This is a genomic window from Paenibacillus arenosi (assembly GCF_014841135.1).
GTDB lineage: Bacteria > Bacillota > Bacilli > Paenibacillales > Paenibacillaceae > Paenibacillus_B > Paenibacillus_B arenosi.
The window spans coordinates 115,343-173,013 of sequence record NZ_JACYTN010000004.1 but is presented as its reverse complement, the minus strand read 5'-3'; the positions used below and the strand labels follow the sequence as shown (position 1 = coordinate 173,013).

Annotated in this window: 54 protein-coding genes and 1 riboswitch (2 of these 55 running past the window's edge); of the genes, 41 read left to right on the top strand and 13 right to left on the bottom strand. The window is 44.0% G+C overall.

All coding sequences use genetic code 11. From position 1 onward, the window contains the following. On the top strand, window positions 1-197 hold the final stretch of the coding sequence (locus IFO66_RS08980; protein WP_192024829.1) for an S-layer homology domain-containing protein. 3,616 nt of this gene lie to the left of the window's left edge; 197 of the gene's 3,813 nt are visible here — the last part of the coding sequence; the start codon falls outside the window, past its left edge; its stop codon occupies window positions 195-197. A 93-nt stretch (window positions 198-290) separates the two neighbouring features. On the opposite strand, the gene IFO66_RS08975 is transcribed toward IFO66_RS08980, so the two are convergent. Next, window positions 291-1,289 carry a phosphotransferase gene (locus IFO66_RS08975; RefSeq protein WP_192024828.1) on the bottom strand — a complete coding sequence of 333 codons (999 nt, stop codon included), beginning with the start codon at window positions 1,287-1,289 and terminating at the stop codon, window positions 291-293. Window positions 1,290-1,608: 319 nt separating this feature from the next. Here IFO66_RS08975 and IFO66_RS08970 point away from each other — a divergent pair, with 319 nt between their 5' ends. From IFO66_RS08970 to IFO66_RS08960, 3 genes are all read left to right on the top strand, one after another. Continuing rightward, a complete protein-coding gene (locus tag IFO66_RS08970; protein WP_192024827.1) occupies window positions 1,609-1,782 on the top strand; it encodes a hypothetical protein in 174 nt (57 codons plus the stop codon). Between the two features lie 257 nt (window positions 1,783-2,039). Next, window positions 2,040-3,218 (top strand): NAD(P)/FAD-dependent oxidoreductase, encoded by a 1,179-nt coding sequence (locus IFO66_RS08965; RefSeq protein ID WP_192024826.1) that lies wholly within the window; start codon window positions 2,040-2,042, stop codon window positions 3,216-3,218. Window positions 3,219-3,400: 182 nt separating this feature from the next. Continuing rightward, the gene (locus IFO66_RS08960; RefSeq protein ID WP_192024825.1) at window positions 3,401-4,183 is read left to right on the top strand and encodes a thioesterase II family protein; all 783 of its coding nucleotides are present in this window, start codon (window positions 3,401-3,403) and stop codon (window positions 4,181-4,183) included. A gap of 100 nt (window positions 4,184-4,283) precedes the next feature. On the opposite strand, the gene IFO66_RS08955 is transcribed toward IFO66_RS08960, so the two are convergent. Next, window positions 4,284-5,258, bottom strand: coding sequence for an aldo/keto reductase (locus IFO66_RS08955; RefSeq protein ID WP_225445617.1), 975 nt, complete (start codon window positions 5,256-5,258; stop codon window positions 4,284-4,286). 159 nt (window positions 5,259-5,417) lie between these two features. On the opposite strand from IFO66_RS08955, the gene IFO66_RS08950 reads away from it, so the two are divergent. Next, a complete protein-coding gene (locus tag IFO66_RS08950) occupies window positions 5,418-6,050 on the top strand; it encodes an HAD hydrolase-like protein (protein ID WP_192024824.1) in 633 nt (210 codons plus the stop codon). On the opposite strand, the gene IFO66_RS08945 is transcribed toward IFO66_RS08950, so the two are convergent. After that, on the bottom strand, window positions 6,047-6,349 hold the full coding sequence (locus IFO66_RS08945) for a hypothetical protein (protein WP_192024823.1): 303 nt from the start codon (window positions 6,347-6,349) through the stop codon (window positions 6,047-6,049). The two genes, IFO66_RS08950 and IFO66_RS08945, sit on opposite strands and share 4 nt — an antisense overlap. Before the next feature lie 59 nt (window positions 6,350-6,408). Beyond that, the gene (locus tag IFO66_RS08940; RefSeq protein ID WP_192024822.1) at window positions 6,409-6,813 is read right to left on the bottom strand and encodes a hypothetical protein; all 405 of its coding nucleotides are present in this window, start codon (window positions 6,811-6,813) and stop codon (window positions 6,409-6,411) included. Window positions 6,814-7,012: 199 nt separating this feature from the next. Between IFO66_RS08940 and IFO66_RS08935 the strand changes: the two genes are divergently transcribed. The 10 genes from IFO66_RS08935 to IFO66_RS08890 all read left to right on the top strand — a co-directional run bounded on the left by IFO66_RS08935 (window position 7,013) and on the right by IFO66_RS08890 (window position 20,320). Continuing rightward, window positions 7,013-7,732, top strand: a complete 720-nt coding sequence (locus tag IFO66_RS08935; protein ID WP_225445616.1) for an MOSC domain-containing protein — start codon at window positions 7,013-7,015, stop codon at window positions 7,730-7,732. Between the two features lie 160 nt (window positions 7,733-7,892). Then, window positions 7,893-8,825 (top strand): manganese-dependent inorganic pyrophosphatase, encoded by a 933-nt coding sequence (locus IFO66_RS08930; protein ID WP_192024820.1) that lies wholly within the window; start codon window positions 7,893-7,895, stop codon window positions 8,823-8,825. Between the two features lie 231 nt (window positions 8,826-9,056). Next, the gene (locus IFO66_RS08925) at window positions 9,057-10,502 is read left to right on the top strand and encodes an SWIM zinc finger family protein (protein ID WP_192024819.1); all 1,446 of its coding nucleotides are present in this window, start codon (window positions 9,057-9,059) and stop codon (window positions 10,500-10,502) included. Window positions 10,503-10,514: 12 nt separating this feature from the next. Further along, the gene (locus IFO66_RS08920) at window positions 10,515-12,359 is read left to right on the top strand and encodes a HEAT repeat domain-containing protein (protein WP_192024818.1); all 1,845 of its coding nucleotides are present in this window, start codon (window positions 10,515-10,517) and stop codon (window positions 12,357-12,359) included. A 69-nt stretch (window positions 12,360-12,428) separates the two neighbouring features. Beyond that, the gene (locus tag IFO66_RS08915; RefSeq protein ID WP_192024817.1) at window positions 12,429-13,532 is read left to right on the top strand and encodes an AAA family ATPase; all 1,104 of its coding nucleotides are present in this window, start codon (window positions 12,429-12,431) and stop codon (window positions 13,530-13,532) included. Further along, window positions 13,529-15,907, top strand: a complete 2,379-nt coding sequence (locus tag IFO66_RS08910; RefSeq protein ID WP_192024816.1) for a DUF5682 family protein — start codon at window positions 13,529-13,531, stop codon at window positions 15,905-15,907. The genes IFO66_RS08915 and IFO66_RS08910 overlap by 4 nt, the downstream gene beginning before the upstream one ends. 1 nt (window position 15,908) lies before the next feature. Next, window positions 15,909-17,126 (top strand): VWA domain-containing protein, encoded by a 1,218-nt coding sequence (locus tag IFO66_RS08905; protein WP_192024815.1) that lies wholly within the window; start codon window positions 15,909-15,911, stop codon window positions 17,124-17,126. 391 nt (window positions 17,127-17,517) lie between these two features. Continuing rightward, window positions 17,518-18,741, top strand: a complete 1,224-nt coding sequence (locus tag IFO66_RS08900) for a macrolide family glycosyltransferase (protein ID WP_192024814.1) — start codon at window positions 17,518-17,520, stop codon at window positions 18,739-18,741. Window positions 18,742-18,975: 234 nt separating this feature from the next. Beyond that, entirely contained in the window at window positions 18,976-19,254 is a 279-nt protein-coding gene (locus IFO66_RS08895) for a hypothetical protein (protein WP_192024813.1), read from the top strand. Window positions 19,255-19,423: 169 nt separating this feature from the next. Next, window positions 19,424-20,320, top strand: coding sequence for a DUF2268 domain-containing putative Zn-dependent protease (locus IFO66_RS08890; RefSeq protein ID WP_192024812.1), 897 nt, complete (start codon window positions 19,424-19,426; stop codon window positions 20,318-20,320). 102 nt (window positions 20,321-20,422) lie between these two features. On the opposite strand, the gene IFO66_RS08885 is transcribed toward IFO66_RS08890, so the two are convergent. After that, window positions 20,423-21,166: a YwaF family protein gene (locus tag IFO66_RS08885; RefSeq protein WP_192024811.1), complete on the bottom strand. Its 744-nt coding sequence runs from the start codon at window positions 21,164-21,166 to the stop codon at window positions 20,423-20,425. A gap of 621 nt (window positions 21,167-21,787) precedes the next feature. After that, complete coding sequence (gene murB, locus IFO66_RS08880; RefSeq protein ID WP_192024810.1) at window positions 21,788-22,705, bottom strand: UDP-N-acetylmuramate dehydrogenase; 918 nt, start codon at window positions 22,703-22,705, stop codon at window positions 21,788-21,790. A gap of 286 nt (window positions 22,706-22,991) precedes the next feature. Between murB and IFO66_RS08875 the strand changes: the two genes are divergently transcribed. From IFO66_RS08875 to IFO66_RS08830, 10 genes are all read left to right on the top strand, one after another. Continuing rightward, complete coding sequence (locus IFO66_RS08875; protein ID WP_192024809.1) at window positions 22,992-23,750, top strand: MerR family transcriptional regulator; 759 nt, start codon at window positions 22,992-22,994, stop codon at window positions 23,748-23,750. A gap of 144 nt (window positions 23,751-23,894) precedes the next feature. Next, window positions 23,895-24,671 (top strand): glycosyltransferase family 2 protein, encoded by a 777-nt coding sequence (locus tag IFO66_RS08870; protein ID WP_337912754.1) that lies wholly within the window; start codon window positions 23,895-23,897, stop codon window positions 24,669-24,671. Between the two features lie 152 nt (window positions 24,672-24,823). Continuing rightward, a complete protein-coding gene (gene rfbF / locus IFO66_RS08865) occupies window positions 24,824-25,591 on the top strand; it encodes a glucose-1-phosphate cytidylyltransferase (RefSeq protein WP_192024807.1) in 768 nt (255 codons plus the stop codon). A gap of 1 nt (window position 25,592) precedes the next feature. Further along, window positions 25,593-26,669, top strand: a complete 1,077-nt coding sequence (gene rfbG / locus IFO66_RS08860; protein WP_192024806.1) for a CDP-glucose 4,6-dehydratase — start codon at window positions 25,593-25,595, stop codon at window positions 26,667-26,669. A gap of 3 nt (window positions 26,670-26,672) precedes the next feature. Beyond that, on the top strand, window positions 26,673-27,902 hold the full coding sequence (locus IFO66_RS08855; protein WP_192024805.1) for a class I SAM-dependent methyltransferase: 1,230 nt from the start codon (window positions 26,673-26,675) through the stop codon (window positions 27,900-27,902). Window positions 27,903-27,911: 9 nt separating this feature from the next. Beyond that, the gene (locus IFO66_RS08850; RefSeq protein ID WP_192024919.1) at window positions 27,912-28,823 is read left to right on the top strand and encodes an NAD-dependent epimerase/dehydratase family protein; all 912 of its coding nucleotides are present in this window, start codon (window positions 27,912-27,914) and stop codon (window positions 28,821-28,823) included. A gap of 201 nt (window positions 28,824-29,024) precedes the next feature. Next, window positions 29,025-30,098: a histidinol-phosphate transaminase gene (hisC, locus tag IFO66_RS08845; protein ID WP_192024804.1), complete on the top strand. Its 1,074-nt coding sequence runs from the start codon at window positions 29,025-29,027 to the stop codon at window positions 30,096-30,098. A gap of 102 nt (window positions 30,099-30,200) precedes the next feature. Next, window positions 30,201-31,430 carry a pyridoxal phosphate-dependent aminotransferase gene (locus tag IFO66_RS08840; protein ID WP_192024803.1) on the top strand — a complete coding sequence of 410 codons (1,230 nt, stop codon included), beginning with the start codon at window positions 30,201-30,203 and terminating at the stop codon, window positions 31,428-31,430. A gap of 335 nt (window positions 31,431-31,765) precedes the next feature. Further along, complete coding sequence (locus IFO66_RS08835) at window positions 31,766-32,206, top strand: hypothetical protein (RefSeq protein ID WP_192024802.1); 441 nt, start codon at window positions 31,766-31,768, stop codon at window positions 32,204-32,206. A gap of 11 nt (window positions 32,207-32,217) precedes the next feature. Next, entirely contained in the window at window positions 32,218-32,919 is a 702-nt protein-coding gene (locus IFO66_RS08830) for an AIM24 family protein (RefSeq protein WP_192024801.1), read from the top strand. Between the two features lie 143 nt (window positions 32,920-33,062). Here the strand turns inward: IFO66_RS08830 and IFO66_RS08825 are convergent, their stop codons facing one another. The 3 genes from IFO66_RS08825 to IFO66_RS08815 all read right to left on the bottom strand — a co-directional run bounded on the left by IFO66_RS08825 (window position 33,063) and on the right by IFO66_RS08815 (window position 37,123). Next, window positions 33,063-34,853, bottom strand: a complete 1,791-nt coding sequence (locus IFO66_RS08825) for a glycerophosphoryl diester phosphodiesterase membrane domain-containing protein (RefSeq protein WP_225445615.1) — start codon at window positions 34,851-34,853, stop codon at window positions 33,063-33,065. Between the two features lie 267 nt (window positions 34,854-35,120). Further along, complete coding sequence (locus IFO66_RS08820; protein WP_192024799.1) at window positions 35,121-35,597, bottom strand: glutathione peroxidase; 477 nt, start codon at window positions 35,595-35,597, stop codon at window positions 35,121-35,123. A gap of 110 nt (window positions 35,598-35,707) precedes the next feature. Next, window positions 35,708-37,123, bottom strand: a complete 1,416-nt coding sequence (locus IFO66_RS08815) for an MFS transporter (RefSeq protein ID WP_225445614.1) — start codon at window positions 37,121-37,123, stop codon at window positions 35,708-35,710. A gap of 312 nt (window positions 37,124-37,435) precedes the next feature. Here IFO66_RS08815 and IFO66_RS08810 point away from each other — a divergent pair, with 312 nt between their 5' ends. The 6 genes from IFO66_RS08810 to IFO66_RS08785 all read left to right on the top strand — a co-directional run bounded on the left by IFO66_RS08810 (window position 37,436) and on the right by IFO66_RS08785 (window position 44,565). Then, on the top strand, window positions 37,436-37,915 hold the full coding sequence (locus IFO66_RS08810; RefSeq protein ID WP_192024797.1) for a MarR family winged helix-turn-helix transcriptional regulator: 480 nt from the start codon (window positions 37,436-37,438) through the stop codon (window positions 37,913-37,915). 132 nt (window positions 37,916-38,047) lie between these two features. After that, entirely contained in the window at window positions 38,048-38,836 is a 789-nt protein-coding gene (locus IFO66_RS08805; RefSeq protein WP_192024796.1) for an SDR family oxidoreductase, read from the top strand. A gap of 83 nt (window positions 38,837-38,919) precedes the next feature. Continuing rightward, the gene (locus IFO66_RS08800) at window positions 38,920-41,046 is read left to right on the top strand and encodes a DNA topoisomerase III (protein ID WP_192024795.1); all 2,127 of its coding nucleotides are present in this window, start codon (window positions 38,920-38,922) and stop codon (window positions 41,044-41,046) included. 234 nt (window positions 41,047-41,280) lie between these two features. Beyond that, a complete protein-coding gene (locus tag IFO66_RS08795) occupies window positions 41,281-42,144 on the top strand; it encodes a polysaccharide deacetylase family protein (protein WP_337912749.1) in 864 nt (287 codons plus the stop codon). 21 nt (window positions 42,145-42,165) lie between these two features. Beyond that, the gene (locus tag IFO66_RS08790) at window positions 42,166-42,840 is read left to right on the top strand and encodes a YkyA family protein (RefSeq protein WP_192024794.1); all 675 of its coding nucleotides are present in this window, start codon (window positions 42,166-42,168) and stop codon (window positions 42,838-42,840) included. Window positions 42,841-43,032: 192 nt separating this feature from the next. Further along, window positions 43,033-44,565 carry an AbgT family transporter gene (locus tag IFO66_RS08785; protein WP_192024793.1) on the top strand — a complete coding sequence of 511 codons (1,533 nt, stop codon included), beginning with the start codon at window positions 43,033-43,035 and terminating at the stop codon, window positions 44,563-44,565. A gap of 301 nt (window positions 44,566-44,866) precedes the next feature. Here the strand turns inward: IFO66_RS08785 and IFO66_RS08780 are convergent, their stop codons facing one another. Next, a complete protein-coding gene (locus IFO66_RS08780) occupies window positions 44,867-45,076 on the bottom strand; it encodes a hypothetical protein (RefSeq protein ID WP_192024792.1) in 210 nt (69 codons plus the stop codon). A 348-nt stretch (window positions 45,077-45,424) separates the two neighbouring features. Between IFO66_RS08780 and IFO66_RS08775 the strand changes: the two genes are divergently transcribed. The 9 genes from IFO66_RS08775 to IFO66_RS08735 all read left to right on the top strand — a co-directional run bounded on the left by IFO66_RS08775 (window position 45,425) and on the right by IFO66_RS08735 (window position 52,769). Beyond that, on the top strand, window positions 45,425-45,757 hold the full coding sequence (locus tag IFO66_RS08775) for an NINE protein (protein WP_192024791.1): 333 nt from the start codon (window positions 45,425-45,427) through the stop codon (window positions 45,755-45,757). Window positions 45,758-45,805: 48 nt separating this feature from the next. After that, the gene (locus IFO66_RS08770) at window positions 45,806-46,222 is read left to right on the top strand and encodes a TM2 domain-containing protein (RefSeq protein WP_192024790.1); all 417 of its coding nucleotides are present in this window, start codon (window positions 45,806-45,808) and stop codon (window positions 46,220-46,222) included. Between the two features lie 162 nt (window positions 46,223-46,384). Beyond that, window positions 46,385-46,810, top strand: coding sequence for a TM2 domain-containing protein (locus IFO66_RS08765; RefSeq protein ID WP_192024789.1), 426 nt, complete (start codon window positions 46,385-46,387; stop codon window positions 46,808-46,810). A gap of 176 nt (window positions 46,811-46,986) precedes the next feature. Further along, window positions 46,987-48,006: an ROK family protein gene (locus IFO66_RS08760; RefSeq protein ID WP_192024788.1), complete on the top strand. Its 1,020-nt coding sequence runs from the start codon at window positions 46,987-46,989 to the stop codon at window positions 48,004-48,006. Beyond that, window positions 47,999-48,658, top strand: a complete 660-nt coding sequence (locus IFO66_RS08755; RefSeq protein WP_192024787.1) for a bifunctional 4-hydroxy-2-oxoglutarate aldolase/2-dehydro-3-deoxy-phosphogluconate aldolase — start codon at window positions 47,999-48,001, stop codon at window positions 48,656-48,658. Before IFO66_RS08760 ends, IFO66_RS08755 begins: the two co-directional genes overlap by 8 nt. Window positions 48,659-48,763: 105 nt before the next feature. Beyond that, window positions 48,764-49,714, top strand: a complete 951-nt coding sequence (locus IFO66_RS08750; protein ID WP_192024786.1) for an alpha/beta hydrolase — start codon at window positions 48,764-48,766, stop codon at window positions 49,712-49,714. 287 nt (window positions 49,715-50,001) lie between these two features. Further along, window positions 50,002-50,901 carry a transglutaminase domain-containing protein gene (locus tag IFO66_RS08745; RefSeq protein ID WP_192024785.1) on the top strand — a complete coding sequence of 300 codons (900 nt, stop codon included), beginning with the start codon at window positions 50,002-50,004 and terminating at the stop codon, window positions 50,899-50,901. 226 nt (window positions 50,902-51,127) lie between these two features. After that, a complete protein-coding gene (locus IFO66_RS08740) occupies window positions 51,128-51,835 on the top strand; it encodes a CPBP family intramembrane glutamic endopeptidase (protein ID WP_192024784.1) in 708 nt (235 codons plus the stop codon). 88 nt (window positions 51,836-51,923) lie between these two features. Further along, the gene (locus tag IFO66_RS08735; protein WP_192024783.1) at window positions 51,924-52,769 is read left to right on the top strand and encodes a DUF4097 family beta strand repeat-containing protein; all 846 of its coding nucleotides are present in this window, start codon (window positions 51,924-51,926) and stop codon (window positions 52,767-52,769) included. A gap of 116 nt (window positions 52,770-52,885) precedes the next feature. On the opposite strand, the gene IFO66_RS08730 is transcribed toward IFO66_RS08735, so the two are convergent. The 3 genes from IFO66_RS08730 to IFO66_RS08715 all read right to left on the bottom strand — a co-directional run bounded on the left by IFO66_RS08730 (window position 52,886) and on the right by IFO66_RS08715 (window position 56,771). Beyond that, complete coding sequence (locus IFO66_RS08730; RefSeq protein ID WP_225445613.1) at window positions 52,886-54,346, bottom strand: amino acid permease; 1,461 nt, start codon at window positions 54,344-54,346, stop codon at window positions 52,886-52,888. Between the two features lie 133 nt (window positions 54,347-54,479). Next, window positions 54,480-54,671, bottom strand: a riboswitch (Lysine riboswitch). Between the two features lie 154 nt (window positions 54,672-54,825). Further along, the gene (locus IFO66_RS08720; protein ID WP_192024781.1) at window positions 54,826-55,506 is read right to left on the bottom strand and encodes a response regulator transcription factor; all 681 of its coding nucleotides are present in this window, start codon (window positions 55,504-55,506) and stop codon (window positions 54,826-54,828) included. A 110-nt stretch (window positions 55,507-55,616) separates the two neighbouring features. After that, window positions 55,617-56,771 carry a histidine kinase gene (locus IFO66_RS08715; RefSeq protein ID WP_192024780.1) on the bottom strand — a complete coding sequence of 385 codons (1,155 nt, stop codon included), beginning with the start codon at window positions 56,769-56,771 and terminating at the stop codon, window positions 55,617-55,619. 171 nt (window positions 56,772-56,942) lie between these two features. On the opposite strand from IFO66_RS08715, the gene IFO66_RS08710 reads away from it, so the two are divergent. After that, window positions 56,943-57,671, top strand: the 5' portion of a protein-coding gene (locus IFO66_RS08710; protein ID WP_192024779.1) for an ABC transporter ATP-binding protein. It continues 219 nt past the right edge of the window; only the first 729 of its 948 coding nucleotides appear in the window; its start codon is at window positions 56,943-56,945; its stop codon lies off the right edge, out of view.

The following is a 57,671-nucleotide window of genomic DNA, read 5'->3' as shown; positions in this document are numbered from 1 at the left end:
ATGCTTCGATTACAAGAGCAGAAGCGGTTAAGCTGGTGAATAGATTGTTGGAACGTGGTCCTTTGTTGGAAGTGACTAAGCCAACATGGCGTGATGTGTTAACGACGCATTGGGCTTATGGTGATATTGAAGAAGCATCGCAAGCACATACGGCTGAAGTCGTACCTGCAAAAGGTGAAAAATTAATTTCTAAATAAGGCGCTATCGTTTTATTATTGGAAAATAAGTAATAAAGGAACCCGCAAGCAGCCAATGGCACTGGCTCTTTGCGGGTTTGTTATTTTGAATGGTTAGAACGTCATATGTTCCGTGCCTCCAAGAAATTCAAGTACACATTTGGAATTAAATAAAACAATGCTTTCAGCCAACTGCCGATCAGGAAAATTTCTTTGCAGCAGCTTTAGTCCACCTGCAGTATAGGAAATATGATGATGCAGCTTATAGAACAGCATTCGATTGCGATCTAAGGCATCATTTCTGAAATAGCAATATTGTTCATCAAAGCGAAACGCCATGAAGCTGTGTTCATACTCAAGATCAAAAAACATAGCACCATCGATATCAATGAAGCATGGCTCAAGCAACTTGTTGATGACGATATGGTTGGGACCAAGCTCTCCATGGATAAAATGGTACGTCTGACGCGGTTTCATTCGCGATTCTAGTTCGTGAATAGTATCCAATAGTTGTGCTTGCTGTTCACTTATATCGTTTACATATTGGGCAGCGAATGAAAGCTGCTTGTGTGCGTTCTTCATGATCGATAGGTGACAAGGCTCGTTGTTCTTTCCAAGCTCGTCTAATTTTCCGTACGTACTGCTTTGATTAGAATGAATGGCTGCAAGCATGTCGTTCGCTTTCGTAAATATTTTATGTTGTACATCATGATTAGCTTGGAAATAGGCATCTGAAGGTTGGCCATCTACATATTCAACAAACGCAAAGTCGAATGGATATTGCAGTTTGTCTTGATTTAAATAGTATACAGTAGGAATTCGAACATTGAGCTGATGCAAGAAGTTATAATTCTGTGCAAATAATCGACTGCCGCAGTATGGCTCTAATCGCTGCTGCTCTTCTTCTCTTTCTTGTTGAAAATAATTAATAGCTTGATCCCAGACGTAGAGTACAAAGCTAAAATGATTCGTACAGTTAATTTTATAGACTGCCTTTTGTGCACCGCCTTGTATGCTAAGAATATTTTCGACCATATAATTCGTGCCAAAAATGTTCTTAACATGCGTTTGTAGATCATCTGGTTTAAGGTGACATTGGTAGGCCATCATCATGAGCAACACTCCATCATTTGAATTGTGCCGGCTTCCTAAATATAAGGAAAAGAAATACAAAAATATAGACTATTTCTTTCTGTTAAGATATGATGTTGAATAAGGTCTTTTTTGATTTTTATTTACAATTAATGGATTGGGATTGTTATTGATCAAGCCGCTAATATATAGCTATTTCAAGCTTAGAACCGAGGTCATCTTAAGTGGAAATCACTTGAGAAACCTCGGTTCTTTTTGCATACCTCGGACAAATTTCGTATAGCTTAATGATCCGATGGGTACAATTGGGAATAACAAAGTGCAGGAGGAGGTGAGTCTGATGGATATTTCCTTACAGCCTGACGAGGTGATCGCCCGAATACGTCAACGCGTATCAAATGGTGGTTCGGTGAGTAAAAAGCAAGTGAAGCAAAGTGACCCCGAGTTGATGAGAAGTGCATTGTTCTACTTCCCTAGCTGGGAACATGCGGTGAAACATGCAGATCCGTTGTAAATAGAGCGAGCAGGGGAGGAGTAAATGATCCTTCCCTGCTTTTTGTACAATATTGAGAAAAAAATCACAAATAACTATTTACAATGGTAAATGGATATGATTTACTGTAAGTGAAAGTTCACACAATGTTCAAAGTGAAAATAATCACATCATCTGCAATGTCAGCTGATGAAGGTGCAATGCAGCATCGCTAACATCCACCCAATCCAAATTACGATGACGCAATTCATTTATTTTATTAGGAGATGGAGGAACTCTTGATGAAAAAAGTACTCATTCTAGGCGCTGGCTACGGTGGTTTGCTTAGCGCTCTTACACTACGCAAATATATGACAGCCGAGGAAGCTGCCATTACCGTTGTTAATCGTTATCCGACGCATCAAATTATGACAGAGCTTCATCGACTTGCGGCTGATACTATTTCTGAACAAGCGATAGCACTTCCCTTGCACAGATTGCTGCAAGGCAAGCAGGTCGACATATGCGTGGATACGGTCTTGTCCATTCAACCCGATAACAATCAGGTCGAGCTGGAGAGCGGCACAACGTATGTATATGACGTGCTCGTAATTGCGCTTGGCAGTGAAACAGCCTTTTACGGGATTCCAGGGCTTAGGGAGAATAGCTACACGCTCAAGTCGATTGAAGATGCGAATCGAATCCGTAATCATATCAAAGGTCGTATTGAAGCTTATCGAAATACGAAAGATACAGCAGACATGACTATTATCGTTGGTGGAGGCGGCCTTACGGGCGTAGAGTTAGTAGGAGAATTGGCGGATATGCTGCCCAAATGGTGCTCCAGTATGGGCGTCAATCCTCAGGATGTACGATTATATAATATCGAATCGTCCCCAACCATTTTACAAGGTTTTGAGGCCGGGTTGGTAACAAGGGCACAGACCAGTTTAAAGAAGCGGGGTGTGCATTTTATAAATGGAGCGCCTGTTATTGAGGTTCAAGGGAATAAGGTACTGCTAAAAGACGGTCAGTCGATGCAAGCGAACACGTTAGTTTGGACAGGTGGAGTACAGGGCAGTGAGATTGTAGCAAACTGTGGTATTAAGGTAGAACGTGGCCGTGCAATTGTTAATTCCTACTTACAATCTACTTCGAACGCGGCTATTTTCGTAGTAGGGGACAGTGCGATTATAGATGATGAAAAAGGGCGTCCTTATCCTCCATCTGCACAACTAGCTTGGCAAATGGGCGAAACAGTCGGATATAATATGTTTGCTTATTTGAACAATGACTCCATGCAAATGTTTAAGCCTACTATCTCTGGAAAAATAGCCAGCTTAGGTAGAAAGGATGCCATTGCATCGGTTGGAGCCAGCGGTATACCATTCACAGGATTGCCGGCATCTTTAATAAAAGAAGCAAGCAAGATGAGATACCTCGCACATATTCGGGCTTTATTTGCATATGTTCATTAAGATACAAGCACTTATTCGACTATATTCAACAAAGCTAGCAATCGACGAAATTCGCTTCGTACGATAGCTAGCTTATTTGTTTTTTCGCAAAAAGCTCGACAAAATCTATCAATGACAAAAAACAGTAAATCGTGTAAGATCACGAATTACAGAGACTGAGAAATGGAAAGGAAATTAAAATCATGGCGCATTGGGGAAATCCATGGTTATATCGCACGACTCGAAAAAGCAACGCAGCGGTCCGATTGATTTGCTTTCCATATGCAGGTGGTAGCCCCTCTTTATATCGGAGTTGGTCAGATGCTTTTGATGCACAGGTTGAGGTTGTTTCCGTTCACCTTCCGGGGAGAGGTGCACGATTAATGGAACCACCTATTACTCAAATCGATATACTTGTGAAATGTATTGCACAAGGGATGCTTCGGGTAATAAGCGAAATGCCATTTGCTTTTTTTGGACATAGTATGGGAGCTTTAATTGCTTATGAGTTGACTCGTCATTTGCAAGAGCAATATGGTTTACGACCTGAGCATTTATTTGTTTCTGCACGAAGTAGTCCACATACGCCCAGAAGAGAGCAGACAGAACGTCATAAGTTGTGTGATCAGCAGTTGAAAGAGACTATAAAGAACTGGAATGGTACGCCCGAATGGGTACTACATAACGAAGAATTGATGAACATAGCACTACCTATCATTCGTGCAGATTTAGAGTTGTGCGAGACGTATCGCTATACGGATAAAGGACGTTTGAACGTTCCTATTACTGCCTTTGCAGGTACAAACGATCCTTTGGTTTCTGTCGAAGAGATTGGACAGTGGCGAGAGGTGACGGACAGCCAATTTGACTTGAACTTGATGGAAGGGGAACATTTCTATATTCATCACAGTATGAATCGCCTCACATCATTTATTCAACAACAGCTTCAACCCTCTTATATGAATGAGCAAGTGGTGAAGTTGTGAATGACGAATAATGACTTCCATCATGTAATCTGGTGCTGCCTTCAGGTATTCGAATAACGGCAGCACCATTTTTAGTATAAAAATAATGTAATACTATAAATTATGGAAGAGGCACACCGCGAGAGCTAACGTACAAGGAGTACCATTCTTCTCTCGTAAGCACAACACTGCCTGCATCTTTACAAGCACGAATACGGTCTGGATTAACCGTACCGATTACAGGTTGAATATTAGCAGGGTGGAACATAAGCCAAGCCAAGACGATGGCTTCAGGCGTCGTGTCTTTGTCCGCAGCCATTTGCTGTACAAGTTTAGCTGTTGAGATAATATGTTCAGGCTGACCATCCAAGCTGCGTCCAGAGAATACACCTTGAGCGAGTGGTCCCCATGCTTGCAGTTGAATATTTTCGAGACGGCAGAATTCAAGTGTGCCTTCTGGGAACGTATCTTGAGCAGCAGCATCTGTATTCACCTGTACCCCTTGATTCAACCAGCCAATCTTCGCTAGGCTCATCTCCAATTGGTTCACGATAAACGGATGTTTGCTGTAAGCTTGCAGCAAGCGAATTTGTCCTGCGCTCATATTGGATACACCGAACGAACGCACTTTACCTGCTGTATGAAGCTTGTCGAGCGTGCGCGCCACTTCCTCTGGATCCATCAGCGGATCTGGACGGTGCAGCAATAAAATATCGATATACTCAAGCCCTAGACGCTGTAATATTCCATCTACGCTAGTAGTGATATGAGACTCAGACGCATCGTATCTTCCAGGCATACCAGGTGCTTCGCTCGGGCGAATACAGCATTTGGACTGAATGATCATTTTCTCTCTCAAAAAAGGGCTTTCTTTCAGTACTTGTCCGAATACTTGCTCTGCTTTGCCTTTTGTGTAAATATCCGCATGATCGAACATATTGATGCCAATCGATAGCGCTGCGTCTACTGCTGCATGCGCTTGCTTTACCTGTTCATTCGTAATCGGGTCATGATTCCAAGCTCCGCCTAGCCCCATGCAGCCTAGAACAAGTTGAGTGGCTGGGATGTTATGGCGATTTAACGGGATGTTTGGCAACGGAAATCTCTCCTTATCGCGTGGATATGTTTGAACTCAAGATGCTGTTGAAAATATAATTCCTTTACTTTTTTACGATACTACGGAGTTGAGTGAGTTTCAAACTATGATTACCCAAAAGTAAATTTATGCTAAAATTATGAGAAGAGGAGGAGAGATATGAAACCGTATTTGATTTTTGACTTTGATGGAACGCTCGTCCAGTCTAAGGAGCTAGCCATTTATGTTTTGAATAAGCTAGCAGTGAAATATGGTGGACGCACAGTGAATAGTGATGAAATCGATGATTTGTCAGAAATGTCTATCCCTGATCGAATGCGTGTTTTGAATATCCCCATGTATAGATTGCCGGCTCTTCTAATTGAAGGCAAAAAAGAATATAGAAAATTAGCTGCCAAACTTCAACCAGTTGAGGGTATTATTTCTGTACTATATTTTTTAAAACAGAAAGGCTACTCGCTTGGACTCCTCTCTTCTAATAGACAGGATGTTATTTGCCCATTTCTAGAAGTGCATCAATTGCATGTTTTTGATTTTGTACATTCCGTCACCAATTTATTTGGAAAGCATCATGCAATTGCGCATGTTGCTCGGAAGTATCATATAGATTTGCAGGATATTAGATATGTTGGCGATGAACTTCGAGATATTCAGGCTTGCAAGAAAATTGGGTTGAAAATGGTCGCTGTTACATGGGGATACGATTCCGCTAAGCTGTTAAAAGACGCAGATCATATTTGTCATTCTCCTGAATCGTTAATACAACTAGTTTTAAATATTACAGAGCCTTAAAAATAAATAATCTCATCTGGCTCACGCTCAGGTTTACTGATTGGCCAAGCTACTTGTTCTCCGTATTTCTCTACATTTATCCACGCTATGAAATGTTCTGCTCCAAATACGCCTACATAATGGGAATAGGTATCACCTTCAGGGTCTACAAATACATGGAATTCTTGGAAGAAGTTATTTCCTTTAAGATGAGATAAAAAATCATCAAATTCGCGTTGGAGCGCACGAGCATTCGTATTGAGATCCTCTTTGACTTCCATATAGTTTGAGTGATGGGTAAATTTGATTTCGACGATCAACTTGTTTCCTCCTCAATATAGGTTCAATAATCGGGTAATATCGACTTCTTGAATCAATGTTACGTGAGTTTCAAAATTTGCATACCTTCGATAAAAGATGGCTGAATCCATTTCCTAACTAACAGATTAATGATGTCTTCTTTTTTGTCATAGATAAGATATTTCCCGTATTTCTGAATTAATTGCTCAGGAGAATCGGAGATTTTTATTTTAATAACTTGTTCGAAGGAAGAGCCATCGTCATTTTTATAATTTGTATAGACATAACCGCGTTCATGCCGCCCAACTAGCGTTACGGTTTTTATGAAAATTAATGTCCCTCTATCTTGTTGTTCGAGAATGGTCTTTATTTCTTTTTCCAGCAAGCTTTCATCTACATTCTGTTCTGAATCATCCAGCTTCTTAATAAGCTGATAGATACGAAGTAGCAATGGTTTGAGCGCAACAATCGTTTCATAAGTCATACTGATATCTCTCCTTTGTATGTGATATTACATTGTACGAAGATCCGCGACAGCCATATAATAGAAGCAGGCTATTCCAGTTACATGAATTCATTTTATTTATTCAGTAGGGAAAAAATTATGGCAGTAAAGTAACGTAGATGATCGTTCTGTTACACGTAGATTAAGCATCATGTATGTACAGAGAGGAGTAGGGAACTTGGCTACTATTGTAGGGAAAATTATCGAAATTAACCGATATCCTGTTAAATCATTTGCGGGTGAGCGCTTGGATTCATGTCGTATCGAATCGTATGGCATGTATGGAGATAGATTTTGTGCCTTCTATGATGAGACGAAGCAGGGCTGGAATAGTTTCTTTACCGCACGTCAAATTCCTAATATGCTTGCTTACCAAGCCAAACATGTGGATGACGGTATTGTCGTCGTTGGGCCAGATGGAAGGACATTTGGCTGGGATGAACGATTACTGCAAGAGATTCAATCTTATTCGAAGAAAAAAATGTCGATGACAAGCTATCGAGCACCGAATCCCACTGATCCACAGCTGATGTCTGTAGATGCGGCCAGTATCCTTATTGTAACGGATGCGACTTTGCGCAAGCTTGAAGCTTTATGGGGCAAGCCTGTCGATCATCGCAGATTCCGGGCTAACATCGTTGTTGCAGTCGAAGAAGGTGTTGCATCGGAAATAGAATGGATTGGTAAACGTCTTACGGTAGGGGACGTACACTTGCAAGTGGATGAAGAATGCTCTCGCTGCGCGATTACTACACTTGATCCAGTTACACTGGAACGTGATTCGTCCCTATTAAAAACGTTAAACGCAGAAATGAATATGAACTTTGGTGTGTATGCCTCCGTTAAGAAGGAAGGACATATTCAAGAAGGCGATAAACTGTATATATCCAATGTATAAAGCTGTGATTTACTCATTTTGAGAGAAAGTTCTTGATATAGGAAAATAAAACCTACTAAAGGTATAGGAATAAGCAAAGATTCCATGTATAATCTTGATTGGCTACAAAGATCTAAGGTATACTTACATCGCTAAAATCGACTAAAAAGGGAGTTTAGTAATGGACAAAATTCTAGTTTTCGGACACAAAAACCCAGACACGGACACAATCTGCTCCGCTATCGCATACGCTGAATTGAAAAAAGAATTGGGCTTGAACGTAGAAGCTATTCGTCTTGGTGAGGTAAGCGGTGAGACAGCTTACGCGTTGAAGCATTTCAATGTAGAAGCACCTCGTCTTGTTGAGGCAGTTGCTAGTGAAGCGAAGCAAGTTATTTTGGTTGACCACAACGAGCGTCAACAAAGCGCTAACGATATCGATCAAGTTCAAGTGTTGGAAGTTATCGACCACCACCGTATCGCGAACTTCGAAACAGCTGCACCATTGTACTACCGTGCAGAGCCAGTTGGCTGCACAGCGACAATTTTGTTGAAGATCTACAAAGAGAAAGGTGTAGCGGTTCGTAAAGAAGTAGCTGGTTTGATGCTATCTGCTATTATCTCCGACTCGCTCTTGTTCAAATCTCCAACTTGCACACAAGAAGATATCGATGCAGCTCGTGAGCTTGCAGCGATCGCTGGTGTAGATGCTGAGCAATACGGTTTGGAAATGTTGAAAGCTGGCGCGGACCTTAGCGACAAAACAATCGAGCAGCTTGTATCTATCGACTCCAAAGAGTTCACAATGGGTAGCGCTAAAGTTGAAATCGCGCAAGTAAACGCAGTAGACGTGAACGATGTATTGGGCCGTCAAGCAGAAGTAGAAGCGGTTCTTAACAAAATCGTTGCTGACAAAGGCTTGGATTTGTTCTTGTTCGTCGTTACGGACATTTTGAACAATGATTCCGTTGGTCTTGCGGTTGGACAAGCTTCTAATGCAGTTGAGAAAGCTTACAATGTTACATTGGATGACAACAAAGCCGTTCTTAAAGGCGTTGTATCCCGTAAGTCTCAAATCGTACCTGTGTTGACTGAGGCGTTCAACAGTCTCTAGTAGTTAGAAAGCCAATTACATGCAGCGTATGTAGCGGCTCATTTTCATAAATGTTACAAAAGAAAGGCTGATTTCTGATCTATTCAGGAATCAGCCTTTTTTCATATTTACATATAAAGTTGTAAAAATAGGAAGGAAACAGACGTTCGATGTAGAAGGAGAAACATGGAATTGTTTATCGATAGCTCACAGTTCCACTTTGTACATAGAAGGGACTAGGAGGGAAATGGTGTGATCGAATTAACGGAAGGCTATGTAGATTCATTAGCATTAAATGCTTCGGCCATTAAAAATGCACAGGGGCTTGTCAAAAAGCGAAGTTTCGTTCAACTAAATAAATCGCAAGACGGCACGTTGTTATTTGGTGAATGCGCTGGCAGTGGCAAGTCCAATTATGCCTGCTCTGCCGATTTTATAGAACCGGAGAAGCCGGTGATGCGATGCTCCTGCCCAAGCCGACAGTTTCCTTGTAAGCATGCATTAGGTTTGCTATATGCATATGTCGGTGGCGAGACATTTGAACAAGCAAATGTGCCGGAAGACATTGCAGCCAAGCGAGAGAAAGCAGAGAAGCGTGAGCAGAAGAAGGCGGAGCAGGTCGCCGCAGGGGAAGATACAAAGCCTAAAGTGAAAAAAGTGAATAAATCTGCCTTAAAGAAAAAGATTCAAGCACAGCTAGAAGGGCTTGATCTGCTGGAGATGTTTGCTCTTTCGCTGATTCGCGGTGGCTTAGGGACGGTTGACTCCAAAACATTAAAGACGATTAAAGAGCATGTGAAGCAGCTCGGCAATTGTTATTTAACGGGCGCACAGACGGAACTGCGTCGCTTAGCAGTCTTAATAGGTGACGAAGATCACCGTGAAGCTGCCTACACATCTATCATGGAGCAGTTAACGCTTATTCATGCACTTATTAAAAAAGGACGTGCTCACCTGACAGCGAAGCTGAATGACCCCGAGCTGAAGCTTGATTCCGAATCGACGATTGAAGAATGGCTTGGTCACGCTTGGCAGCTCTCAGAGTTAAAGGAATTTGGATTAATGAGCGAGCAGGTGGAGCTTATTCAGCTTGCCTTTATCAGCTATGACGATAAGGGAAGGCAAGAATATGTAGATGAGGGTTATTGGCTGGAAAAGGAGAGCGGGAAGATTCATAGGACCGTTCAGTATCGGCCCTATAAAGCTAGCAAATATATAAAAGAGGAAGATAGCTTCTTCGATGTTGCGGTTGTGAGTGAGCTTTATCTTTATCCAGGCGACATGAATCGAAGAGTGCGTTGGGAGAAAATGATTCATCGTCCGCTTGTTTCACAAGATCTAGAACCCGTTCATGCGAATGCTCATCGTTCTTATGCGGATGCAGTGAAGCTCGTGAAGAATCAGTTGAAAAATCCGCTCGGCGATCATAATCCAGTCATGCTGCTTCATGTTGCTGAGGTTCGTCAGACGGAGCAAGGTCAATTCGTCATCATGGACGAAGCGAGACAGCATGTATTGTTGAATGATGTGTTCTCTCTTGGCCATAAGACGGTGCCATTGCTATCCCACGTATCAGAAGCGAACTTGCGCGATATGACCATGCTCGTTATGTTCGAGCATGATCAGGATAGCGGACGCCTTGCTGCACAGCCGTTGACTATTATTAAGGGCGCGGATATCACCCGCCTCTTGTATTAAGGGGGAATGACGATGAGTACAGCATTGCTGCAAGAGCTTCATCAGGAAGTAAGAAGGATATATATCGCGGGCAGTGACCTAGCAACAGGAGATTTTCGTCTCAAGCGAATGCTGCCACAGTTTGAACAGCTTGGTGAGCGGGCACCTGTGTTTAAGAAGTTGGCTGAAGGTATTGCTGCGGTTATTGCTCCTGAATCCCAAGAGACGCGTACATCTGCGGAGAAGTTGCAGGATTTGGGTTTGCTGTTAAGTTCAGTGCTTCGCACATTGGGGACGACTTCGGTAGAAGGGGAGTTGCGTGATACGGCTAACTTACCACATTCCTTAACGACTAATTTATCTTTTCGCAAGTTGGCTGCTGTGAAAGAAGCTCTCACTACGACAGGAAGCGGGAGATATGAAATTGTTAGAGAAGCATTTGAGGCGAAAATGTTTGATGATATGCGCTTACTGCCGCATGCAATTGCTGCGCTTAACGATCCGTATAGCGAACTTGCTGATTTGGTTGAAAAGAAAATTTTGCCTTCCTATGGACCGCAGATTGTTCCTCATCTCATAGCTACATATGATGCTTCTGGAGGCAGATTACATGCAAGAAAGCTGCATGTTATCGCAGTAGCTGGCGGAGCGGATATGAATGAACTCGTACTCGAAGCAGCACAATCTGGTTCGGATGAGGTAAAAGTGTCTGCGATTGAACGTTTAGCTGACTATGAGCAATATGAGCCGGTGCTGTTGGAGTTGTCCAGAGAGAGGAAAAAGACAGTACGTGAAGCTACCTATTATGCTTTAGCAAAAAGAGGTAGTTCGCCTGCAATAACACGCTTGTATGAGGCGTTTTCCGGTAAGGATATGGACAATGCGCTTGAGGCGGCTTGTAAATGCGATAATGCTGATTTCACCGCGATGCTGGTAAATGGGCTGGAATTAGAGCTTAAGCAAGCCTCAGTGGTGATGGAGGATAAGAAGAAGCGGGAGGCTCTTTGGTCAAGAATTTATAATTTTCTTAAGGCATTGCTCTACCGACAAAGTGATGAGATATATACCTTGCTTGAAGATGTAATTACACGATACGAATGCTATGTACAGTTCGGATGGACGGATTTATTTGATTATGCAGCTGATTATATGGAGAAATGCGGAACTAAGTCTGCGATGTACAAGCTGTATGAACTGGAACGGCGTGATAATAGGTATTTACCGCAAGCATTTCGTTGTTCGCATCGTCTGCTGTCACCATCACAGCTCTATGATCGATATGTAGAGTTTGTGGACGTTGACGTCAAGCCGCGTTCAAAGAAAGAATTGGAAAAGTATCAGAAAGCGCTCGTTGAAGCGATTGAGAGCATCGTTGTTACAAGGGAATATAATACTCACTCGGTTCCTTGGATGAAGAGCGGTTCGGAATTATGGATAAGCTCAATAGTGATGATCCCCGCAGAGCAAATTTCAGATGAATGGGATGACCGTTGGTTGGATTGGTTTATTGAGCGGCGTGCATTTGATCTGGTTTGCGCCTTTGCCCGCCCAGGACATGCTGCAGCTGAGGAGTTTTTAACAGGTCTTTTGGTGAAACCATTAAAACAAAGCTATGAATTTGCGGAGAAAATGGTAAGAGGATTGTTACGTATGAAAGTAGATGATCATGTCCGTTGGGAAGCATTGATGACGTTGATGGAAACGACGAGATGCGATGTGATTGATGTTGAGGTAATGGAGCAATTGCATCAGCTTCCTGCAACCTACTATGAGCGTTTGGTCGCGGTATTCCCGAAACACAGACATTCATCCCTAGAATTACTTGAATATGTGGCGGATCGGATGAAAACGGATGCTAATCTGGAAGAAAAAGCGTAATTCTGAAATATTATTTACGTGCGAGCACAGGAAAAGTAAGCTATGGCCTAGAGAACGGGAGATGAATATATGTCAACAACTCAGCAACAGTCGCAAGATATGATGCGCTTACCAGCAGAACGCTTATACGCGGATGAAATTGCAGCGCTAATCAAGGCCGATAAAGGCAAAGTGCCGACAGGGTGGCAAATGTCGCCGCAGGCAGTACTTACGTTTATTACTGGCGGCAAGGCGGGTAAAACCGTTATTACGCCCAAATATATCGGAAATAAAAGATTAGTAGAAATGGCGATCGCGACGTTGGTAACTGACCGTGCTCTCTTGCTAATCGGTGAACCAGGTACGGCTAAATCGTGGTTGTCTGAAAATTTGACGGCAGCGATCTATGGGCATTCTGGTCTCGTTGTACAAGGGACAGCAGGCACGACCGAGGAGCAGGTTCGATATTCCTGGAACTATGCGATGCTGCTAGCGAATGGTCCGACACCTGAGGCATTGGTGCAAAGCCCAATTATGCGTGCGATGGAAGCAGGCGGCATTGCACGCTTTGAGGAAATATCTCGTTGTGCATCAGAGGTGCAGGATGCGCTTATCTCTATTTTGTCTGAGAAGACCATTTCAGTCCCTGAGCTTGGTAAGGAAGTAAGCGCGCATAAAGGATTCTCGATTATTGCTACAGCCAATACGAGAGACCGAGGTGTTAATGAAATGTCGGCAGCGTTGAAGCGCCGTTTCAATATTGTTGTACTACCTACTCCTTCTGATATGGAGACTGAGGTCGAAATTGTGAAGAAGCGAGTGCAGGAAATCGCAGCTGCGTATGACTTGCAATCGGCTGCTCCAGCGGATGAGGCGCTGCACAAAGTCGTTACGATCTTCCGTGAACTGCGCAACGGAATGACACTCGACAAGAAGGAGAAGGTCAAATCTCCTGCTGGTGTCATTTCTACGGCAGAGGCAATTTCCCTATTAACCAATAGTATGGCGCTCGCGGCAAGCTTTGGCAGTGGTGAATTGACGGATGAGGATTTAGCGGCTGGTTTGCAAGGTGCGATCGTAAAAGATGACGTCAAAGACAAGCTCGTCTGGAAAGAGTATCTTGATAACGTTATGAAGAAGCGTGGAGCGGAATGGAGAGGCTTGTATACGGCTTGTAAGGAGTTGAACGAGTGAGCACGGTAGCAAAAGAGGCCGTGCACATTTTTGGCGTGCGTCATTTGTCTCCCGCCGGTGCAAAGCATTTGCTAGATGATTTGGATCATATTCGTCCAACCGCGATTCTCATAGAAGGGCCGTCCGATGCTACATCAGAGATACGTCATTTAACGAATCGAGTGACGAAGCCGCCTGTGGCAATTTTAGCGTTTACGGATGAGCTGCCCGTGCGGACAGCGATGTGGCCCTTTGCTATCTATTCGCCGGAATATCAGGCGATGAAGTGGGCAGAAGAAAATGATGCGATGGCAGCCTTTATTGACTTGCCAACAGCTGTAACGCTTGCGCTGCAAAGCGTGAGGTCTTCAACGTCAGCGAAGGAGGAAGTGGATGAAGCATCCACTTCATTACAAGAACAAGGACACGGAGAATGTAACGCTGGTGGAACAGTTGTAGAAGAGCGAGGCGAAGAAAGTGAATCGTCCATCTATCAACGGATTGCCACCTTGGCTGGTGAGTACGACTATGATATGTACTGGGAGCGTTATTACGAGCACAACTTGAATACAGGTGCTTACCAAGAAGCAATTCTATCTTTTTCCGCTCAAATGCGTGACCTATCGGAAGCAAGAGAACGACGTTATGAGCATACAGAATATGCCTACAATGCAATTCGTGAGGCATACATGCGTCGGCAAATTAAGGAGACGATTGCAGCCGGACATGATCCGAGTAAGATCGTCGTTGTGTGTGGTGCGTATCATGCTGAAGCATTATCTGATTTATCGGCAGCGATGACCGATGAGGAGTTAGCATTACTGCCAAGTCGAAGCTCGAAACTGACACTTATGCCGTATTCTTATTACAAGCTGTCGACGATGTCTGGTTATGGTGCAGGAAATAATGCTCCCCATTATTATGAGATGATGTGGCAGCGAATGATGGATGGCACACTAGAAGATCTGCCCGAACACTATTTAGCAAGTGTTGCACGGTTGCTGCGTGAGAGTGGTACACATCGCTCCACAGCTGAGGTGATTGAGGCAGTTCGACTGGCTCATGCTTTAGCAGCGCTGCACGAGGGAAGTGCACCAACGCTGCGTGATTTGCGCGATGCTGCGCAGACGCTATTAGGTCGCGGGGAACTCGCAGTTGTTGCTGAGGCATTAGCTAGAGTTGATGTCGGAACTGCAATCGGTTTGCTCGCCGATGGGGTTAGCCAGACGCCTATCCAGGATGATTTGAACCGGCTGCTTAAGCAGTTGAAGTTGGAGAAGTATAAGTCAACGGTAGCGACTGATGTAGCATTAGATTTACGGGAAAATCGACGAGTCAAGTCTGAGGAATCTGCTTTTCTAGATTTGCATCGTTCCACTTTATTTCATAGATTGAGCTTGTTGGGTATTTCGTTGGCGAAACAGCGCGCAAGCGGACAAGAGAATGCGACTTGGGCAGAACACTGGGTTCTTCAATGGTCGCCTGAGGTAGAGATTGAAGTCGTCGAATCGACGCTGCTCGGTGAAACGATTGAAGTGGCATCTGCTTATGTATTGCAGCAGAAAATGGAAGCTTGTACGACGATTACCGATGCGTCTAAGCTTATACGCACTGCATGTGAATGTGCGATGCTTACACAGATGGAGGCAGCGCGTCAGACGCTGCAGCGTATCGCGGCAGACAGCCGTGATGTCATTCAAATAGCAGCCGCAGCGCGTGAGTTGTCGATGATTATTCGCTATGGTGATGTGAGGCGAATCGACACGTCACCACTTTTACCTCTGCTTGAACAACTATTTATGCGCGCCTGTTTGTTTCTATTGGATGCGAGCGGATGTAATGACGAAGCTGCCACATCTATGATTGTAGCGATGAATGAATTGAACAGTGTCTCACTAGATCACAGTGATCAGGTAGAGGAAGCGCTGTGGTTGCAGGAGCTTACTAAGCTTGCAGAACGTGATGACCGTAATCCGCGGTTGTCGGGCTTCGCTTGTGCGATACTGATGGAACGCAATGCGATCTCTGCTCAGCAATGCGCAGAGGAAGTGTCGCGCCGTCTGTCTCCTGGTATTTCAGCAGACATCGGTGCAGGTTGGTTCGAGGGATTATCGATGCGCAATCGTTATGCACTGTTGTCGCGAATGAGCCTATGGGAGCAACTAAATGACTATATCGAATCTCTTGAAGATGAAGAGTTTGTTCGTGCATTAGTATTTTTGCGGCGTGCATTCAGTACGTTTGCACCACGAGAGAAAGTTATGATCGCGGAGCTATTAGGCGAGTTGTGGGGTGTGCAAGCTGAGCAAGTAGAAGAGGTGCTCAGTGCAGAGTTGAAGGAGGACGAAGCGAACATGCTGCAACAATTGAATGATTTTGACTTCGAGGATTTTTAATATGAGTACAATTGTAGATGTGAAATCAATCGCACGTTGGCGGCTCATACTCGGTCAATCCGCTGAACAGCAATTAGCGGACTATGGTTCAGGAGGTTCGACTGGATTAACAGATGAAGAACGAATTATGGACCAAGCGCTAGCTGAAATTTACGATGATACGCAGGGGCTGGATCAATCAAGCGGTGGTGCTTCTATAGGGAAACGAGGAGCGGGAAATGGTAAATCAGCTCCGAATCTGTCCAAGTGGCTTGGAGATGTTCGTTCCTTCTTTCCAGATGATGTGGTGTCCATTGTTCAGCATGATGCCATGGAGCGAAAAGGCTGGAAGCAGCTCTTGTTCGAACCGGAAGTGCTAGCCCAAGTGAAGCCAGACATTCAGCTTATCGGCACATTATTGTCTTTAAAAGGGAAGATTCCTGAAAAAACGAAAGAAACGGCAAGAATGCTTGTTCAGACAGTTGTAGATGATTTAGTAAAGCTGCTGGAGCATGATATACGACGTGCTGTCACAGGAGCGTTAAATCGTCGTCAGCACTCGCCGCTTCCTTCCGTGAGCGGAATCGATTGGAAACGAACGATTCAGCGCAACTTGAAGCATTATGATAGGGAGCGCAAAAAAATAATTCCTGAGAAGTTTTACTTCTTTGATCGTGCACAGCGCAGTAAGGAATGGACCGTTATCGTAGATATCGATCAAAGTGGCTCAATGGCAGATTCGGTAATTTGGGCTTCTGTTATTGGCTCCATTTTTGCGAGTATACCAGCCTTGAACACACGCGTTGTAGTCTTTGATACAGAGGTCGTAGATTTGACGGAGCAGTGTGCCAATGATCCGGTGGATATGTTGTTCGGTATTCAGCTGGGTGGCGGAACAGATATAAATAAGTCAGTTGCTTATTGCGAAACCTTTATCGAAGAACCGAAAAAGACGCTGTTTATCATCGTATCTGATCTATATGAGGGTGGGAATCGCGGTGCCTTAATTCGTCGCTTGCGTGAGCTGCGTGAGGCAGGAGTGAGGACGATGTGTTTGCTTGCTTTGTCTGACCAAGGTCAGCCTTATTATGATGAAAATTTAGCGAAGACACTGTCCAAAGACGGTACTCCTTGTTTTGCTTGTACCCCTGCCTTGCTGCCAGAATTAGTAGAGGGTGCTTTAAAAGGTTATGATCTATTCGAGTTGGCGAAACGAGTGGAGAAGACAAAAGAAAGATAGCAGCAGTTTATTCCTCTTCTCTTGTTAGGGATAACTTTAATTAATGTTTAAAGGCTGTTCACTGATTCGTCATCAGAGGACAGCCTTTTTGCATTGAAAGATGATAAAGATTTTATTACAATTTATAGTAGAACTGGATAAGGAGAGTGATGAAAATGTTTAATCTACGATCCGATTCATCTGGTCCATCTCATAACTCGCATCTAAATGGTGTGAACTCGTTGATATCCGCTTCTAGTATTATTTCCTCCATGTTCACTACCTCAAGTCCTTCTATTTACCCTATATGTTTATACTGCAAAGCCGCACCTACGAACGACGCTCAATACCTTCACTGTATTTCTAAAAGCAAAAAACATTGTCGTACATGTCAGTACAAGGAGGAATGTAGATGACTCATCCCTATACTACTTATAAAGGTGATGTTTCTCAGCGAACACATATTGCTGTCGTAAATATTCGTGCTCACGGCCATATTAACCCTACATTAGGAATTGTGGAGGAGCTGGTGAATCGCGGGCATCGGGTTACGTACGTGGTCACGGAAGAGTTCGCACCAGTTGTAGAGGCAGCAGGTGCGGAGGCGCGTATTTATGAATCCGTCATCCCAGCGAATATCGCTTTGACAAGGCAGGGCATTGATAATTCGCTTGATCCCATGGAGCTATTTTTCCAAGAAGCTCAGCAAATGCTGCCGCAGCTAGAAGAGATTTACGTGGATGATCGCCCAGATCTGGTATTGTTCGACTTTGTGGCCTGGATGGGTAGTGTGGTAGCAGCGAAATGGGGTGTTCCTTCGATTCAGCTTTGTTCCTCCTACCCTAGAAGCAAGCAAGACAGTATAGAAGAGGTCACGAAGCAGCTTCCTGGAATGGAGGATTTTAAAAAGAGGGTATCTCAATATCTTGATAGTCTCCAGATCGAAGGGGTAACGCTGGAATCGTTACTATTCGGCAGCCAATTATCGATTATTTTTATGCCTCGAATGATCCACTACGCAGGAGAAACCTTTGATGAGCGTTATCACTTCGTAGGGCCTTGTCTCCGTACAGAGCATAATCAAGTGAGTTGGAATCCGCCAGCAGACGGAAGACCTGTCCTTTACATCTCGCTGGGAACTGTATTTAATGATTGGCCGGAGTTTTTCAATCAATGTATAGAAGCGTTCGGTCATACATCGTGGCATGTTGTTCTAGTCGTCGGTAAACAAATAGATCGTGATCAATTGCTGCATATCCCTGATAACTTTGAAATTCATGAGAGTGTCCCGCAATTGTCTGTATTGAAGCATACAAAGTTATTTATTTCTCATGGCGGCATGAATAGCACAATGGAGGCGATGCTGCATCATGTCCCTCTGGTCGTCATTCCGCAGATGCTAGAACAAGAGATAACGGCTAAGCGTGTAGCAGCATTAGGATTGGGTTATTATTTAAAGCCAGAGGATGTCACAGTAGATACGCTGCGTGAAGCGGTCAAGACTGTTGCGGGCAATGATTGTATGTTAGAGCGAGTTAAGCAAATGAGTCAGCAAATTGATGAAGCGGGAGGAACTACGCGTGCAGTGGAGTTGATTGAACAGCGACTGCATAAAGTAAGTGTGCCTTCTATGTGAGAATCGATATCCGATCATTGTTGTGCCACAAAATCTATGAAAATAGGAAGCTTTGGAGCTGTTGTTTTACACCGGAATGGTGTGAACGCAGCTCTTTTTTTATAGAAGTAATGTGAGATAAATGTTCGAAAATATTTGAAGTAAATCTAATATTGTATTACAGTAATTATAAATTAAAATAATAAAAATACGGTATATTTGGTGTAAATATGCGAATTTAGAGGAGGAATTGTAATGGAATTTAATTTTGTAGAAGGATTGATATTATTCATTGGTATATATCTATTGTTTGCAGTCATTAAGCTTGATGGTCGTATAAAAGGTATCAAGTATACGCTAGATCAGATGTCTAAACAATCTGGTGTCTCTGAAGAGCCACTACATAATGAATTGCGACAACTGCTTCATGAAGGCAACAATGTTACTGCAGTAAAAAGAGTTAGAGAGACATTGGGGCTTTCCTTATTAGAGGCCAAACAATACGTCGATGCTATAAAGTTGGAAGGTAAATAGTTGATTTGTTCCACAGTATGTGGCGTGCTAAGCGGGCTCTTATATGAGTTCGCTTTTTTAGTTACAGATGATAAATACGCTCTTGACCCTCACGTTACGAGATAGTTTACTGTGTTGTTTAGCAAGCGCACAGCACAATGAGACTGACGAATGAGGAGTGAGTCACGGCATGAATATTCAATGGATAGATACGATGACACAATATCAGGAGATTTATCAGCTTCCTATGGAAAAGCGCCGCGACTATTTTCGGTATAAGATGATGGGGCCATTTGAGGACATGTGGAGCACGATCCAAGTGCCGTTAAAGCCAGCGACAGAGGGCGGGTATGATGTAGTAATGGCTTGTGAAATGATGGGAATATTAGCGTTAAATGAAGACGAGCGTGGCTTAGCTGCCGTGGATATGATCAAGGCGAGTCAAGCGGAACAGACGTTGCAGCGCTCATTACAGGAATGCGTTCGCTATGCGGAGCAAGCTGAATTACGAGTGGCAAGAGAGAAGCTGATAGCGGGGATGTATTTTGGCAATCCAGAAAAGCTTAAGCCCCACAACGGATATTCTGGTTTTGGTGGCATTCCGGGATATATTCAGCTTTATATCTATCCAAACGAGTACAATCTTAAGCGGTTACCTGCCTTGATTGCGCACGAGTTCCATCATAATATTCGTTTTTCGTATTTTAATTGGAGTCATGGAGATGTCACGCTAGGGGAATATATGATTATTGAAGGACTAGCTGAATCTTTTGCAGCTGCTATGTATGGGGAGGAACTTATTGGGCCATGGGTGACCTCGCTGGATGAAGATGATCTTGCTTACTCGATTGAAGTGATGCGTACGGTTCTAGGGAATAAAGGATTTGATGGGATAAGCGGCTATATGTTTGGTGATGAAGTAGCCAAGGCGCAAGGGTATACACCTGTGGGAATGTCTTATGGTGCGGGTTATGCAGTTGGTTATCATATCGTACAATCCTTCCTCAAGCGCAACAATGTCAGTATTGTAGAAGCGACCTTGATGAAAGAGGAGGATATTATTCAGGGGAGCGGTGTGTTTGGCTGATGAGAGGCAGAGTGATTGGCAGTAAATCGGTTCAGATAACGTCTTTGCATCGTAAGGTAATGGAAAGAGCAGGCTCCGATTTTTGCATCGGATGACCTGCTCTTATTGTCCGTAGTAGATAAATCCTCTTTTACGCCGTCTCCAGGCCGATATTCCGAATGGCGCATACAAAATAATAAACATAATAAAAGCAACGGCTTCCAGCGATAAAATATACCATGGATAAGGGCCGAGTACGTCCAATAAAGAAGCAGTTTCCGGCTTGCGAGCCAAGAACATATAGTTGCCGCCAGTCAAGTAATTAATAGAACCAACGACGACAAGCAGCACATTGAGGAATAACATCGCAAGCCCGACTGATTTCCAAGTTGGCCGATATTTTTCCACCCATACCATGTATAGTACTGCTAAAATAATAACGATATGTGCTAAGAAGAACTGTACAAATCGAAAGTGAGGGAACGGAAAGCCAAGTGCTGGTGTTAACAACGCTTGCAGCGCTCCTCCGATACCTGTAAAGTAGACGATACTGAAAATAAAGCGGCTGCGAAATAGCAGCATAAACACGCATAAATATAGTGAAATACTGCATAGTTCAAGAGGGAGGGTATCGGCTGCATCATATACACCACCTGCCACATACCATACATTGAGCGATACCTCTGCTAAGATGAGTAAACCGATTAGTGTAAATCTAGTACGTTTGCTACGCTTCTCATCCCGCAGCCAAAAACGGCACACATACAGCAGAGTAATGGAAACGGCAAAGAGAAGTAATGCACCGAGATGAGCAGATGAGAAAGCTTGAAAGGTGTTCGGATCGTAGGTGTCGAACCATGAAACCATTAACAACGCCCCTTTTTTCTTGTAAGCCTTTCCTTAATAACTCCAATATACTATAAAATCCCAAATTACACTCTAGTTAATTTTACTATGCTAATTATGCTTGAAGTTAAGTATGAACCAATATGAATGTATGACTATTGAATCTATTTCATCATGGATCTCATTGTTAAAAGCGTATAACTGTGCCTAGTTTAGAGCAGCGGCAAATAGGCAGTTATTTTACTTGAATACATCCTCATTTGTGCGATTATGGTCAAAAATGCATTTATTTCGGTCTCTTTTCCTATTTAAGTGCCTAATCGAGAAAAATAACTGCATGTTTGTCTTTATCTATCAGAAAATGATGATTCCTACTTAAAATAACTGCACTTTTGTCCGTGCCATATTTATTTATGTGCTCATGCTATATGCTCATGTGGAGGATTGTACAAATGCGAGCTGTCCCACGCTAATTTTGCGCCCAACAATTAACAGAAAACCATCAACAATTAACCGTCACGAGTCAATAAAAAATAACCTCCCTTTTCTATACGCAATAGATTCGGAAGGTTATTTACATAATATTAGATTGTTAGTTGTTATTCGTTATCCGTAACAGTCAGCCTCTTTACGTTTCTTACGCTAATTGTCTTCTCCGATAATCCGAACTTCTGTCTCCAATTCGACATTGAATCGCTCTTTCACCGTCTGCTGAACGTGATGAATAAGCGCAATATATTCAGAAGCAGTAGCCTGATCAACATTGACGATGAAGCCAGCATGCTTCGTCGATACTTCCGCTCCGCCTACACGAGTACCTTGAAGACCGCTTTCCTGAATCAGTTGGCCAGCAAAATATCCAGGAGGGCGCTTGAACACACTACCGCATGAAGGGTATTCCAATGGCTGCTTCGATTCACGCAGATAGGTTAATTCCTCCATCTTCTTCTGAATCGGTTCAACATCTGCATGAACAAGCTTAAAGGTAGCTTCCAATACGATGTATTGTTTGCGTCCGATTACGCTTGTGCGATAGCCGAGCTCCAGCTCTTCTTTTGAAAGGCGAAGCAGTTCACCCTCTGATGTCAGAACGAGCGTATCTTGCAGTACATCGGAAATCTCGCCACCATAAGCCCCTGCGTTCATGTAGAGTGCCCCGCCTACAGAGCCCGGTATGCCGCAGGCAAATTCCAGGCCAGATAAGCTCTGCTTCAATGCAAATCTGGAGACATCAATAATAGCCGCGCCGCTTTGGGCAATGACGATCGAGTCAGAGACGCGAATGTCTGTTAATTGCTCGAAGCTTAATACGATGCCGCGAATACCGCCATCTCGAACAATGACGTTGGAGCCAAAGCCCAAAATGGTAATAGGGATATCGTGTTGTCGAGCGAAGCGGACGACTTGGGCTGCTTCCTCATAGGTAGCTGGTGTAACGAACAGATCTGCTGGTCCACCCATGCGTGTGTACGTATGCTGACATAATGATTCTTCAAGTTGTATCGATGATTCGGGAATAATCGTTAGTAATTGTTTATAAAGTTCAAGCCATTTACTCATATTGTTCATCCTTTATGTGTGATTAACCCTATCATTATATCAATCATTGAGGGAATGAGCCATGACGGAATATACATCGGATAATTCCAGTCCGTCATATATCATATGTACATTGGCCTTTATAGTTGCTAGTCCAAATAATGGGATTCTCTAGTATTTCCATATTAAAAGTTATTGAACCATAAATGGATGTATCTTAACTTGGTCGTTATCATTAAAATAAAAATAACGCATTGACACTAACGTAACGTTATAGTTTATTCTGCAAATACGAGGTGATGAAGAGATGTACAAAGTGAAAGAGGTGGCGGACTTGGCTGGGATCAGTGTGCGCACACTGCATCATTATGACAGCATTGGACTGTTGAAGCCAAAGAAGATAGAGGAGAACGGGTACCGATATTATAATGATGACGATTTAGAGCGGCTGCAGCAAATTCTCTTTTTTAAAGAGTTGGAAGTTCCTCTCGTTGAGATTCAGCGTATTATCGATCATCCGAGCTTTGATCGTAAGCACGCCCTCGTCTCCCATCGGAGCATGATGCTGCAGAAGAAGCATCGCCTCGAACGATTGATTCATACGGTGGAGGAAACTCTCCAATCGATGAAAGGAGCTATTGCGATGACCAAAGAAGACATGTTCGAGCCATTTGATATGGCTGAAATAGAAGAGCATCAGAAGAAGTATGAGCAGGAAGTAGAAGAGAAGTACGGGCACACCGACGCTTATAAAGAATCCCTAGAGAAAACATCGACTTATACGGCTGATGATTGGAAGCAAATTAAGCATGAGTGGGACTCTCTTTATAAGCAAATTGCGGAGCGAATGGAAAAAGGTCCTGAAGATGAAGAGGTGCAAGCGTTAATTAGCGAATACCGCTCATTGATAACAGCTAATTTCTACAATTGCACGTTGGAAATATTCCGTGGACTTGGAGATCTATATACGTCAGACCCGCGTTTTGCCAAAAATATCGATAAAGTGAAGCCTGGATTAGCATCTTTCTTGCAGCAGGCGATGCATATTTATTGTGATCGTCAATAAACGAAGTCAACGAAGCCGTTCTGGCTTCGTTTTTTTATTTCATACAGGTCAACTTAATTGCTGGTCATAATGACGGTAACCGACACGAGTGTTTGCTAGAGTTCATACGATGGTAGTAAGAGATTCAATCTTTAAGAAGAGGAGGTGGAATGTATAACTACTTTAATTTCTCATTTTTATAATGAAGAATACTTGCTCCCTTGGTGGTTAATGCACCATACGAAACTATTTGATCACGGTATTTTAATAAATCGAGGATCAACCGATCGCTCTATTGAAATATGCCGAACATTCGCTCCACATTGGGAAATCCGAAATTCTCGTGTCCACCAATTCGATGCGATTGAAGCAGATCGTGAAGTGATGGATATCGAAAAACAGTGTACGGGTTGGAAAATGGTCTTAAACACGACTGAATTTCTTTGTGTTCGCAATAAAGAGCAATTTTTCAAATCTCTCTATGAAAAAGGTATGCGCATGTATTTGATCAAATGGTTTCTGCTCGGAGATCCTCCGAATTATCCTTATCGTGATCCTGTCTACACAGTTCCTTTAGTACAACAAAGGTTTCATGGCTTTTTCTCTCGTGATCCGAACCAACCGTATATGGGGAGGCTCATTCACAATCATGAGCATGGCGGATATACGATTGGTCGACATTGGTCACCGCATCCGTTTATTCCTTATGAAGGGCCTGCCTATGTATGTAAATTTGTTTACAGTCCGTGGAATGATGCGATGCGGCGCAGAAAGTTGCAAATCGCTCCTACTCTTTCCATGCACAGCCTCCTAAATTACTATGGTGCCCATCACATAATGACGCCGGAGATGTTGGAGCATGCTCGCCAGCAATTTGCACACGGGGTGGTAGATTTACGGCTGCTCCCCGAATTCCAATCGTTATGGACAGATTCTAATTAGTAATAGAGCTGATTACAAGTTATTACCTGATGCGTAGGAGGAAGTGTGAGGCTGCCTCCATACCAGCACCCGACAGGGATACTGTGCATAAAGTGTGTCAACGACAATCGGTTATTCCTATGGAAAATATGGACAGCTAGGGGTGAAGGTGAGTGAAGGCAGTGATTCTCGCGGGTGGATACGGAACGCGCATTGGTGAAGAGACTAACTTGAAACCGAAGCCAATGGTTGAAATTGGAGCGCAGCCGATTTTGTGGCACATTATGAAAATATTCAGCCACTATGGAATTGGTGAGTTTATTATTTGCTTGGGTTACAAAGGTCATATTATTAAAGATTATTTCTCCAACTACCGCCTATATCGGTCTGACTTTACGATTGATATGGATAAGGGTGAGATTACACATCATGCGACCAATGCAGAACCATGGAAAGTGACCTTGGTCGATACAGGCGAAGGAACAGAGACGGGGGGGCGTGTAAAGCGAATTGCCGATTATGTTGGTAATGACACCTTTTGTCTCACCTATGGCGATGGGGTAGGGGATGTAAATATAGAAGAGCTGATTCGTTATCATAAGCAGCACGGCAAATCAGCTACCGTTACGGCTGTGCAGCCGCCAGGCAGATTTGGCTCCCTATTGATTGAGGATCAAATGGTCGTCAACTTCCGGGAGAAGCCTGTAGGGGATGGAGGTTGGATTAATGGTGGTTTTTTTGTTCTGGAGCCGACTGTGTTCAAATATATAGCAAATGATCAAAGTGTATGGGAGACGGATGTGTTAGTGAAGTTAGCTGAACAGAAGCAATTGGCGGCGTATCATCATCATGGCTTCTGGCACCCTATGGATACGATGCGTGATAAGAAAAAGCTGCACATGTTATGGGAAGACAATCAAGCGCCTTGGAAGGTTTGGTAATATGGAGGAACATTCATTTTGGCATCAGAAAAAAGTATTCATAACAGGGCACACAGGATTCAAAGGAAGTTGGCTTACCCTTTGGCTTACCTCACTAGGCGCACAAGTAACTGGATATTCGCTCACTCCCGTTTCATCCCCTAATCTATATGAAGCAGCAAACATTTCAGAGCTATGCACCTCCATCCAAGGGGATATCAATGACTATTCATCACTATTGCATGCTATGACCACGCATCAGCCCGAGATCCTATTCCACTTAGCGGCTCAACCGTTAGTCCGACCATCTTACAAGGAACCTGTTTATACGTTTGCTACCAATGTATTAGGCACCGCCCATGTGCTAGAAGCAGCCAGACAAACGAAAAGTGTGCAAGTCATCGTAAATGTAACGAGCGACAAGTGCTATCAAAATGATGGACTAGGACGTCGGCATTTCAAAGAATATGATCCACTTGGCGGTCATGATCCTTATAGCGCTAGCAAAGCATGTGCGGAAATCGTTAGCGACTGTTACCGTAATTCCTTTTGGGATGGCGGCGTTTCTTCCCATCCAGTATTGGCAACGGCAAGGGCCGGTAACGTAATTGGTGGGGGAGATTGGTCAGAAGGGAGGCTGTTCCCAGACATCGTTAGAGCGGTTACTACTAAGACTTCGCTTAGCATAAGAAATCGAAGGGCGATTCGCCCTTGGCAGCATGTGCTGGATCCATTACAAGGGTACTTACAATTGGCGGAAATGTGTTTGGGTAATAGGCAGTATGCTGAAGCATGGAATTTCGGCCCCATTTCTCAGGCTCATGTAACGGTTGATGAATTCATTCGTCTAACGTCCGATCATTGGAGTGAGCCTCTGGATATTGAATATCAATCTTCGGATCACACTTCATATGAAGTGCCAATCTTGACGTTAGACAGCAGTAAGGCCGTCCAGCAGTTAGCTTGGCTGCCTAAACTCTCGATAGAGCGAGCTGTGGAGTGGACGGTTGCGTGGTATGAACAATATCAGGCAGGGGCCAATATGCGCCTATTTACGCAGCAGCAAATCAAGGCTTACATCAAGGGAGAAGGGGTGTAGAGCATGGCACATTCAACCTGTCGTCTCTGTAAGGCGGCACTTACACATACGTTTTTAGATTTGGGGGTGTCTCCCCTCGCCAATTCATTTTTAACGGCTGATCAACGAGATCGTATGGAACCATTCTATCCTCTGCACGCCTATGTTTGCGATGCCTGTCTGCTTATTCAGCTAGGTGAATATGAATCCCCACAGCAAATATTCAGCCATTATTTATATGCGAGCTCCTACTCATCCAGTTGGCTTAAGCACGCAGAAGCCTATGTAGAGATGGCGATTGAGCGATTTCAATTGAACAGCGAGTCGCAAGTGATCGAAGTAGCAAGCAATGACGGTTACTTATTGCAATATTTCCACCAACGCAGCATTCAGACACTTGGCATTGAGCCAGCCTCCAATGTGGCTGAACTTGCAAAGGAGAAGGGAATTCCAACAAGAACTGCATTTTTTGGAGAGCGGTTAGCGAAGCAGCTCGTGCAAGAGGGATATCAGGCGGATTTATTAATCGCTAATAATGTGCTGGCTCACGTGCCTGACTTGCATGATTTTGCAGCGGGATTGAAGCTTCTGCTGCAACCGAATGGAGTTCTGACGATTGAGTTTCCGCATTTGTTGGAGCTGCTGCGGGAACAGCAATTCGATACGATTTATCATGAGCATTTTTCGTATTTCTCTTTGCGGACTGCTCAGAAGCTGTTAGCAGAGCACGGCCTTAAGGTTGTAGATGTCGATCAGATTCCAACGCATGGGGGTTCTTTGCGATTAGTTATCAAACATGTAGAGGACTCAGCGGAAGTTACAACTCGAGTAGCCGAGATACTTCAGCTCGAACACGAAAATGGTGTTGATGAACGTTCCACGTATACACAGTTTTCGCAGCAAATAGGGCTTAGAAGGCGTGAAGTATTGAGCTTTTTCACGTACGTACAGGCAATGGGTAAAAGTATCGTTGGTTATGGAGCCCCTGCGAAAGGCAATACGTTTTTAAATTATTGCGGTATCAGCAAAGATTGGCTCCCCTTTACGGTGGATCAAAGCCCGCATAAACAACATTTATATTTGCCAGGCACACGAATCCCGATCAAACATCCTGATGAAATCAAGCGGACGAATCCTGATTATGTTTTGATTTTGCCATGGAATCTCAAGCAAGAAATTATGGAGTCGCATGCTTATATACGAGATTGGGGCGGGCAGTTTGTCGTATTAATTCCCCATGCTCAGGTGTTATAGAATATGAAGATGAAGCGGGTTCTAGTTACGGGTGGAAGCGGATGGATTGGCAGACATGTTGCAGCTCAACTGCTGGAAAAAGGGTTTGATGTTCATGCTACGTATCGAAATACCGTGATCCCGCATCCGCCTCAGGTTTGCCATTGGCATCGGGTGGACTTGTTAGATGAAGCGGAAGTTACGAGTCTTATTCGCCAAGTACAGCCTACTCATTTGATTCATCTTGCTTGGGAAGCTGTGCCTCCGCAATGTTATCACTCGATCACAAATTATCACTGGGTGCATGCCAGCATGGCCCTCATTCGGCGTTTTGTAGAGCATGGAGGTACAGACATTGTTGTTGCGGGCAGCTGCGCGGAGTATGAGTGGGAGAATGGATATTTGGATGAGCAGAGAACACCTCTTTCTGTTCAAACACCATATGCTTTATGTAAAAATACGCTGCATACTTGGCTGCAATCTTATGCGGAGCACGTCGGCTTACGAGTGTGTTGGGCACGAATATTTCATCTGTATGGGCCGCATGAGTCTGGCAAGCGATTCATCTCTAGTATGATTACCTCTCTTTTGAAAAAAGAAGAAGTACTGTGCACGCATGGCAGGCAGTCTCGTGACTTTCTTTATATCGAAGATGTCGCATCGGCCCTTGTTTGCTTAGTGATGAGCAAGTTGGATGGTGCCGTAAATGTTGGTTCAGGTCGGCCTGTCCCGTTAAGGCTAATTGCCTCTATTATTCAAGCACAAATGGGAAGCAGGGAGTTGATTCACTGGGGAGCAATTCCACTGCCAGCAGATGAACCTTTATTTGTAGGGGCAAGTATAGAGCGATTGCAAAAAGAAGCGTATTGGAAGCCCGGTTATACGTTACAAGCAGGGCTGACGGAGACAATAGCGTGGTGGCGTCAACATGTAAAGGATTAACACTAGCATGGGACCTATTTATGATGATGTTCCATTACTCAGTATGCATAGAGTTTGATTAGCTAGTTCCTTATAAATTGCTTCCTTTCCTTATGTCAGCTAATCGCGGATATAAGGATATTTTTGTTAGAAACAAAGATTGCACTATCATTCTATACAAGCTATAGTAAGTTAAAATTAAAACGACGTGGAGGGGTTATATTGGTTATCAAATCAAGTGTTTTGCAATTGGAGCCTTATATTTCTGGCATTCAGCCGAAGCGTGACCCAGGTGTAATTAAGCTTAATTCGAATGAGAATCCATACCCTCCTACTCCGATGATTCAACAGTGGCTGCAATCGTTCGCCATGCAAGAGCTGCGCTATTATCCGGATGCAACAAGTACAGAGCTGCGGCGAGCAATCGGAAAAGTTTACGGGATTGATCCGTCACAAGTATTTTGCGGCAATGGATCGGATGAAGTGCTGTCTGTCTTGTTCAATATATGCTTTGATGCAGGTGATACGATCGTAACGCCATATCCTACTTATACATTGTACAAAACGTTAGCAGATATTCACCAACTGCATTGTGTATACGTGGATACAGATGAGCAATTTGAAATCTCAATTGAAAATATGCTTAAGCCTGCTTCGCAGGGCATTTTTATTGCGAATCCAAATGCGCAGACTGGGAGGCTGCTGGAACTGGCTCAGATTGAGCAGTTGCTGCAGCAGTATGAAGGTGTAGTCGTAATTGATGAAGCTTATATCGACTTTGCCGGACCTCATGCGTCAGCATTGTCGCTGCTAGAAAAATATCCGAATCTAGTCGTCATTCGTACCTTCTCGAAGTCGTACTCCTTGTGTGGGGCGCGAGTAGGCTATTGCTTTGCCTCGGCTGACTTTGTTGCTGCAATGGATAAGTGTAAAGATTCTTATAATCTTAACGTAATAAGCCAGAACATGGCTCGTTTGGCCGTCGAAGATCAAGATTATTTTATGGCTAATGTTGCACGGGTGAATCAAACAAGAGAGAAGCTTAGTGAAGCATTGGTGCGGCTGGACTATGAGGTGTTCCCATCCAACGGAAACTTCCTCTTATGTCGACCTCGCCGCCATCAGGCCAAGGAAATTTATGATTATTTGCTGCAGCATCATATTTATATTAGGTATTTCCCTTCACCGCGGTTAAGTGATAAACTACGTATATCGATTGGCACAGACGACGAAATAGCTGTGCTTCTCGAACGGCTGAACGATTATGAGCATACAGTGATTGCCATAGACGAATAGCATTTGTCTCTGTTCTATTAACATTTGCTAGAAAGGCCAGAGTGTATTTGCTGTGCTGCATGCGATTGACTGTTAGCTATTGCATAGAAAGGGAGTAGTGAGATGACTAGACAAAATGAATTTGCAGCTCAAGAAGGCACATCCCTAGAAGATAATTTGTCTGCCCAAGTGCTGGAAGGGTTGAATGGTGGATCGTGGATTCGTAAGCTATTTGAAGAAGGTGCAAGACTGAAATCGATTCATGGCGCGGATCAGGTATGTGATTTTTCCATTGGTAATCCGGTGTTAGATCCTCCTGCTGCTTTTTTGAAAGCTTTGCAAGAAGAAGTGGCGTCCACTACACATGGCAGCCACAGCTACATACCGAATCAAGGCTTGCCAGAAGCACGGGCTAAGGTAGCTCAATTCCTGTCTGACCGTTTCGCGGTTTCCATTCGTCATGAACATGTTGTGATGACAGTAGGAGCGGGCGGTGCTTTGAATGTTGCTTTGAAGGCGATATTAAATCCAGGCGACGAGGTGATCGTCCTTGTACCTTATTTCGCGGAATACAAAGGATATATTGAGAACTATGGCGGACATGCTGTATCTTGCTTGCTGACGGAGGATTTCCAGCCGGATTTGGATCGTCTTGCTCAAGTAATCACGCCTCGTACGAAAGGGATTATCGTAAATACACCGCATAATCCAACTGGAGCTGCATTTGAGCAAGCTCGTTTGGATGCGTTGGGCAAGCTATTGCAAGATGCACAGCATAAATATGGTCACAGCATTTATATGCTGTTCGATGAGCCATACAGCCAGCTTATTTATGATGCGCAGCTTGCTAACCCATTCATTAGCTACAACCGTGTCATCGTTGCTAGCTCATTCAGCAAAGACTTAGGGATAGCAGGAGAGCGCCTTGGCTATATCGCGCTTGCTGACGACACTCCGAATGCGGAGCTGTTGACGAGTGCATTCGTCTATTGCAATCGCACGCTAGGTTTCGTTAATGCACCTGTGCTTATGCAGCGTGCCATTGCTCGGATGGACAGCTTAAAGGTAGATGCCTCTGGCTACCGTGAGCGCAGAGACTTAATCGTTAGCGTGCTTGAGGAAGCAGGCTTCACCTTCACGAAGCCGGAAGGCGGGTTCTTCGTCTTCCCGAAATCCCCAATTGAGGATGAAGTGGCATTTTGCCAGCATGCGGCGCAGCAATACCGTATTTTGATTGTGCCGAGCCGTGGCTTTGGCCTTCCAGGCTACTTCCGACTGTCGTTCAGCGTTTCTTCAGAGCAAATTGAACGTTCGCGTCCATTGTTCAAGGCGTTGATGAATGATTTTAGATAAGGTGCATAATTGAAGCTATATTAGCTTTCGGTAAATATTTTTATGTAGGACTCGCCTTTGGGCGGGTCCTTTTTGCATGCGAACATTGTATAATGGCATTGTCGTCTGTTGTCATAACTTGCAACGTAATGGCTCATGAATCCGTATATATTTGGTAAAGCTACCGTCATAGAACGCAAGATAACAGACAAGAACGATGGGGCATGTTGATTATTTTTAACATAGCAGACTTTTATACAACGATCTAATTCTACTAACTTTATCAAGTTTAGATTCTTTATGACCGATAAATCTACATCACATTTGATGTAAATAACATTCAAGGAGGTGAGCGTATGCGACGAGCGAAGGGGAGATCCTATCATCGTACCGGAATGTTTTGTGCCATGCTCATCGTGATCGTCATGCTGTTCTGTTATCCGGCTCCTAGTGCTCAGGCGGGCCTGTGGGATTGGATGGAGGGCATATCCGAGATGCCTAAGGAATTTAACGAGCTTAAGGGTCAATATAATCAGATGGAGCAATCTTTAAAAGACTCGCAACAGCGCTATCAAGAGATGACGGACAAGCTGAACGGTGAAAATGATCAGCTGCGCCAACAGAACGAACAATTAATGAACCGATTGCTTCTATTGGAGGAGCAGGAGCTCAAACAGAAGCAGCAGGTGCGCAGAATATTTATTACAATCGCGACAGGGATCGGTTTGTTACTTTTGTATTTTGTGTTGACTAGAGTGATGCGTGTGATGGTATGGAGCCGTCACCGCAGTCGATAGCGGGTGCAGGTATGAAAATTATTAATGAAGCAGAAGCGGTGTTATCACAAGCTTTATCGATAGAGCTTAGGGCTGGCGAGATCGTCTATATTCTTCATCCAGGGCAAATTTTGTCCTTTCAAGGGGCTTCAGCACAGCGAGAAGACCAATTGATGGATATTGCGGGGATTTACCGTAAGCGCAAATTCGTCCAATCCCGTATATCTGGGCCTGTTAAGTTTATGATTGGCTTGCCGACAGGATTCAGCATGCAGACGATTCCCATTACGACGGGATCGGATTTATTATTTGAATGGAAGCATGTCATGTTCTACACAGCAGGAATGAAAGTGGATCGTCGTGTGCAGACGTTTAAAAATGCAGTTATTACACGAGAACTTGTTAAAATGAAGTTTACTGCTGAAGATGGTCTGCTCGGGGTTATTTCTCACGGGCCCCTTTATCGGATGGAGCTTGATCCTGTCCGGCCGACTTATGTCGATGTCAGCTGCTTAGTAGCATATCCCGAGAATGCACAATTAAAGCCTGTCGTGTACGGCAACACATTAGCGAGCCAGCATATGAACTATCATTGGGAAATAACAGGAAAAGGCTATGTACTGCTGCAAACGAGCAAATCGGACGGGCAGTTGGAACGGGATCTAGATGGCGGCGGATTTATTAAACGTATTTTACGTGAAGTCATTCCATTCGGTGGTGTGTTTATAAAATAAGGGGCGAAAGAAGTTGTGGTCAATCATTATAAATGATGCAGCTTCAAATGATCGAGAGCCTTCATAGGAAAAGGGATGATAAGAGTTGCGAACTCTCGTCATCCCTTTTTTTGCGTAAATGCGAATCCTTCATCTATGCATGGTTAATGAAGCAGATTGATATGCTCCCTTATGTCGGCTGTAATATCCGTAATAACTCCGTCTACACCTAGTTTATAGAAGTGTTCAGCACTATCTATATCATTCACAGTCCATACGTACAACGGCTTATTCAAAAGCTTCGCAGAAGCAATAATACGAGAACTAATAAATGACTGCTCAATAGCAAAATAGTCTACATCATAAGGATGAAGAGAACGGAACGCTGCAAACATTACATAGCCAATTTTGATGTTTGGAGCTGCAGCTCTAAACTCTTGTAAAAATTCATAATCGGTGCTTTGTACATATACCTCATCTTGAATGCCATGTTTATGAATCGTGCTTACTAAGGAAGCAACCAAATCTTGTTCATAGCCATGCGGCTTCAAGTCGATTGTGAATTTTGTTTTTCCTTTAAAGGTAGCAATGACTTCATCCAATGTTGCGATGCGACTCGTTTGTTCTCCATCTTGCAGTGGAATATGCTGAAGCTCATCCCATGTGATGTCGTAAATCGGAATATCATGTCCCGTTAATCGCTTTAAGTTCTCATCATGAATGACAACCAACTTGCCATCCTTTGTTTGCATAATATCTAATTCAATTCTGTCAGCCCCTGCTTGCACGGCACCTTCGAAGGCCTCCATAGAATTCTCAATGCCAGATGAAAGATCTCCGCGATGAGCCATAAGAATAAATTCATCTCGCTGAGCAGGTTGTTCGCTCGCAAACAGCGTCGTAAGTCCCCAGCCAAGTGCGATGCACAACAGCATGATCATCGTGATAAGCTTGCCGCCCTGCTTCTTCACTTGCTGTTTCTTACCTTTTTCGCATATCCAGTAGGTTGGATCAATGCCATCCTCATCCGCAGCATAATCGGCTGGTTCTGTATACTCCATATAAACACGAGTAATGGCGATAACGAACAAAGGTGTAAGTAATAAGGACAACGTGTATAATCCTAAGCTCATAATCATGCCGAGCGCCATATCGATTGCGAAGTTTTCACCAAGGAACCACATCGTAAGCATAATGAATAGCACAAGCAGTATAAAGAAGAACACAACAATCAAGATCGAAACAAGCAACCATTCCGCCAGTAAAGCGAGCAGGGTGAACTTGCTGCGCCAGAACAGTTTGGCACTGCGACGAACGACTTGAATGAAGCGCTGCGTTCGTTCTAATACGAGAATAGGCAGCGCATAAATGCAAATTAAGTTCATTGCACCAATGAAAACAAAAAAGCCTACAACTGCCAGCAATCCAGCTAGCGTCTTCATGAGCTCGTTGGTAATAAATTCAGGAATCAGAATGCCAGGCAGAAGCGAAGCACCAAACCCTGCATCCAAGAGTGGGAAGAGCAGCAGCAAATAGATAGCGAGACCAAGCAAACCGATTCGACCGAGTTTCGGTAGTCGTATCAACACTTTCATTAGAACGGCGCGTACCCGGACTTCACGTCCTTGAATGCTGTAATAGGCAATATAGACGAGCACGGCGAATTCGGTATAAATAATCGCGATTGCAATGGGTGCCAGTACGATTAGGCTCACCATGCCATGTCTGCTGAATAGGAATCGGATGACATCGTGGTTGGCAATCGCTTGATAGCCGCCCCAATCCAAGATTTGATTAAATAGAGCAGACAGCAGTGGAATGAATATTCCGATCGTCAACAATTTGTATACGAGTTCAAATAAAAGCAGTGGACGCCATGACAGCTTCAATACTCGCAATACTTCGCGAGTCATGCGCATGACTAAACTTTTTTTAGATGGTATTGCATCATTCATATCGTTCATCCTCATTTAGTTCATTACATAATCAGACGCAGAATAACGTACTTACACGTCAGAGAGGTCTGTTTCTATTTTTACACATTTTTGTGGGAAACGCATCAATCCAGTGCCTTCCACTAGTATGTTCCTTGGAGGGTGAACTTGCTAATGGTTGCCGTAGAGACTTTTTCTTATACAATGGGCGGGTTTTAATAGTTAAGGCTGTCACAAGAAAAAAGAAAGACCGCGACCTTATTTGGTCACGGTCTATCCCTATTTACCTTACAATAGCTTCTCGATGTGCTGTGCGATAGTAGACGGATTCGTCTGTGGAGCGAAACGGTGAACTACTTTACCTTGGCGATCGACAAGGAACTTGGTAAAGTTCCATTTTACCTCTGAACCAAGCAAGCCTTTCTTCTCCGAAGTAAGATGCTTGAACAATGGTGAAGCGTTATCGCCCTTTACATCTAACTTAGCAAACATCGGGAAGGATACACCATAATTTAATTGGCAGTGCTGCAGTGTTTCTTCAATTTCAGCGAACTCTTGATTCGCAAATTGATCACAAGGGAAACCCAACACTTCGAATCCTTGTGCATGATAACGTTCCTGTAGTTCCTGGAGTTCTTTGAACTGTGGAGTAAAGCCGCATTTGCTGGCTGTATTCACGATTAGCAATACTTTATCTCGGTAGGCATCAAGCGAAATGGATTCCTTAGAAGCCTTGTTTACTTTAATTTCATACAAGGTCGACATTCGTTTCATCTCCTTATATACAGGCTATACAAGCTGAGTCCATTCTAGCATAGACCGATGCTGAACTCGAATAGATGTTTTGGAACTAGCAGCCACTTGTTCTAAAATGTTTATTTCGCTTGATTGCCGTGATCGCTCACAGCTGCGGTTGATGATAACGTCGAAGCTGTTCCTGTTCCGAACTGAACACGATAAATTCCCCACATGATTAGCGTAAGCAACACAAGCACAAAGAATATATTGCTATACATGTAAGCTCCTTCATTTGTGACAAACGGATTGATACGAAGTGTAGTAGAACCGTTATCGAGTATTTTACCGATCAAGCTCATAGCGATGGCTCCTGAAATAAAATTGAGCATCGAAAACAGTCCCATGCCCACACCCGTTTGCTCCTTGGTTAACGTTCTAGATACTGTATTCGGCATGGCGATGCTCATAAACGTTTGACCTAGATTGCCCAGTATTAAAATAAGTGCAATTGCATAAGGAGACACGCCCACGAATATCGATAACAAAATGAAGCACAGCAGCAGCATGAGAGACGCTGTTTTGACTAAGGTTAAGTTGCCATGTTCGTCTGCCAATTTTCCACCTTTACGTCCTAGCATGGCTGCGGCCAGTGCGGCTGGCGTTAGCACGAAGCCGATGCTGCTCGGAGGTAGTTCATTCAAAGCTGTTAAATATTGAGGCGTAATATAAGTCACACTAAAGCTCATCGCTGTTGCTATAAACGTAAGCAGCAAGCCAACGACATAATTGGGATTACGGAACAGCTCAGGCTGAATAAATGGATTGGTGGCTGTTCGAATTCGGGCAATGAATAGGACCAGCAATATAGCGCCACCCGCGAGCATCAATAGGCTGCTTTGTGTAATCGCAAGTAGAACGCATGCAACTGTTCCGCTCAACAGTAGGCCACCAAGGAAGTCGATGGAGCCTGTTGTGCCTCTCTCGTCATCTAAATACTTACGGAAGAAGGGCAGCGTTAGCAAAGGCAGAAGGGAAAATAGAAATAGCATTCTCCAACTGCCTAGGCTTGTAATTAAGCCGGATACAACAGGACCTAAAGCACCGCCAAGTGCTAGTCCGATCGCGGATGTACCTAGGGCACGACCACGCTTTTCAGGTGCAAAGTAGCGGATCGGAATAATCATCGCAGTAGCTGGCAGAACAGAGGCTCCAGCCGCTTGCAGAATACGTCCAACAATCATCACCCAGAACTCATCTGCGAGTGCACCTACGATGGAGCCAACTGCGAAGACAAGCAAACCGTAGGTGAGTAAGTCTTTAAGTCGATATTTATCAGCGAGCTTACCGAATACGACGGAGCCGATCGCATATAGAACCATATAACTTGTCATAATCCAACTGACCTGAGAAGGAAGTAAGCTGAACTCTGCACCTATGGCTGGGAGTGCGACATTGAACATGGTACCGTTCATCACGGAAAAAATTAAAGTAACAACAAGAACGCGCAGTAACTTATCGGCGTTCGCTGCGCTTGTATGTTTTAATTCATGCAAAAGGCTTCCCTCCAATCTAAGGATGAGTATTTGCGAACCAATGTTTATATGGAATTGAGGAAGGGGGCTATTCCATCCAAACGTAAATTCATTTTTAATGAGTGACCACATACTGAGTTACCTCATTAATTTATAATAGTGAGTTTACTCAGTATTTTTCGAATTGTCAATATCGGCAGATCAAGCACACATAGGATGGAGAGGAGTTATACATAAAAAGTATGATATGATGAGGGGACTCAGTAACTAGCTAAAGATGTAAAGAGGTAAGGGATAGGAAATATGATTTTGAGTTAAGCAGGAGTTGATGTTATGGTCATCTATAAGGATAACCCACCAGCAATAGATGTCATTCATATGTTGATTCGTTCCACTCAATATATGCAACGAGAATTTGATGCACAGCTGGCAGCCGTCGATGTGCCTTTCCAAATCTCAGGTCCTCGGTTGCGACTGTTGTCTATAGTGTCCGCAACAGGAAAAATTCGCATGAATGAATTAGCCTGTCAAATTGGGGTAAAAGCGCGTACGGTTACCGATTTCGTCGATGCGTTAGAAAAAGAAAAACTGCTCGTTCGATTGCCGGATCCGACGGATCGTCGAGCAACCTTACTTCAAACGACGGAATTGGCTGAGCAGCATTTACATGAAGTGCTTGACTCACAGAAGGCCATTGCAGAAAGTCTATTAACGAATTTGACAGAAGAGCAGCGTGCACAGTTTTACAGGCTTCTGTTTCAATTAATGGAAAATAAAGATATGTCTTTACCCGATACCAAAGCTTTTAAATAAAAGATGAGGTGACTTCGCCGTCATTTTTCCGCACGAAATATATCGTCTAGTATGCGGGGGGCGGCAGCAATATTCGTTGTAAGGAATAGCACTAGGGATTAGCGTGTACACGTTATAGGAGGAGTGTTTATTATGGATTTGCACGTAAAGGGGAAAGTCGCGATTGTACTGGCGTCATCGAAAGGGCTTGGTTATGGGGCTGCGGAAGCGTTGGCTGCAGAAGGAGCGCTCGTTACATTGGTCGGACGTAGTGCTGCGAGCCTCGTGGAGGCAGCGGCTCGTTTGAAGGCGAAGACAGGAATAGAAGCACTAACTGTAGAGGCGGACATTACAAGTGCGGAATCGATTAAGCGCATTGTGCAACTGACTGTAGAGCGTTTTGGAACGGTTGATATTTTGGTAAACAACTGTGGTGGGCCTAAGCCAGGGAAATTTGATCAACTTAGCGATGAAATGTGGCAGGAAGGCTTTGAACTAACGCTGCTTAGCTATGTGCGTGCGATTCGTGAAGTACTTCCGTACATGCGAAAAAGCGGTTTTGGACGCATTGTAAATATTACTTCGTCCTCCATTAAGCAGCCGATTGAGACGTTGATGCTATCTTCGACCTTCCGTGTCGGCGTAGTAGGTCTTGCCAAGACTTTAGCGCCACAACTGGCGCAAGAGGGCATTTTGATCAACACGGTTGGACCGGGCAGATTTGCAACGGATCGCGTGGAACAACTGGACGAGCTGGTTGCACAGCAGAAGCAGGTCTCTGTTGAAGAAATACAGGCGGCGGAAGCGGCTCGTATTCCGATTGGACGTTACGGTTCTCCTGAAGAGATGGGCCGTCTGATTGCGTTCCTCGCTTCGCCTGCGAATAGCTATATGACAGGGCAATCTTTGCTTGCAGATGGTGGTATAGTTAACTCGATCTAACAGTGGGTATGACCGAATAGTACAATGATGAGCATGAAAATGAATCATAGATATGAGCAGTAGGGTTTGGAAAGGAAGGAACTATGAAAATTCTCGTATTGGCGGAAAAGCCTTCAGTTGGGCGCGAGATCGCGCGTGTATTGGGCTGTCGTGATAATCATAAGCACTATATAGAAGGTACGGAGTATATCGTCACTTGGGCGTTAGGACATCTCGTTGGTCTAGCAGAACCGGAGTTCTACGACAAGAAGTATCAGCAGTGGAAGCTGGAAGATTTGCCGATGATGCCTGACAAGATGCAGTTGACGGTCTTGCGTGAGTCATCGCATCAGTTCAAGATTGTACAGCAGTTGATGAAGCGTGCAGATGTGAAGGAATTGATCATCGCAACAGATGCCGCTCGCGAAGGTGAATTGTTGGCACGTTGGATTATGCAAAAGGTAAATTGGCGTAAGCCATTCCGCCGCCTGTGGATCTCGTCACAGACGGATAAGGCGATTAAAGACGGCTTCCGTCGTTTACGCCCAGGTACAGACTTCGACCGTCTCTATGAATCTGCACGTTGTCGTGCAGAGGCGGACTGGCTCGTTGGCCTAAATGTGACGCGGGCACTGACATGTAAGTTCGAGACGCCATTGTCAGCTGGCCGTGTGCAGACGCCTACATTGGGCATTGTTATGCAGCGCGAGAAGGATATCGCTGGCTTCCGCTCACAGGAATTCGATCAGCTCATATCTGATATGGGCGGTTATGAAGCCATGTGGCGTGGAGATAACGGCGATGCGCGTGAATTTGATCTGGATGCTGCCAAGAAACGAATGGAGAAGCTGGCGAATGAGCGTGCTGTCGTTACCGACTTGAAGAAGTCGAAGCGACAAGAGCCGCATCCGCTCGCTTATGATTTGACTGAGCTACAGCGTGATGCGAACCGCCGTTTCGGCTTCTCAGCGAAGCAGACATCGAACGTGCTGCAGCGACTTTATGAGCAGCACAAAGCGGTTACGTATCCGCGTACAGACAGCCGTCATCTTTCTTCAGATATGACAAGTACGCTCAAGGAGCGATTGGAGTCGATGGCAGCGGGACCTTATGCTGCATTGGCTAGAACAATAGCTAAGCGCCCACTACCAATTACAAAACGTATCGTGGACGACTCCAAGGTGACGGATCATCATGCAATTATTCCTACGGATGAGCCGTTGCGGCTTGCACAGTTCTCTCCAGAGGAGCGCAAGCTGTATGATCTTATCGCACGCCGGTTCCTTTCGTTGTTCTTACCAGCTGCTGAATGGGAGCAAGTCGCGTTGACGCTTCGTATCGGTGATGAGACGTTCATAGCGAAAGGTCGCACGGCGTTAGAGCAAGGTTGGCGTCAAGCTTACGACAACGATTGGAAGGATGAAGAGGAAGAAGGCCGTTTCGCGGATGCCCGTGAGACTGAGCGTATTCCTCGTCTTAACGTGAATGATGTTGTGAGTGTGAAGCGTCTATACGTGCAGCGTGATCGGACTCGTCCGCCTGCTCGCTATACAGAAGCTTCTATTTTAACGCAGATGGAGAAGCATGGACTCGGTACGCCTGCCACTCGCGCTGATATTTTAGAGAAGCTCGTGTCTAGCGACACGATTGAGCGTGAGGGTGTGCATTTGAAGCCTACAGGCAAAGGCAAGCAACTGATCGAGCTTGTGTCGTCAGAGCTGAGAACGCCAGAATTGACAGCGAAATGGGAGCGGGAATTGGAGCGCATCGCACGTGGTGAGCGCCGTTCAGGTGACTTTATGCAGCAAATTCGCGAAATGGCGAAGCAGCTTGTACAAGGTGTAAAGGCAAGTGAAGCAGAGTATAAACCACATAATGTGTCTCATAGCCATTGTCCTGATTGCGGAACACGTATGTTGGAGCGCAAGTCCAAGCGAGGCAAGACTCTGGTGTGTCCGAACAAAGAATGCGGCTACAAGCGCTCGGCAGATAAGCAGTTGTCGAATCGCCGCTGCTCGCGGTGTCATAAACGCATGGAATTGAAGACGGGCAAGGTCGGCAAATTCTTTCAATGTTTGCCGTGCAACGTCATTGAGAAGTTAGACGGTGATGGCGGCAAAGTGAAGAAGCATGAAGAACGGAAGCTTGTGAAGCAATTTGCGAAGCAAGAATCACTTGGTTCAAATCTAGGTGATCTGCTGAAGGCAGCATTAGCCAAGCAGGACGAATAAACTCTTTCGAATCAGTAATAGCTTTGTCTCTCTCTAGCATACAGGAGGGGCAAGGCTATTTTTATTGTTCCTCATTTCTCCCTATGAAACTTCCAAAATTTCCTCGCTATCATTTACCCAAATCTGAAAAACTTGTAATGATTGTGTAACTTTAGTTTGATAGAATCAAGAAAGTTGATGTCGAAAGTGGTCATATACGGTCATATTAAGTGAGATAAGGAAGTGGAAGTTGTCGTGAGAAATACGAGCATGGTGAGGGTAGATTCACGGAGACGCAACCAACGTAAGAAATGGATTCTCCGTATTATTTTACTGGCATTATTAGTTGGGATAGGTTTTGGAGTTTATACGGTTGGTAAACAATTGTGGGCACATGATGGGCTATCGACAACCTCCAAACAAGGACAGCATGTGGTTACTAGTGTTGCGGCATTTGATACGGTAACGAAAGAGAAGCAATCGCCTACGATGTATAATGGTATAAAGCGCAAAGTCGCTTATTTGACATTCGATGATGGCCCTAATTCACATACTCCTGAAATTCTTCGTATTTTGAAAGAACATAATATAAAAGCGACATTTTTCATGCTAGGCAACAGCATGCAGCAGCATCCTGATCTTATCAAGCAAATTGCTGCTGAAGGTCATTATCCTGCGCTGCACAGTATGACGCATGATTATACAAAGCTGTATAGGAGCGGCAGTGCAAACAACTTCGTTGAGGAACAGAAGGAAGCACAGCAATTGGTGAAGGAAGCAACAGGCATAACGACGAATCTCATTCGTGCGCCATACGGCAGTGCGCCGCAAATTAAAGAGCCGTTCCGTAATGATATCGCAGAGGAAGGCTTCAAGATGTGGGATTGGACGTTGGATACATTGGATTGGAAGTATGCAAAAAATCCTTCTGGGATGCTGGATGAAGTGAAACGAGGCTTGAAGAAGGATACGGAAGTTATTTTAATGCATGATCGCAAGCAAACTGTTGAGATATTGCCAGAAATCATAGAGTATATTAGTTCGCAAGGCTATGAGTTTGAAGTATACGACCCTAATGCTCATTTTGTTGTGAACTTCCATCATGATGAGCGCCTGTAATCGGGTAGGAGGAGATCAAAGTTGAAGTCTTGGAAAAATAAAATTGGCGTACTAGCCATGATAGTCGCGATGGCAACGATGCTAGCAGCGTGCGGAGCTCCTTCAAGTGAGAAGCTGTTCAGTTCTTTTGAGCAGGCTGCCTCTACGGAAAGTGCAGCCTCGGCTGCATTTGAAGAGCTGAAGCAGTTGGAGAGTAAAGATCAGAAGCAATACGATAGGATTTTGGACAAAGGTGAGCGCAGCAATGTGAATGTACAGACGCTGATTACGCAGACGATGTCCTCGTTGGATCAACGGCAGCAGGCTATGATGAAAGTGAAAGAGCAGGTAACCGTTGCTTATGAGCATGTTGCAAAAGCACAGTCCCAAGTGGATAAGCTGGAACCAGCACAAGGCAAAGATCAGGCTGCACAAGCATTGACTGCATATACGAAGCGCTACGAGACGGTTCAGCAGTTGGCGTCACAATATGAAAAGTTAATTGCAGCGGAACGTGCGTTATATGAGCAGCTCAAGGTGGAACAAACGAACTTAAAACAGCTGCAGCAAGCTGTACGCGAACGCAACCAGCAGTGGACGCAAGTCAATCAGTTAAAACAGCAATTTAATCAATACACAGAACAGTTTAATACGAATAAAGATGCTTTTTATAAAGCAGCGGGCATTCAAACGGATAAAGCTAACTCTTCCAAGTAATTAGAAGCTAGAAGAGAATATGCTTTTGAAGGGCGAATGCCTTTCTTTTTTCTAAAATAGAAAGAAGTAAGGTAATTTCTTACAAATAAAAAAAGACTATTTATTTATAAATTTCTTTCGCATATAATAGAACAAACGAAAAACAGATGTCTACTACTAGTGGACATATAAAAATAAGAGAGGAAAGTGACAATGGGATCTAAAGAACAGCATACAAGAAAAAGTCTATTAATGCGTTCTCTGGATAGCATCGAGAAGGTCGGTAATAAGCTTCCAGACCCTGTTATGCTATTCGCATTGCTATCATTGCTCGTTATGGTCGTATCCGCTATATTGTCTTCTATTGGATTGAGTGTAGCTGATCCGACGAAGCCTGGCGAAACGTTAACAGTAATGAACCTTCTAAGTAAAGAAGGACTTCAGTACGTATTTGAAAATGCGGTTAAAAACTTTACGAACTTCGCTCCACTAGGCACCGTACTTGTTACGATGCTAGGTATCGGTATTGCTGAGCGTTCTGGCTTGATTACAGCTGCTTTGCGTGGTCTTGTTACTTCTGTACCACGTCAGCTGATTACAGCTTCACTTGTATTCGGTGGGGTTATGTCCAGTATGGCATCTGATGCAGGATATGTTGTATTGACGCCGCTAGGTGCTGTATTGTTCGCAGGGATGGGTCGTCACCCGCTTGCTGGTCTAGCTGCTGCTTTCGCAGGTGTATCCGGTGGATTCAGTGCTAACTTGTTCCTGACATCGCTTGACCCAATGCTAGGTGAACTGACTCGTATGGCTGTTGAGCCATTCAATGCTGAATATGCAGCAACTCTTAACGTTGCAGGTAACTACTACTTCATGGCTGCATCGGTATTCTTGATTACGATTATCGGTACGTTCGTGACGGATAAGATTGTTGAACCTCGCCTTGGGAAGTATAAAGGTGAAGAGATTGGCGAACTGCAATATTTGACGAAAGAAGAGAAAAAAGGACTATGGGGAGCATTGGTAGCACTAATTGTTACGTGCGGATTGTTGGCACTTCTCGTAGTACCGTCTTGGGGACCACTTCGTGGAGATGGAGACATCGTTAAATCACCATTCTTCATGAATCTCGTACCCGTTCTTCTTATCATGTTCCTTGTTCCGGGTGTCGTTTACGGAAAAATGACGAAGTCGATTCGCACGAGCAAAGATGTATCCAGCATGCTAGGTGACACGATGTCCAGTATGGGAAGTTACATCGTGCTTGCATTCTTTGCAGGTCAATTCGTTGCATACTTTACACAGACGAATCTTGGTAAGATTCTTGCAATTAAAGGGGCAGAGCTATTACAAGGCTCCGGTATTACAGGCATTCCGTTAATTTTGATCTTTATATTAATTTGTGGATTTATTAACTTGTTCATTGGATCGGCCTCGGCAAAATGGGCGATTATGGCGCCTGTATTCGTTCCAATTATGATGCAATTTGGATATACACCAGAGTTTACACAGCTCGTATATCGTATTGCTGATTCGACAACAAACATTATTTCTCCACTATTGCCGTACTTCGCAGTTATTATTGCATTTGCTCAAAAGTACGACAAAAAAGTGGGTATCGGTACGCTGATCTCAACGATGATTCCATACTCGATCGCATTCTCTATTGGTTGGGTGATTATGCTCCTCCTCTGGATGTTCTCGGGCATAGAAATTGGACCAGGTACTGGCGTCTTCATGAAATAATAAATAAGCTAATTTGGAGAACTGCTTCTCAGCTTGATGCTGGGAGGCAGTTTTTTGTATGTAATTTTAAAGAGGAATTCTACCTGAGTAGACGTGGGATGGATGTATACAGTTGAACTGCAAGTTTGCTGTCCAGAATAAATGGTCGCTCAGGGCTAAGTGAAACAATCAAGAGCATAAAAAAATAAAACAAGCAGACCTTCGAGGAGGTCTGCTTGTTTTCGTTGTGGCACTAGGTTGAGATAAGCGCAAATAAATACTAGCTAGGCTGTTGTTCAACTAGTGGAGCGTGTTAGTCACTTCACTGCCACGTCTTGGCGACGAAGTCAGCCACGATAAGAAAGACAATGTAAGAAACAATGGCGATGGCGATATAAATTAAGCCTTGTTTGACACGCTGTTGGAAAAAGCGAACGATGCCAAGACTAACAAGCGGGCACACAATTAATAGGAAAAACAAGACGGTTACAAATAGCTGCGGACTTATCGTACTAATATCGACGTAGGTCAACGTGAATCACCTCATTATGTGAATGGAATAACAATATTTATAAACGAATAAAAGCGACAGATTCCGAATGAGCTCGTAAAAATAAAGACTACAACTGTTATTATATATCGACCAAACACCCAAAGTCTTCCTTTTTCTATATGCATTTTCGTCAATTTTTCATCAATTTGCTTATAAAAAGAGAGATAAATCATTGGATTAAAAATGGTGTTGAAAAGGTGATGCGGAAGAACCAATAATTAGTTATTATGGTAATTATTTAATGCCAAAATTGTCGAATCTAGTCTATAATAAATCCAGTTCTAAGGGGAAATAGAAAATTTATGAGAAAAGGGAGAGACTTTAGTCGTGCAAAATGTCATTTTAAAGAAAGAATTATCAATGGACGAGTTGGTCATCGTTTCATCTGAAATGGAAAGAGCGAAGAAGTCAAAAGCATTAGCTTATGTGCTTTTGATCTTTTTAGGTACGCTCGGTGTTCATCGTTTTTATTTGGGCCATATCGGTATGGGGATATTGAATATTGTCGTATTCGTATTCAGCTTATTACTACTAGGTCTACCTTACATGATTCTTTGGGTTATTGAATTGATTCTTCTTAGTGGAGCAGTTGATAAAATAAATACTAGGAAAGAAATGGAGCTTATTCATAATGTTAAAATGCTCCGCAATCGTTACTAGTTTATGAACAGCGATCTGCTATTTACGTATAATCTGAGTACTGCTCAAATGATCGCTTTTCAGCATGAATATGAGAAAAGAGCTAAGTCTAAAATGCATGCGGTCATTTTTTGGTTGTTTTTAGGTCCATTTGGTGCGCATCGATTTTACTTAGGAGAAAAGGCATCAGGCGTGTTGCTGCTATTTGTAGGTTTATGCTTTTACATCGTGCTGCCGATCTCATTGTTTGTCTTTGCTGTAAATACATTTGATCCCGTAAATCCTGGAATAGATTCTAATGTATTGCTCATTTTATTTCTTCTCATTCTATTTATTGGGCTTATATGGTGGGTTATTGAAGGATTTCTCATTTCAGGCAAGGTAGATCGTCTAAATGAGAAGCTTGAGATGGACATTATGCGTCAAATTGTACCATCCAAAGTGAATTCTAACTCATCTAAAGTATATCAGCAGAGACCTTTGTGATAAACGATAACCTACTTATTCTGCCACGTTAATGTGCAGATGGACAAGTTATCGTAAACTTCAGCATGGATTATACATAATGGAAGCAGCTTTGTGAGGGGGTCAACTATGACTCCCTTTTTTTACTTATCAAGGGTGAATTGATGTGAGGAGGATAATCGAATGAAAATTCTTGAATGGCAGCAGCAGTTAAGGTCAGATCAGTTAATCATTTTTATGCAAGAGTATAACAATCGTCGTAAGTCTCTGAAAATAGCGGTATTGTTATGGTTTTTTATGGGGGTTTACGGAGGCCATCGTTTCTATTTGGGTCAGCCTAAAAAAGCAGTGTTGCTGCTTCTTAGTTCGATCATTTTGTACCTTCTTCCATTGTGGTATGTTACGGATTTTTCGATGGGGTTTGAATCGAATGATTATAGTTGGGATGACGAAGAACAAGAAGCAACGAATCGAGTACTGATTATGATAGGAGGACTTGTTTGTATCCTCATTATTTGGATCGTGGAAGGTATCCGTTTGAAGAAAAAAGTTGCATCCATAAATGCGGAGATCGAGCAGGAGGTAATGAATATTATAAAGCGCATATAGTATACATGCCTATTCTTCATATAACCGTGTATATGAACACGAACTATTTTTATGTATCTTTAGCAGCTTTTTTCGTTGCTATTTGAGATCATTTTCTTCATTGATAGATTGATGATGGTATAATAAGGAATAAGTTGGAGATCGCATAAACTTGGGATAATCGAGGGGGAGCTATCGTGCGTTATATGGTTGGTATTGATTTAGGTGGTACGAATATCGTTTGCGGATTAGTGAATGAGCAGTATGAGCTTATTGATAAAGTGAAGCGACCGACCGAAACTGAGCTTGGGGAAGAGCATGTATTACAGAAAATGGCTTCGATGGTTGACGAACTGCTAGTTAAGAACGGAATTGAGCGAAGCAGTTTGATTGCGGTAGGAGCGGGTTGCCCTGGATTCATTGATCCCATTCGCGGTATGACTTTATTTGCAGCCAATTTGAAGTGGACGGACGTAGAAGTATCCAAGCGACTTGGAGAGCTTGTAGGTGTTCCTGTATTTATAGATAACGATGTTCGCATGTATGTGTATGGAGAGGCGATGAGTGGTGCTGGTCGTGATGGCAAAGTGGTTCTAGGTGTTACCATCGGTACGGGAATGTCTGCTGCAACGGTTGCCAACGGAGAATTGTATTATGGCAATCGATTTATGGCTGGTGAAATTGGGCATGTCGCCATGGATGGGGAGACTACACCATGCGGATGTGGGCTAATAGGTTGTGTGGAAACCGTCGTGTCTGCAACCGGCTTAGTTCGCCAAGCTAGAGAAGCGTTGGAGGCAGGTCGAAGTAGCATACTGCGTGAAGCTTATGAAGCTGGCAGCTTGACGGCAGCACTCATATCCGATGCATACGATCAAGGAGATGAACTAGCCCAATCTATTATGCAGCATACGGGTACCGTGTTAGGCAAAGCATTGGCGTATGCGATTACCGCTTACAGCCCGGATATTCTCGTTATTGGCGGTGGTGGTTCTTTGGCAGGAGAGCGATTGTTTGTGCCTGTTCGTGAAACATTGAAACGTCATGTATATCATGGTTACTTAGAGCAGTTAGACATTCGTCAAGGTGAATTGATTGATGATGGTGGTGTCATTGGTAGTGCAGCCTTCGCACGAACAAGATGGAGTCAACTAAACGCTGCTTCATCTCAAGCTACTGTCTCTACTTCAGCGACTGTACGTGATTGCCATGTCTAAGGCTGCTCCTTATTTACATACTGCTGCGACAGCTGAATTGCTGCATCAGCGCATCGTTGCAATATTCCGCGGTTATACGGGAGAGGCCGCTGATGAGGCCGCTGCAGCTTTAATTCGAGGTGGTATTACATTGTTGGAAGTGACGATGAATACAGATGGAGCTGCGGCTATCGTATCCAGATGGCGTGAACGCTTCGGGGAGCAGGTATTTATCGGTGCTGGAACGGTTATAGATGAAGAAACAGCACGAGAGGCTTTGGACAGCGGGGCGCAATTTTTAATTACGCCGAACTTGGATGAGAAAGTGATTGAACTTGCCCATAGTCGAGGAATCGACGTATGGCCAGGCGTACTGACTCCAACTGAAATGGTGCGTGCATGGAAGGCAGGGGCTCCGGTGTTAAAGTTGTTCCCGCTTGGTAGTCTCGGTTCAGAGTATATACGTGAAGTGCGCGGCCCGCTCGGTCATATACCGCTGATGGCGACAGGTGGCATTGATCTGCATAATGTACAGCAATATTGGACGGCAGGAGCGTCGGCATTCGGGCTTGGTTCCAAGCTTGTTCGCGGTGACTTTATTCGAGCGGCTGCATGGCAGGAGCTAGAGGAGCATGCATCTGAATGGGTGAATACGGTTCGTCATTTAACGTAGTTGAGGAAGATAAGAGAAATACAATAGGTTTGTTCACTAGACTATGTATAGTTGTAACCAAGCTGTCCTTGCTATGGAATATAGTTGAAAGAAGGCTAGGTAGTTATGCTGTTCATTAGCTTGTTTATCATTGCAGTCGTCATATTATTTCTTCTCTTTCTAATGGTTATTTGGCGCTTGTCTGTCAAAAGCCAATCGCCGCGAAGAATGCCAATTGAGGTACAGCCAACTGGAGAGTATGAATCGATTGAATTTCAGGGCAGCGCATGGTTAAAAGGCTGGCTGCTCTGGCCGACCAATGGGCAGCAAGAGCTTCGTAATGAACCATTGTCAGTCATTATTATTTCTCATGGCTGGGCTTCCAATCGCGCTCGAGTGCTGCGCTATGTGGAGCCCTTTCGAGCAGCAGGTCATGCCGTTATCGTCTATGATGTTGCAAGTCATGGAGAAAGCGGTGCAGTGAAGGCGCCATCTGCACTGCTGTTTCGTGATGACTTGCTTGCGGCAGTTCGCTATGCTCATAGTCGTCCAGAACTTGATGCTGCACGAATAGGCATCCTTGGTCATTCACTAGGAGGCTTTGGTGCGATGCTGGCGCTGGATGAAGGGCTAGAGGTACAAGCGATTGTAACCGATTCGATGCCGGCCAATCCGTTTACGATGATAACTGCTGAATTAAAGCGCAGAGGACTACCCATTTTCCCATTGGCACAACTTGTGCCGCGCATCTGGCTGCTGCGATCCCGAATTAATAGAGCAGACTTCGACGCTATTAATATTCGTGAGACGATCCTTCGCAATGAACGACGCGGTGCAGGAAGAGTGCCGTTGTATATGATCCATTCCATGGGCGATACGTTTATTCCACCGTCAGAATTGCAAGGGATTATAACAGACCTGCCTTATGAATTGCCTCATTTGTTCGTCCATACGAATGGGCACAGTTGCTCTGAACAGGACCCGGCATTTTGGGAGGCTGTCCTGCCTTTTCTTAATCAGCATGTAAAGCAAGTAGCAGTTTCTCCACATTATTCTGATAAATGTACGTCTTCGTAAGCACGATTGTGCCTGCGAGGACGTTTTTTTTGTAGAATTGGATTAATTTTCAGTCATTGCTCTCTGTTATTCGCCCTCTTTATAGACCATCAAGCTGCTAATCTTGCTTCGTGTTGTGCATAAGCTCTCCGATACGCTCAACGTATGAAAGACGTTGTCGAGTACTGCAAGATAGCGGGATTGGGAGTGACCAGTGGGCACTCCATAACGTGACAGTCTTCTTATACACACTATGCTACGCTATGGATCATCCTGCGATAAGGCTTGCCATAGGTGGAGGTGGCTTGATGAATCAAGAGGAAGAGAAGGCTTGTTCATTCGTTTGTTCGAGTAGAAAACAGCGGGTGTTGAAGCAGCGAATACACCGCTCACGGTGGGTACATCGAAGTATGCGTATGATGATAGCGACGCTTATTTTCGTATTGATGTGGAGCAGTTGTATATCGTGGCCGCATGTTGAAGCGGAGTCTTCATCCGTGAACCTGTCTGATGAGCACATGATGGAGAGTTGGATTGCAGAACGATTGGCGCAGCGGAATACAACGATTCAATTTAAGTACGAAGGATCGATTGACCAATTCAGCCAGATACTCACCGAGGTATTGAACGATGCTTTATATTCGAACCCGTTTATTCGGTATAACGTCAGCCGCTACACCTTTCACTGGAAATCATTCGGAAAAGGAGCGTTAGTATCCGTCTATGTTCAGTATCGAGAAACGTACGAGCAGTACCAACAAGTTCGTCAATATGCGAAAGAGCAAGTGGAACGGCTGGTTACACCTGGCATGAGTGAGGAGCAAAAAGTGAAAACGCTGCATGACTTTGTTGTGAGTCAGCTTGCTTATGATGCGACAATGACGAGGTTCACGGCCTATGAAGCAATTACGGTAGGAAGTACCGTCTGTCAAGGTTATGCTTTGTTATTGCAAGCGTTGTATGAGGATGCAGGGATAACGAGTCGCGTCGTTGAAGGCAATGCGGGTGGACAACTGCATGCCTGGAATATGGTTCAGCTTGATGGACAATGGTATCATGTGGATGCTACATGGAATGATCCGCTGCCAGACAAACGCAATCGTATTTTGCATACGTATTACTTGCTCAGTGATGAGGAAATTGGGCGTGATCATACATGGGACCGTGCAAAGTTTCCACAGGCAGTGCAATCGTATAAGAAGGGTTAAGACGTGACCGTTGAAAGCTTAACCAATCACATACTTGTTAAAAACGCTACCTTTCTCTTTATTTGAAAAAAGAAAGAGCATGGCCCGTTGTCTCCTTGGAGGTAACGGGCTATTTTTATTGGCTAAAAACTCGCACAGAAATCATTACAAAAAAAAGTGCTTGCAGGTGACGTTACGTCACCCCATATAGTGAATGTAAATCACATGAGACAAAGGAGTAAGGAACATGAAGAGCGGCGAAATGAACTGGAAAATACAAGATAACTGGACGTGGAAAGAGTTGGCAGCGCTACTTCTGCTAGAGTTTGGCTTCGTTATTGGGGTTATCAAATTTGTAGTAGCACCTATGTACACAAAGTGGCTCGGAAATGAATTATATTCGGGAACATTGATGGGGCTTACCATTGCCATTGTTCTACTACTAGGGGTGTACTTTATCGCTCTTCGTCCACAAAAGCTTTCTTGGAGTGAAGTAGGCTTGCGCTCATTTCCAGCAAAGGACTGGTGGAAGATTGTTGGCTGGACGCTGTTGTATCTTGTTGGCAGTGTAGTCGTTATGGAACTGACTGTGCTTTTAGTCGGAAATTCCTATGATAATCGTAAAACAGAGGCGATGCAGCAAAATGTAACGTTACTCGCTGTTTCGATTTCATTTATATCAGCAGCTATTATTTCACCGATTTATGAGGAAATTTTTTATCGAGGGTTCTTATATCGTTGGTTACGTACACGTCTTGGTATCGGTTGGGGAATCTTTCTAAGTTCGCTCATTTTTACAATTATTCACATTCCCACGTTTAATGCGATGCCGGTTAACTTCTTGTGTGGTGTTGTTACTGCGTGGGCGTACGAGCGGACTAATTCGATCTGGCCAGCAGTTATCATTCATGGCGCTGTAAATGCGATTGCAGTGCTGCTGACATCACTTGGATAATTAATATGATGCTCTAGATTCAAATGTTGAAGGGGAAAACTTGGAAGTTGCGTCGAATAAGAAATAGACAAAACAATATGGGGTGGGTATGTTGAACAGACGGCGCAAGTCATGTATAAAGACTATTAGCTATGCATTAGCGACGGCAGCTCTGATGACAATTGTATCGGGCTGCACAGAAGATAAGATTATAGAGGAACAACAAACGGCACAAATCGAAGCAGGGGCTATTAAGAAGCTGCGGGTTAGTAATCCATCGGGTGATCTTACGATAGTTGGTAGCGATCAAGTCGATAAAATAGAAGCGGTAGCAAAGATTAAACGTACGGAAAATGTACCGAGTGAAGCATTTAAGATGACGTTTACGGAGCGCGGGGAGGAAGCAGAGTTCGTTAATTCCTTGTCATCATCTTCATTTGGAATACATGTATTACACCAAATGGATATTACTTTATCAGTGCCACGGAAGATGGAGTTGGACATTGTCGATGAGTCGGGTGATATTGCCGTTTCTGGAATCACTGGACCTGTCTTGATTGCTGACCAATCAGGAGAGATGGAACTGAAAGATATTGAAGGTGCAGTCAAAATTACAGATGAGTCAGGTAATATTAAGCTCGAAGAAGTGAAGGGCGATCTTGAAATACTAGATGATTCTGGAAATGTAATACTTACGAATAACCAAGGAAATGTGAATATGAAAGATTCGTCAGGCGAGATTGAAATATCGAATCATAGTGGAATGATAGTGGTTGTCGATGATAGCGGCAATGTAAAGATTGATCAGGTAAAAGGAAATGTTACGGTAGAGGATGAAAGCGGAGACTTGCGTATTGAACAAATTGAAGGCGATGTTCGTATCGAGTCTGATTCGTCTGGAAATGCGACTATTGAGCGAGTGTCAGGAACAGTCCATAATAATAGTAATAAATAAATCGAGCCCGCATCTACTGTCAGTGACAGAGAGCGGGCTCTTTCTTATTCGGCCTTACGGCGTATTTGATGCATAATTAGCGTTCGTATCAGCTGTCATTAGCTATCAGCTAACTATTATTCTGGGCTATCCAGCTGGCATTGATCCAGTGGAATAACTTTTGTTTTAAATTTAATTTTGTAGCCGAGCCATACCGCAAGGAACAACGGAAGCCCAATATATGGCATCGCGATATCCAGCCAATGATAGTCTCCAGCGACGAGAATCGGTAGACTCTGTCCGATGACAACGACTAGACACAGCGCAAATGCGAACAATGGACCGAATGGGAACCAGCGTGCGCGATAAGCGAGATCTTCCAACTTGCGTCCTTGACTCACATAAGCACGGCGGAAGCGATAATGACTGATTGCAATACCGAGCCAAGCGATAAAGCCGCACATACCAGACGCAGACAATAGCCAGAAGTAAACAGCACCATCTCCGAAGAAAGAAGCTAGGAAAGCGAGCATACCGATGGAAGCTGTTAGCAAAATCGCATTTACAGGAACACCGCGTTTGCTTAGCTTGCCAAGGAAGCGAGGAGCTTTTCCTTCTTGCGCCAATACATATACGATACGAGCAGATGCATACATACCGGAGTTACCAGCGGACAATACGGATGTAAGAATAACCGCATTCATGACAGAAGCTGCAAATGCAATGCCTGCTTTTTCGAACACCAAGGTGAACGGACTCACACTAATATCCGTAACATCACCCATTAGTAGACGCGGATCTGTGTATGGAATAAGCATCGCGATCACAAAAATCGCTAAAATATAGAACAACAAGATGCGCCAGAAAATTTGACGGATTGCTTTTGGTACACTTTCACGTGGATTATCAGTTTCACCAGCTGCTATACCGACAAGCTCCGTTCCTTGGAACGAGTACCCTGCTGCCATAAATACGCCAAGTATCGCAAGTAGGCCACCATGGAATGGTGCGTCTCCAGTAGTAAAGGTATCGAATCCGATAAATCCTGTACGCTCACCGCCCATAATGCCAAAAATCATAAGTAGGCCGACGACTAGGAAGATAAGTACAGTACCGATTTTAATCATAGAGAACCAGTATTCCGATTCTCCGTAGCCTTTAACAGATAATAAATTCAACCCTACAATAATGCCAAGGAACAAGAAGCTCCATAAGAACGAATTCGAATCTGGGAACCAATACTTAATAATTAATGTAGCTGCTACTAGTTCAGATGCGATTGTAATTGCCCAGTTGAACCAGAAGTTCCAGCCAAGTGCGAAGCCAAGCGCTGGATCAACAAAGCGAGAAGCATAGGTGCTGAATGAGCCTGATTCTGGCATATACGTAGCGAGCTCACCGAGACTCGTCATTAGGAAGTAAACCATAATGCCTACAGCAGTGAAAGCGAGTAGTGCACCACCAGGTCCTGCTTGTGCGATTGCGCCACCGCTTGCAAGGAATAAGCCTGTACCGATCGAACCGCCTAGTGCGATCATCGTTAAATGTCTTGTTTTTAAATGCCGTTGCAATTTCTGATTACTATTCGTGTTACTCATAATGTTCGGCACACTCCTTAGATGTTAGGTAATAGTATGACCGAAAAGGTGCAAGTTGCCTCCGAAAATATAAAAAAACCGTCTAAGCGAAAATCGCTAGGACGGCTCTATATTCCGTCTCAACTAGCCCCTTGGTCAAGATAGCGCTCCATAGACGGACGGGTAATCCGAATATGGCAGTGCTGCGCCTTTCAGCAGCAGCCCCAGCCTGCAAGTTGGAAGTTAGAACCGTGCAGACTTCGGCGGTTGTTCCTTTCAGTGAAGTTCGTAGACGCTTCCCGTCTCCCTTCACCTACTATTAACATCCGCAACCTCTACCTCACCTTTGGAGTTGATGAGGATTTGAATAATGTTGTTGTTCATATGACAGAAATAATATACACAGTAGTATAAAGCAATCAAAGCAGTTGAGCAATATTGAAAATATTTACTGATAATTCAATAACAGCAATAAAGTAATGTATTCATAGCGTATAAGATTAATGACGGCTTAGCTGCTTCCAGTACCAAATGGCTAGCTGTGTCCGGTCGCGAAGCTCCAATTTCGCCAGTATTTCGGTCACGTAATTTTTGATCGTTCCTTCACTTAAAAATAAGGTAGAAGCGATCTCGCGATTGGACAAGCCGTTCGCGATATGCTGGATAATAGCTTGTTCCGAAGCGTTTAACTGATAATGAGCCCAGTTAGGCTGATTCAGAGCTTCTGTTTGCGATGCAGAAGCAGATGTCTCCGCATTAGAATGACGCAATAAATGTGCAAGTTTAAGCGCAACAGACGAATCCATAAGAACCGACCCGCTATGTACGGTGCGCACCGCTTCCATGAGGCGTGATGGATCGCTATTTTTGAGCAAATAACCACTTGCACCATGCCGCAGTGCATCGATAATATGCTGTTCATCATCGAAAGTGGTCAAAATAAGGACTTTCGTAGCAGGCCACAGTTGCTTGACGAGACGGGTTCCTTCTACACCATCGCCATTTGGCATCCTCATATCCATTAACACTACATCTACAGGCTCTTCAGCAACCAACGCTGCTGCTTCATGCCCCCCTCCACAAGTATGGATGACCGAAAAATCAGGTTGCAGCTGACAGATTAGCTTCAAGCTTTCACGTATAAACACATCATCATCGCAGATCATTAATCGAATACTCATCACAGTACCCCCTATTATCCAGCTTGTCCTGTCTTCATGATGAAGAGAGCAGCATATGCTCCTTGAATGGAAGCCGTGTAAACATTCGTTTCTTGCTCAAAGTGAAAGCACTAATCTATGTACTTATGCCGGATAGGTAAACTCGTTTGTATGCAGAACGTAGGCTTCAATATGACCTCGATATGTCCACCCAGTGTATGGGCTCTATCTTGCATGCCTCGAATTCCGATCCCATTTTGAATAGGCTCTAGCGGCAGCCGTCCATTATTAGATACTTGCAGTACAACTTGATTGTGCTCATAGTACAGCACGATGGAAGCCTTAGAAGCAGCACCGTGGCGAATGGCATTCGTCAAAGCTTCACGAGCGTTACGGTATAAAGCTATTTCAACACTGGGATACAACACATATGGTATGCCTTCCACCTGATAATCGACATAGAACTTAGGGCTTGCGTATTCCTGCTGCAGTCGCTCTAAGGAATAGGAATGAAGCCGATGATCAGAGGGCTTCAGCCTCTTTACCGTTGAACGCATCAGTTCCATGCATGCTGCCAGCTGCGAACGAACTTCGGTGAACAGTTTGAATGCTTGTTCTTGATTGGATGTGGAAACTTCAACGGAAGCATCCATCATCATTTTGAGACGAATAAATTGATGCCCCAATTCGTCATGCAAGTCATGTGCGATTCGACTTCGTTCCTCCGCCTGACTCATTTCTTCTATAGCTCGTGCGTAGTGAATCATGTCGTGGTTAGATTGCTGAAGTTCATACATTTGCTGGCGCAGTTGGTCATTTTGCATAATTAAATGCTGCTTTTCCCACTCATACTGTCTTAAGCCATATAAAAGAATCCCTATTACAATAGCCATCAAATTGAACTGAATGATAGCAGTCCATGAATAATTGCTAAGAGCAGACAATAATCCGACCCAGGATATAATAAAACCTTTTGCTAATAGGGAAGGATGCCATGACTTTGGTGCCGTTATCCATGTAGCAACAAACAGAAAGACCAGTAGAGCAGAAAACGTATATATCAAAACTAAGGAATAAATAAGTTCGAGCATAAAGCCAAGCTTTATCCATTGAGACGGTATCCACATTTGTCTGATTTGGGACAAGCCTAGGTAGAGGAATACATAGAAGAAGAACTCTTCTTGATCACTAAACCAATGGAAAATGTTATCGGTATAGAGTACAGCGATTGAAGTGACGATGGTAAGTATGAACTGAATGAGGACCGTTATGTGACGTTTCAACACCGTCCGCCCACCTCCATGGTTAATTATACCACAAACATACCTGTCCTCCTTTTCAATATGACTTTAGTCATGGTTAGAAAGTGACGAATTTGACCTGTTCGGAAGGACTATCCGAAGTACGATGAAATGGAGACGAGTAGTGGCAATGTCCATGATCAGGAGGAGTAGACGTTGACGATATTAAAAGTCGATCAAATTATAAAACGATTTAATCAGCATGTAGCCGTGGACCATTTGAGCTTTCAGCTTGAAGAGGGAGAAATTTATGGCTTGCTCGGTCCGAATGGGGCAGGAAAAAGCACGACAATTCAGATGATCGTCGGTTTGCTTCCGATTGATCAAGGCGATATTTGGGTTGATGGACATTCTGTTAAAAACGCTCCGCTGCGAACGAAGGCCAGTCTGGGGCTAGTTCCCCAAGATCTTGCTTTATATGAGCAAATATCAGCAAGAGACAACGTGCTGTTCTTCGGCAAGTTGTACGGGCTTAAAGGGAAACAACTGCAAGAGCAGACGGATGAAGCCTTGGCTCGTGTAGGATTAACGGAGCGGCAGTATGATAAGCCTGCTTCGTTCTCTGGTGGAATGAAGCGACGACTTAACATTGCCTGTGCAATTGCACATAGGCCGCGCATCATCATTATGGATGAGCCAACGGTAGGAATCGATCCTCATTCTCGTAATCACATTTTGGAATCGGTCCGCAAATTGAATGAAGATGGATCTACGATCATATACACGAGTCATTACATGGAGGAAGTATCCGCAATCTCAACACGTATTGGCATTATGAACGAAGGACGGCTAATTGCACAGGGTACAGAGGAAGAACTGAGACAGCAGATTGGATCGGACGATAAAGTATTGGTTGAAATAGTCTCTGTTACCGATCAACAGGTG

Bases quoted from the DNA above. Each gene is read 5' to 3' on its own strand.
- IFO66_RS08885 (WP_192024811.1), bottom strand. From the start codon at position 21,166: ATGGTTTCATGGTTCGACACCTACGATCCGAACACCTTTCAAGCTTTC.
- IFO66_RS08920 (WP_192024818.1), top strand. From the start codon at position 10,515: ATGAGTACAGCATTGCTGCAAGAGCTTCATCAGGAAGTAAGAAGGATA.
- IFO66_RS08735 (WP_192024783.1), top strand. From the start codon at position 51,924: ATGTTGAACAGACGGCGCAAGTCATGTATAAAGACTATTAGCTATGCA.
- IFO66_RS08825 (WP_225445615.1), bottom strand. From the start codon at position 34,853: ATGAATGATGCAATACCATCTAAAAAAAGTTTAGTCATGCGCATGACT.
- IFO66_RS08930 (WP_192024820.1), top strand. From the start codon at position 7,893: ATGGACAAAATTCTAGTTTTCGGACACAAAAACCCAGACACGGACACA.
- IFO66_RS08970 (WP_192024827.1), top strand. From the start codon at position 1,609: ATGGATATTTCCTTACAGCCTGACGAGGTGATCGCCCGAATACGTCAA.
- IFO66_RS08950 (WP_192024824.1), top strand. From the start codon at position 5,418: ATGAAACCGTATTTGATTTTTGACTTTGATGGAACGCTCGTCCAGTCT.
- IFO66_RS08810 (WP_192024797.1), top strand. From the start codon at position 37,436: ATGGTCATCTATAAGGATAACCCACCAGCAATAGATGTCATTCATATG.
- IFO66_RS08975 (WP_192024828.1), bottom strand. From the start codon at position 1,289: ATGATGATGGCCTACCAATGTCACCTTAAACCAGATGATCTACAAACG.
- IFO66_RS08785 (WP_192024793.1), top strand. From the start codon at position 43,033: ATGGGATCTAAAGAACAGCATACAAGAAAAAGTCTATTAATGCGTTCT.
- IFO66_RS08840 (WP_192024803.1), top strand. From the start codon at position 30,201: ATGACTAGACAAAATGAATTTGCAGCTCAAGAAGGCACATCCCTAGAA.
- IFO66_RS08830 (WP_192024801.1), top strand. From the start codon at position 32,218: ATGAAAATTATTAATGAAGCAGAAGCGGTGTTATCACAAGCTTTATCG.
- IFO66_RS08720 (WP_192024781.1), bottom strand. From the start codon at position 55,506: ATGAGTATTCGATTAATGATCTGCGATGATGATGTGTTTATACGTGAA.
- IFO66_RS08820 (WP_192024799.1), bottom strand. From the start codon at position 35,597: ATGTCGACCTTGTATGAAATTAAAGTAAACAAGGCTTCTAAGGAATCC.
- IFO66_RS08905 (WP_192024815.1), top strand. From the start codon at position 15,909: ATGAGTACAATTGTAGATGTGAAATCAATCGCACGTTGGCGGCTCATA.
- IFO66_RS08800 (WP_192024795.1), top strand. From the start codon at position 38,920: ATGAAAATTCTCGTATTGGCGGAAAAGCCTTCAGTTGGGCGCGAGATC.
- IFO66_RS08855 (WP_192024805.1), top strand. From the start codon at position 26,673: ATGGCACATTCAACCTGTCGTCTCTGTAAGGCGGCACTTACACATACG.
- IFO66_RS08730 (WP_225445613.1), bottom strand. From the start codon at position 54,346: ATGAGTAACACGAATAGTAATCAGAAATTGCAACGGCATTTAAAAACA.
- IFO66_RS08875 (WP_192024809.1), top strand. From the start codon at position 22,992: ATGTACAAAGTGAAAGAGGTGGCGGACTTGGCTGGGATCAGTGTGCGC.
- IFO66_RS08895 (WP_192024813.1), top strand. From the start codon at position 18,976: ATGGAATTTAATTTTGTAGAAGGATTGATATTATTCATTGGTATATAT.
- IFO66_RS08770 (WP_192024790.1), top strand. From the start codon at position 45,806: ATGATCGCTTTTCAGCATGAATATGAGAAAAGAGCTAAGTCTAAAATG.
- IFO66_RS08755 (WP_192024787.1), top strand. From the start codon at position 47,999: ATGTCTAAGGCTGCTCCTTATTTACATACTGCTGCGACAGCTGAATTG.
- IFO66_RS08745 (WP_192024785.1), top strand. From the start codon at position 50,002: ATGAATCAAGAGGAAGAGAAGGCTTGTTCATTCGTTTGTTCGAGTAGA.
- IFO66_RS08835 (WP_192024802.1), top strand. From the start codon at position 31,766: ATGCGACGAGCGAAGGGGAGATCCTATCATCGTACCGGAATGTTTTGT.
- IFO66_RS08765 (WP_192024789.1), top strand. From the start codon at position 46,385: ATGAAAATTCTTGAATGGCAGCAGCAGTTAAGGTCAGATCAGTTAATC.
- IFO66_RS08915 (WP_192024817.1), top strand. From the start codon at position 12,429: ATGTCAACAACTCAGCAACAGTCGCAAGATATGATGCGCTTACCAGCA.
- IFO66_RS08940 (WP_192024822.1), bottom strand. From the start codon at position 6,813: ATGACTTATGAAACGATTGTTGCGCTCAAACCATTGCTACTTCGTATC.
- IFO66_RS08900 (WP_192024814.1), top strand. From the start codon at position 17,518: ATGACTCATCCCTATACTACTTATAAAGGTGATGTTTCTCAGCGAACA.
- murB (WP_192024810.1), bottom strand. From the start codon at position 22,705: ATGAGTAAATGGCTTGAACTTTATAAACAATTACTAACGATTATTCCC.
- IFO66_RS08805 (WP_192024796.1), top strand. From the start codon at position 38,048: ATGGATTTGCACGTAAAGGGGAAAGTCGCGATTGTACTGGCGTCATCG.
- IFO66_RS08750 (WP_192024786.1), top strand. From the start codon at position 48,764: ATGCTGTTCATTAGCTTGTTTATCATTGCAGTCGTCATATTATTTCTT.
- IFO66_RS08740 (WP_192024784.1), top strand. From the start codon at position 51,128: ATGAAGAGCGGCGAAATGAACTGGAAAATACAAGATAACTGGACGTGG.
- IFO66_RS08890 (WP_192024812.1), top strand. From the start codon at position 19,424: ATGAATATTCAATGGATAGATACGATGACACAATATCAGGAGATTTAT.
- IFO66_RS08960 (WP_192024825.1), top strand. From the start codon at position 3,401: ATGGCGCATTGGGGAAATCCATGGTTATATCGCACGACTCGAAAAAGC.
- rfbG (WP_192024806.1), top strand. From the start codon at position 25,593: ATGGAGGAACATTCATTTTGGCATCAGAAAAAAGTATTCATAACAGGG.
- IFO66_RS08850 (WP_192024919.1), top strand. From the start codon at position 27,912: ATGAAGCGGGTTCTAGTTACGGGTGGAAGCGGATGGATTGGCAGACAT.